Below are 55237 nucleotides of genomic sequence, written 5' to 3'. Positions count from 1 at the left end.
CGGCCTTTATCGTCCTGCCTTGAGATTGATGATGCGCCGCCTGTTGTCCTGCCTGTTGCTGTGCCTGCTCCCTGTCCTCGTCCAAGCCGTCGAAAACCCGCGCCCGAAGATCGGCCTGGTGCTCTCCGGCGGTGCCGCCCGTGGCCTGGCGCACATTGGCGTGCTCAAGGCTCTTGAGGAGCAAGGCATCCACATCGATGCGATCGCCGGCACCAGCATGGGCGCAGTGATCGGCGGGCTGTATGCCTCGGGCTACAAGATCGATGAGCTGGAGAAACTCGCGTTGAGCATCGATTGGAGGCTCGCCCTGTCCGACGCGCCGCCACGGGAAGATGTACCGTTCCGGCGCAAGCAGGATGACCGGGATTTCCTGGTCAAACAGAAACTCAGCTTCCGCGACGACGGCAGCCTGGGCCTGCCACTGGGGGTGATCCAGGGTCAGAACCTGGCCTTGCTGCTGGAAAGCATGTTTGCCCACACCAGTAACGTACGGGATTTCGACAAGCTGCCCATCCCCTTCCGCGCCGTCGCCACCGACATCACCAGTGGTGAAAAGGTGGTGTTCCGCAAAGGCCACCTGCCCCAGGTGATCCGCGCCAGCATGTCGATCCCGGCGGTGTTTGCCCCGGTAGAGCTGGATGGACGGCTGCTGGTGGACGGGGGCATGACCGATAACATCCCGCTGGATGTGGCGCGGGAAATGGGGGTCGACATCGCCATCGTCGTCGACATCGGCACCCCGCTGCGTTCACGCAAGCAACTCAACACCGTGGTGGACGTGCTCAACCAGTCCATCACGCTGATGACCCGGCGTAACTCTGAAGAACAACTCAAGGCCCTGGGCCCCCGCGACGTACTGATCCAGCCGCCATTGGCTGCCTACGGCGTGACGGATTTCGGTCGCGCCAAGGACATGATCGACGCGGGCTACCGCGCCACCCGCGCCCTCGACGTACGCCTGGCCCACTTGCGCCCGGCCGAGCCGGTAGACCCGTCCCTGGTGGCCGCCCGCACGCCCGGCGAGCGCAATCCCGTGATTACCGCGATCAAAGTGGAAAACGACTCCAAGGTGGGCGACGAGGTGATCCGCTACTACATCCGCCAGAACCTCGGCGAGCCTCTGGACATGGCCCGCCTGCAAACCGACATGGGCACCCTTTACGGCCTGGATTACTTCGAGCAGGTGCAATACCGCGTGGTGAAAAAGGGCAAGGACAATACCCTGGTCATCAGCGCCCGAGGCAAACGCAGCGGCACCGACTACCTGCGCCTGGGCCTGAACCTGTCGGATGACATGCGCGGCGACAGCGCCTTCAACCTCGGCGCCAGCTACCGCATGAACGGCATCAACCGACTCGGCGCCGAATGGCTGACGCGGGTGCAGATCGGTGACAAGCAGGAGCTTTACAGCGAGTTCTATCAGCCGATGGACACCGGCTCGCGGTACTTCGTCGCGCCCTATATCAGTGCCCAGGCGCAAAACGTTGAACTGATCGAAGACAACAACCCGATCTCCGAGTACCGCCTGGAACGCTACGGCTTCGGCTTGAACGTGGGCCGGCAGATCGGCAACAGCGGCGAGATTCGTTTCGGCGTCGGCGAGGCCTGGGGCAAGGCGGATGTGCGCATTGGTGACCGGGATTCACCGAGCATCAACTTCAGCGAGGGCTTCTATGAGCTGAAGTACTCCTTCGACTCGTTCGACAACGTGTACTTCCCCCATACCGGCGAAGACATTGGCTTGGCCTTCCGGGAGTTCGAACCGGGGCTGGGTTCGGACCAGCGCTATCGCCAGTGGGAGTTCAAGCTGGACAAAGCCATGAGCAGCGGGCCGGACACGCTGATCCTCGGCGGGCGTTATGGGCGCACTCTGGATAAGTCGGATGTGGTGATTTCCAGCTTCCTGCTGGGGGGCGCGCGGCAGTTGTCGGGCTTTCGCGAGGATGCGATTGCGGGGCAGAACATCAGCCTGATGCGCGCGGTTTACTACCGCCGGCTGACGCCGCGGTCTTACTTGCCGCTGGACTTCCCGTTGTACCTGGGCGCGTCACTGGAGCGCGGGCGAGCGTGGAACAACGACAATGAATACGACAGCGGGTACATCAACGCCGCCAGTATTTTCCTGGGGTTTGATACGCCGCTGGGGCCGTTGAATTTCAGTTACGGGTTTAACGATGACAATCAACAGGCCGTGTATCTGAACCTGGGGCAGACGTTCTGACTACGCCACAAAACCCATGTGGGAGCGGGCTTGCTCGCGAAGGCGGTGTGTCAGTCAGCACATGTATTCACTGACACTCCGCTTTCGCGAGCAAGCCCGCTCCCACATTTTTGATCTTCTGTGTACTTGGGATCAGGACTTCTCGAGATTTCCGAGGATGTGCTCATGCACCCGCATGCACACCCGCAGATCCTCTTCATCGACGCCCACAAACAGCTCATGGCGCAAGGCCGTGGCGATGGTTTCAATCTGTTCGATCAACGGCTTCGCGGTGTCGCACAGCACGATGCGCTTGGCGCGGCGATCTTCCACAACGGCCTGGCGTTGCACCAGGCCCTGGCTTTCCAGGCTGTCGAGCAAACGCGCCAATGTAGGCCCTTCTACCCCGACACTTTGCGCCAGCTCACGCTGGGTCGGCGGTTCGGTAAAACGGGCCAGGTGCAGCAGCACCAGCCAGCGTGCCTGGGACAAGCCCAGACCTGCCAGACGACGATCCAGCTCGGCACGCCAACCTCGGGACATCTGCGCCAACTGCATGCCAAAACGGTGTTGATCGGTTAACGGCATAAAAAACTCATGGATTAGACTGAAAATAAAGTGTGGCTAATTATTAGTCAGCTAAGCATGACCCATGCCAGTAGGCAAGACCCGGTATGTACTGATTCGTTACATTGTCGTAATTGGCACATCAAATCTCGAATTCCGACTGCAAAGCGGCCCTTACGCAGTACAAAACGCCTTCAGGCACACGCCCGGTAAACAGCGGCGCAATCTCGGAAACAGGTGGCAATTCGCCTTCTCCGTCCAGGAATGCATCCTGGATTTCGCCGAGCAAATCTTCCGGCAAATCAAGGGCCTGCTCCAACGACAACTGCTGCTTGCCGATGGATTCCGCCAACAAGGTGTAGACGTTTTTTTCCGAGCACTGCAACTGCCCGGCGATCTGGATCGGGGTCATGCCGGCACGGGCCAGGCTGATCAACTCGTGGCGGATATCGGCCACCTCTTTCGGCGCCTCGACCTGGCCGCCGAGCACTTCGAGGAACGCCTGGCCGTAACGCTCCAGCTTGCGCGCACCGACGCCGCTGACCCTGGCCATTTCGCCCAGGGTGGTGGGATGCTCGCGGAGCATTTCCAGCAACGTGGAGTCGGGGAAGATGACGTAAGGCGGCACGCTGTGTTCCTGCGCCAGCTTCTTGCGCAATGCACGCAAAGCTTCCCACTGTTCGCGCTCTTCGAAGCGCACCAGTTGGCTGGCTTGGCTGGTGCTGGTTTTGGGGGTGGTTTGCGGCTTGAGGTCGCGGCGCAGCTCCAGGCTGACTTCGCCCTTGAGCAGCGGCCGGCAACTGTCGTTCAGGCGCAGGCCGCCGTAGCCTTCCAGGTCGATGTCCACCAGGCCACGGGCGACCATCTGCCGGAACAGCGAGCGCCATTCGCCTTCAGCGCGGTCTTTGCCGACGCCGTAGACCGAGAGTTTTTCGTGGCCGAAGCTGCGAATCTTCTCGTTGTCCTTGCCCAGCAACACATCCACCAGATGGCCGACGCCATAGCGCTGGCCGGTACGGTAGATCGCCGACAACGCCTGACGCGCCGGCTCGGTGGCGTCCCAGGTCTGCACGCCGTCGACGCAGTTGTCGCAATGGCCGCAGGGTTGGGGCATGTCTTCGTCGAAGTAGGCGAGCAAGGTCTGGCGACGGCAGCGGGTTTCTTCACACAGCGAGAGCATGGCGTCGAGCTTGTGCTGTTCCAGGCGCTTATGGCGCTCGTCGCCTTCGGAGTTCTGCAGCATCTGCTTGAGCATCACCACGTCTTGCAGGCCGTAGACCATCCAGGCATCCGCCGGCAGGCCATCACGGCCGGCACGTCCGGTTTCCTGGTAGTACGCCTCGAGGGATTTGGGCAGGTCCATGTGGGCCACGAAGCGCACGTTGGATTTGTCGATGCCCATGCCGAACGCGATGGTAGCGACCATGATCAAACCTTCCTCGTTGAGGAAGCGCTTCTGGTGGTACGCCCGCAGTTCGTTGGGCAGGCCCGCGTGATACGGCAGCGCCGGGTAGCCCTGCTCACTGAGGAATGCGGCGACCTCGTCGACTTTCTTGCGGGACAGGCAGTAGACGATGCCTGCGTCACTGCGCCGATCGGAAAGGAATGCCAGCAACTGCTTGCGCGGCTGTTCCTTGGGCACGATGCGGTAAAAAATATTCGGCCGGTCGAAGCTCGAGAGGAACCGCTCGGCGTTTTGCAGGTGCAGACGCTCGACGATTTCTTCGCGGGTGCGCTTGTCGGCCGTGGCGGTCAGGGCAATGCGCGGGACGTTGGGGAACAGCTCCGCCAGTTGACCCAGCTGCAAGTATTCACGACGGAAATCGTGGCCCCACTGGGACACACAGTGGGCTTCGTCGATGGCGAACAGGGAAATTTCCAGGCTCTGCAGGAACGCCAGCATGCGCGGCTGCACCAGGCGCTCGGGGGCGAGGTAAAGCATCTTCACTTCGCCGCGCTTGATGCGGGCGGCGAGGTCGCGTTGCTGTTCGGCGCTGAGGGTGGAGTTCAACGCGGCAGCCGCCACGCCGAGCTCTTCCAGAGTGGCCACCTGATCGTCCATCAAGGCGATCAACGGCGACACCACCACTGCAAGCCCTTCACGCAGGAGTGCCGGCACCTGGAAACACAGCGACTTGCCGCCGCCGGTAGGCATCAGTACCAGGGCGTCACCGCCGTTGGCCACGCGCTCAATGATCGCACCCTGGCGGCCACGAAAACTGTCGTAGCCGAAGATGTCCTTGAGGACGCGTTGAGCCTGCTCGAGCATGAAAAACTCCAAATATCGCCGAAATCCCTCTGTACAGGCTGGTCGAAAAAGCACGCTTGAGCGGGAAATAATCCGTAAGCGAACTTTTCCCGCGACTGGCGCTTGGCCTGTAGGGGCATCACAAAACGCGGCAGTATACCCGAGGGTCACCCGGCAAAGGGTGCCGTTGGTGAATTGCACAGGCCCATTAAATGGCCCGAAATGCTGGGAATTCATTCCGTCAGGTAGACCCAATTGTCCCCTTCGCGAGCAAGCCCGCTCCCACAAGCTGGCCTGGCAGCTCAAGAAAGCCTAGAATTGCCCATCGTTTATTCCCAAGGTAGTCCGTCAATGTCCTTCGCTGAGCAACTAACCCGCCTGCAAGCCTTCCTCGATGCCGATGAGCTGCACGACGAGGCGCTGGACTACGTGGCCGCCCACGGCTATCTGACCGCGCTGTCGATCTGCTCCGATGTCGTGCCTGATCGTGAATGGATCGACGCCCTGTTCTCCGAAGAGCCTCACTACAGTGATGCCGCCCAGCGCGAAGAAATCGAATCCACCCTGCTGGCCCTCAAGGCTCACATTGGCCGCCAACTGGCTTCCGATGAAGAGTTCGAACTGCCTTGCGACCTGGACCTCGGTGAAGATCCGGATGATTCCGAACTGCGCGGCTGGTGCATCGGCTTCATGGAAGGCGTGTTCCTGCGTGAAGAGGCCTGGTTCGAAACGGCTGAAGAAGAAGTCAGCGAAATGCTGCTGCCGATCATGGTCGGTTCCGGCCTGTTCGACGAGCAACCTGAGTTCTCCGACATCGCCTCCGACGCCAACCTGATGGACGACATGATCGTTCAGATCCCGGAAGCGCTGACCGCCCTGTACCTGCTGTGCAACGCACCTGACGAAAAGCCGGCGATCCTCAAGCCTCGCCACCACTAAGACCCTTGCCCGTGGCGCCCATGGGCAATCGCTCTGTGATCACGCGTTACGTTCTGCTGGCCATCGGCTGGTTGAGCGTAGCGCTTGGGGTGATCGGCATCTTCCTGCCGGTGCTGCCCACGACTCCCTTCCTTCTGCTGTCCGCCGCCTGCTTTGCCCGTAGCTCCCCGCGCTTCTACCAATGGCTGGTGGAACACCCGCGCCTGGGGCCGTGGATTCGTGACTATCTGGATGGCAACGGGATTCCGCTCAAGGGCAAGGTGTATGCCATTGGGTTGATGTGGGTAAGTATCGGGTTTTCCTGCTACTTGGTGCCGCTGATCTGGGCGCGGGGGTTCATGCTGACCAGTGCGGTGTTGGTGACGGTTTATATTTTGCGGCAGAAGACGCTACCCAAGGCTCCGCAAAACTAATGTGAACACTGGTTTGTGTGGGAGCTGGCTTGCCTGCGATAGCGGGGGTGACTGACACACCGATATCGCAGGCAAGCCAGCTCCCACATTTTGATCAGCGCTTATCCAGAGGGCTCAACGCATCGGCGGCAAGCCATACGCCGCCAAATCAAAGTCAGCCAACTTGCGAATAATCTGGTCGGCATGGTGATACTTGCTGTCCGCCATCGCCTCATCCGGCACCGCGATCGCGGTCATATGCGCAGCCTTCGCCGCTGTCACGCCAAACGGCGAATCCTCAAACACCAGGCAATCCTCCGGTGCCACACCCAAGCGGCGCGCCGCCGTCAGGAAGATATCCGGCGCAGGCTTGGCCGCCCCCACTTCCGGGTCATCCGCGGTCACGATAGTGTCGAACAGCCCAAACCACTCACGGTGCAGCGTGGTCTTGTGGCCAAACGAATTGCGCGACGAACTGGTGCCCACGGCAATCGGAATGTTATGCGCCTTCAAGTGCCGCACCAGCGCCTCAGCGCCTGGCATGCCCAAGGCCTTGGGGAAACGCTCGCTCATCAGCGGCTCGCGGATCACCAGGAATTCGGCGGGCGTAATCGGCAGGTCCAGGGCCTTGACCACGTAATCCGCCAGATCCTGGGCGCCGCGACCAATGATGTGCTGCTTGATCCCCCAGTCATAGGTACGGCCGTAACGTTCGGCGATGATCTGCGTGACTTCGGTGTAGATGCCTTCTGTGTCCAGCAACAACCCGTCCATATCGAAAATGACAGCCTTGATCGGGACAGCGGTACGCGGTGCATTCATCACTACAGATCCGTGGGCAAAAGGACTAAAAGGATTCAGCACAATAACGGCCCGCCTGCGCTGCTAGCAACCGTTACGAGCCTGTCCCGAACCCTGTCGGCGTTTCACTCAGGAAAATCAGCGCCCTCAGTCACCTCTGCCCATGCATCAAAATCAGCGCTCAATGCCTTCACCTTGGTCCGCGCAAAGGTCAACGCCGCCTTGCCCAGCAGCAAGCGCAATGGCGGCTGCTCGGCCTCCACCGCTTTGACGATGGCAATCGCTGCACGCACCGGATCACCCGGCTGCTTGCCGCTGTAGTTACGGACCATGTTGGCACGGGCCACCGCCGTTTCTTTGTAGTCGGCAATCCCGTGAGCCGCCTCGTTGGCCGAACGTCCGGCCCAGTCGGTACGGAACGGGCCCGGCTCGACCAGCAACACCTTGATGCCCAACGGCGCGACTTCCTGGGACAGCGCCTCGGAAAGGCCCTCCACCGCAAACTTGGTCGCATTGTAGAAACTCAGCGACGGGAACGCCGCCACACCGCCCACCGAGGAAATGTTCACGATGCTGCCCGAACGCCGGGCGCGCATGCCGGGCAAGGCCGCGCGAGTCATGGCGCTCAGGCCCCACACGTTGATTTCGAACATGTTGCGCACGTCATCCAGGTCGCTTTCTTCGAAGGAGCCGAAGTAGCCGACACCGGCGTTGTTGACCAGTACGTCGATATGGCCGAAACGTTCTTCAGCCGCTTTGACAGCCGCCTCGACCTGGGCCTGGTCGGTCACGTCCAAGGTCAGAACCAGCGCGTTGTCTTCGTGACCGGCGACGATGTCCTGCACCTGTTGCGTATTGCGTGCGGTGACCACGGTCGGGTAGCCGAGGCTCAGGGTGTGCAACGCCAGCTGGCGGCCGAAACCGGTGGAGCAGCCAGTGATGAACCAGACGGGTTTTGCGGTGGAAGTCGTCATAAAGGGCCAATCCTCGTGTGTGTAGGAAAAGTATGCGCGCCGCTCTTCTTGCTAAAAAGATGCATAATCTGCAAGGCCCTTTCGGAAATACCACACAATGGAAACGCCCGATTTTCAGCAGTTGCGACTGTTCCTGCAGGTCGCCCGCTCGAAAAGCTTCACCCAGGCGGCCGACGCCAGCAGCCTCTCGGTGTCGACCGTCAGCCATCGCGTGCGCGCCCTGGAGAAACAGTTGGGCGTACAACTGCTCAACCGCACCACCCGCAGCGTTAGCGTGACCGAGGCCGGCGAGCAATTGATCCAGAAGATCACGCCGCTGCTGGAAGAGCTGCAAACCAGCCTGCACAGCGTAGCAGCGGCTACGGTCGACGCCGCCGGTACCTTGCGCCTGAACATTCCCTCCACCGCCAGCCGAATGGTCCTGCAACCGTTGCTCCAGCGCTTCCTGCGCAAATACCCGGGCATCAACCTGGAAGTGGCGGTGGACAACAGCCTCGTGGATATCGTCGCCCAGGGTTTTGACGCGGGCATCCGCTACGACCATGTGCTGGCCGAAGACATGGTGGTGGTGCCGGTGGCGACGCAGTTGCGATTCGTCATCGTCGCCACGCCGGAGTATTTGCAGGGGCGCAAACTGCCCGCTCATCCCCACGATTTACTAGAGCATGAGTGCGTCAACTACCGCAGTGCGCAGACCGGCTCGCTGCACCGCTGGGACTTTGAAAAAGCCGGCAAGCAGATGCGGGTTACGGTAAAAGGCCGGCTGGCGACCAACGATGTTGAATTGATGGTGCGCGGTGCGCTGGACGGGTTTGGCTTTGCCTACGTGGCGCGCTCCAGCGTCGAGCAGTACCTGCAACGCGGTGAGTTGGTGGAGGTGCTGGACGACTGGATTGCCCACAGCGCGCTGTATTTGTATTACTTCAACCGTACGAACACGCCGAAGAAATTGCGGGTGTTCATCGAGTTCCTGAAGGAAGAATTCGGGACCTGATCCTTTCAAAAAGCGAACCCAATCATGCTCTCCCGCTTCGCCGCTGACGGCCTGGTGCTGTTTCATTTGTCGTTCATTCTGTTCGTGCTGTTTGGCGGTTTGCTCGCCCTCAAATGGCGGCCCGTGATGTGGCTGCATTTGCCCGCTGCTGCCTGGGGCGTTGCGGTGGAAGTGTTCCACCTGCCCTGCCCGCTGACCCGCTGGGAAAACCTGTTTCGTCATTTGGCCGGGCAGGATGGTTATGGGGGTGGCTTCATCGAGCATTACATCCTGACTCTGATCTATCCGGCCGGGCTGACGCCGCAGATTCAATTGGGGCTGGGCGCGCTGGTGCTGTTGATCAACATCGCGGTGTATGTGCGGTTGATCAAGCGCCGCTAGGCAGACAGCCAATGCCCGCCAACGTCGCCTCAACCGCTTCATCCAGAGGCGTGTGCGGTTCGCTGCCCAGCACCTGCACCAAGTGACGGTTATCCATGCGTACCTCTGTTTGCCATAGGTAGCGCATCTCCTGCATCTCACGGAAGGTGGTGACAAAGGGCGCGGCCAGTTTCAGCAGCCACCATGGGAAAGCCCTGACAGAAGGCTGGCGGCCGGTCCTGCGTGACACCACCCGCTGAATCGCCTGGCTCATCTGCCGACCATCAGCGTCTATGTGCCCCGCCATATGAAAGCGGGCGAAGGCATCAAGGCTGTCGCGGCGTGCAATCAACTCGACCATTGTTCTCGCCACATCAGGCAGATAGGCCCACTGATGCCCCACGCCCGGTGCTCCCGGATAACTCACGATGGCCACCGGTTTTGCGGGTTTGACCAGGCCTTGGGAAAACCAGCTGCTGCCGGCCTTGGCGCCGAAAAAATCGCCCGCCCGCACGATCAGCGCCCGTGCGCCCTGCTGGGTCGACTTGAGCAAACGCTGCTCCATCTCCACCCGGATCGCGCCCTTGCGGGTAAGTGGATGCTGCGGCGAATCCTCCTCCAACCGCGCAAATGCATCCGGCCCGAAGTTGTACACCGTGCCCGGCAGAACAATTGTCGCCCCTTCAGCGACTGCCGCCGCGATGCTGTTGTCGATCATCGGCAGCACCAGCTCCGCCCAGCGCTGGTAACCGGGCGGATTCACCGCATGCACGATCACCGAACAGCCCTTGGCCGCCGCGATGACTTCCTCACGGTTCAGCGCATCACCTTTTATCCAGGTGAAATCGGCATTCTGCTTGTGAGCCTTATCCACATCCCTCGTCAGGGCGCACACCTGCCAGCCCGCAGCGAACAACTGCCGTGCCACCTCACCACCAATCCCGCCCGTCGCACCCAAAACCAGAACCTTGCTCATGCTTTTTCCCCTGAGGGTTGTTTGATGGGGCGATTCTGTTCGCCGGCAGGCTATAGAGGAATTGCCGAAGATCATCCAGACGCTATACATTTATGCATGGCATCAAATATTGGTTGGGAGCTTTACCGGTCATTCCTCGGCGTACTCAAGGAAGGATCGTTGTCGGGGGCCGCACGGCAGCTCGGCATCACTCAACCCACCGTCGGGCGGCACATCGCTGCGTTGGAGAAATCCCTGAACGTGGTGCTGTTCACCCGCTCCGCCAGCGGCCTGCTGCCCACCGCCGTCGCCCTCACCCTGCGCACCCATGCCGAAACCATGGAAACCACGGCTGCCGCCCTCGAGCGCGCCGCCTCTCCACAAGGCCCGGAAGTACGCGGCGTGGTACGGGTGTCTGCCAGCGAAGTGATCGGCGTGGAAGTCCTGCCGCCGATCATCACCCGCCTGCGCCAGCAGCACCCGCACCTCAAGGTCGAACTGGTGCTGAGCAACCGCCTGCTGGACCTGCTGCAACTGGAGGCCGACATCGCCGTGCGAATGGTCCGACCCAGCCAGGAACAACTGCTGGCGAAGCGCATCGGCGTTATCGAAGTCGGCCTGCACGCCCGCAACGACTACCTGCAACAACACGGCACGCCCCAGAGCCTGAATGACCTGACAACCCACTCAGTCATCGGCTACGACCAGGAAAGCGCCTTCATCCGCAGCCTGGCCGTCAAAGGCTTCGAGCGCAGCGCCTTTTCCCTCAGCAGCGACAGCGACCTCGCACAACTGGCACTGATCCGCGCCGGCGCCGGTATCGGTGGCTGCCAGGTCAAACTGGCCCGGCAAGACACCCGCCTGAGCCGGGTCCTGCCCGACGCCTTTGCCCTGCAACTGGACACCTGGGTCACCATGCACGAAGACCTGCGCAACAGCCCACGCTGCCGCGTCACCTTTGATGCCCTGGTGGCCGGTTTGCAGCATTACGTACAGGATTGAGACAGCTTCGCTGGTGAAGAATCAGAGTCCCTCAATCCCTTCATAGACGCCCCCATGTCCGAAGCCTTCGAAGTTCCCAGCCCCCACGAAAAACACGTTGAACACGCCACCGAACATGCCCACCGCAGCGGGGACAATTTCGCCAGCCGCATCGCCGTGATGACCGCCATCATGGCCACCGTCGGCGCCATGCTCAGCTACCAGGCCGGCTCCACCGAAAGCGAAGCGGCGATGGACAAAAACAACGCCGCCATCTTCAAGACCGAAGCCGCCAACCAGTGGAACTACTACCAGGCCAAATCCAGCCGGCAGAACCTCGCCGAGTTGGCAACACATATTCCGGGGGTTGACGCCAAGCACTACGCCGACGAGATCGAGCGTTACAAAACCCAGAAGGAGGACGTGCGCAAACAAGCCGAAAAGCTTGAAGCCACCTCGAAGGAATGGGATGAAAAGTCAGAGCAGGCGCTGCACCAGCATCACCGCTGGGCGCAGGCGATGACCGCGATTCAGATCGCGATTTCGTTGGCGGCGATTACCTTGCTGACAAGGAAGGAATGGTTGAAGCGCATGGCATACACCGCAGGCGGTGTGAGCGTGGTGCTCGGCGGGATGGCGTGGTTGCATATTTGAGAGCTGGATTTTCATCGCCCTTCAAAAGCAGAAATACGGCGTCACGTATCGTCGTATTTCGCTGATAGCTATCACCAAACCAAACCGACTATAAAATTCGCCATCGCTCGCAACCTGGAAAGTTGACTATTGATGGGAGAAAACGAATTCAGTCAGTGCGTCCCGGATGCCACAAGCCCTGTAACGTTGAACATCTCACTGGATGATCACTTCGCGGCAGAATGCCTTCAGATCTTCGCTCAAGTGGAAGACCTGTTTCTCTACCAGACCAGTAGCACCAAATACCTGACTGAGTTAATGCCGGAAGTGAGCCTCGGCACCAAATTTATCGGCCTTGAGGTTGAGAAAATCTATTCCGATACAGAGGTTTATACCTTTCGTACGGAAGGGATGAATGGAAACTACTTCTCCGTGATGGTGAAGCCAAAAAAGGTTTGGATTGATGTAAGTTGGGTTGAGCCAGGCAGAGGTGGTAACGGTATATACGCCGCCGTGGGGGCCTTCGCAGCCAATACAAAGCGCGAGTTTATCGGTGACCCGGACGGGCTATCGGACATAGCAACGCGCCGCAGAACCGATGCAATGCTTTCATCCGCCCTCAAACACAAAACAACCGACCATGTCCGACCCCATCTGCGGCAAATTGACGGTGATGAACAACTGGGCATTCCGTCGCTGAGCTGGGTTGACGGTGACACGCTTGGCAATATCCAGCGTATGATTAAAACGACCTATGAATCCCTGACCTTCTACGTGCCGGAGGTACGAAATGCTTATTACGACTTCGCAAACAAAACCTTCCGAGACACTGCGGGCCGACAGCTTCTGGATGGAAATCTGGCAAAGTGGAGCTTTGAGCATTCAGGAAGCCGAAAGGCGGGCGCAGGGCTCGCGACGCTTAAAAGAGGCCTACTCGTCGGTACCCTTCTACGCGAAGAAGGCAGCTCGAGACTCTCAATTCTGGAGCAAATTTTACGCGAGCCGCGTGAATTCGTAGAAAAGGGCAATCTTGCGGGAATCTTCTACTGACCATCTGATACCCCCTCCTCCTAGACTCACTCATATTCACCAGACCCCTCGCGTCAGAAAACATCGGCATATTCCGGCATATCCGCTTGGGGTCCTACACCTACTCGCTATATAGTAAAACGCATAACGCCTGACACTATAAAACCGAGGAAAAGCCGGTGATCGCACAATCATCCAAGGAAGCTGTGGGCGTCGCCTACAGCATCGAGTCAATGCGCTACGCCCAGGCGATGACCTGGCGCGCCATCGAAGCGCTGTCCAAACTCATCCGCCCCGGCATGCTCGAATCCGAAGCCCGGGAACTCGGCAAAAAAGTCCTCGCCGACCTCGACATGCAGCGCATCTGGCACCCGCTGCTGGTGCGCTTTGGCGCCAACACCCTCAAGACCTTCAAGGAACGCTCCGACGGCGACCCGGTGCTGGGGGAAAACGACATCTACTTCATCGACATGGGCGCCGTGTGGCAAGGCCACGAAGGTGATGCCGGGGCGACGTTCATCACCGGCAGCGACCCCGAGATGGCCGCATGTGCGCGCGCGGCGAAAGAGTTGTTTGACCGGGTGGAACAGCGCTGGAAGAACGACAAAGTCGTCGGCCTGGAGCTGTATCGTTTTGCCGAAGAGCAAGCGAAGGAAATGGGTTGGGTGCTGAACCTGGACATCAAAGGGCACCGCGTCAGCGATTTCCCCCATGCGATTTATCGTGGCGGTGACCTTGGGGATTTTGACCAGTTTCCCAATGAAGGGCTGTGGATCCTGGAGATACAGATCGCGCACCCGAGCGGGGCTTATGGTGCGTTTTACGAAGATTTGCTGGCCTAATTTTTCAAGGAATAAAGATGGAACGCTCGACCGAATTTTCCGTGCTGTTGTTTTCCTACGGCACGTTGCAGGACAAGGCTGTGCAACTGTCCAACTTTGGGCGGGAGTTGGTGGGTCAGCAGGATGCGATGCTGGGGTATTCGAAAAGCTGGGTGGAGATTACCGATCCTGAGGTGTTGGCGGCCAGTGGCAAGACCCATCATCCGATTGTTTCGCCGAGCGGGCGGAATGAGGACAGTGTTGAAGGGATGGTGTTTCAGATTACCGAGCAGGAACTGACGGCGGCGGATGCGTATGAAGTGTCGGACTATAAGCGGGTTTCGGTGGGGTTGGCTTCGGGGTTAACGGCTTGGGTGTATGTGCAGGCTTGAAAGCGTGCAGTTGGTCAATCGGAGTGATTCCCTACAGATCAATCGGAAGGCGTGCCCTGCCGGGTTTGTGAGGTGGAACATATAGTTCGCCGGTCGCTCTCATAGCGACTCGGGTTTGGCGACTCGACTACAAATTGGCAGAGGCCTCCCGGCTAAGTTTGCGGGATGCCCCTACGCGCAATAAGCTGCTCGATGGTAGCTGTGCGTGGGAGACCTTCGGGTCTGCCGGTTTTCCAATTTGTCCGGTTCGCCAACCTGCGTACAGCTGCCACCCTTTTGTTTGGTAACGAATGTGTGGCAGCTCTCCTTAAGCAAACGGAGATTCACGCATGAACCGATACATGGCCCTCACCAGCAACGATTGCGAGACACCTGCTCTTTTTGTAGATACCACTGCGCCGTTGGACGTACTGCTTGACGCTGCGGGGTATCGAATTCGTGCTGTTACTCAAGTTCTTGAAAATCTGGCACTGCGCGCGGAGATCAGCAGCGATACGGTTGTGCTCAGTGACTTTTCGCTGCTGTGTTCGATTCCGTTGCGTGATGGTTGTGATTTGCTGGATTTTATAGGCCGGCGTATGGCTACGCAGTGTTCCTAAACCCATTAGCTTAATTTGCCTAGCACAACCACATATTCAAACCCCAGAAACCACAAAACCCCTGACTTCTTTCGAAATCAGGGGTTTTGTTTACATCGAATTTGGCGGTGAAGGAGAGATTCGAACTCTCGATACAATTTCTTGTATACACACTTTCCAGGCGTGCTCCTTAAGCCACTCGGACACTTCACCGTATCTCGTCAAACTGATTCAGTCTGTCGAGGCGCGCTAATGTAGTCGAAAGCTTTTCCGATGGCAAAGGTTTTTTTCAGAATTTTCATGCGCTTAGGCGGTTATGCCGTTCCAGCCCTCTGCGGCGCCATGCACACCACGGCGATTCTGCCATTCTCGGGCACTCGCGGCGCTTGTCTATAGTAGCTGCTGCGCCTTGCCGAAGGCCGCCTGCGGGCGGGCATGGGGGAAAAGTCTGACTGGGTAGTCAGTCATGGCGCTTTACCGGGGCGGGCGCGGTGGGTAACGTCTGCCGTCTGTCCTTCTATTACAAGCATTACAAGGAATCGCGTCATGAGTGAGTTGATTGCCTACCACCTCGAAGACGGTATCGCGACCCTGACCCTGAGCAACGGCAAGGTGAATGCCATTTCGCCGGCAGTGGTCAGTGCGTTTAATGAAGCGCTGGATCAGGCCGAGAAAGATCGGGCGGTGGTGATCATCACGGGCACGCCGGGGATTTTGTCCGGTGGCTATGATTTGAAGGTGATGACCGCCGGCCCTAAAGAAGCGGTGAGCCTGGTGACGTCGGGCTCCACCCTCGCCCGCCGCCTGTTGTCGCACCCGTTCCCGGTGATCGTTGCTTGCCCTGGGCACGCGGTGGCCAAGGGCGCGTTCCTGTTGCTGTCGGCGGATTACCGGATCGGCGTGGACGGGCCTTTCAGCATTGGCCTGAATGAAGTGATGATCGGCATGACCATGCACCACGCTGGGATCGAGCTGGCGCGGGATCGTCTGCGTAAGTCGGCCTTCCACCGCTCGGTGATCAATGCCGAGATGTTTAACCCGCAGGACGCGTTGAGCGCCGGGTTTCTGGATAAGGTGGTCGCGCCGGAAGAATTGCAGGCCGCGGCGCTGGAAGCAGCTCGCCAACTGAAGAAGATCAATATGAACGCCCACAAGCACACCAAGCTGAAGGTGCGTAAGGCGCTGCTGGAAGCGCTGGATGACGCGATCATTCAGGATCAGGGGCACTTGGGTTAATCAAACCTACGCCTGCTGAATCGAAGCCCGACCTTGAGTCGGGCTTTTTCTTACAAAGAATTCCGGATTGCCTACAACCGCTCTAGGCGGTGTCTGTCACGGCACGTTGAAACATGCGCTTAAACATCGCCTATCTTCCGACTCTATAGGGGCAATTGCCGAATACAGTGCACATCCGTACACTGCGCCACCTTTTGTCCCGATGGGCTGTGTCGATGCTTTTTTTGTTACGCATGTTGTTGATGGGCCTGCATTTTATGATTGCGGGCGTACTGGGCGTGGTGCTGGGGATCTGTCGGCCGTTCAATCCGGACAACAGCCGTTACTGCGCACGCCTGTATGCCGTGCCGGCGATGTGGCTGTTGCGCCTGCGGGTGAAGGCTGAGGTCGACTCGCTGCGCACCAAGCCCAGCAGTTGCGTGATCATCGCCAACCATCAGTCCAACTATGACCTGTTTGTGTTTGGCACCGTCGTGCCCTACCGCACGGTGTGTATCGGCAAGAAGAGCCTGAAGTGGGTGCCGTTGTTTGGGCAACTGTTCTGGCTGGCGGGCAATGTGTTGATTGACCGGGGCAACGCCCACAAGGCGCGGCGCTCGATGCTGACCACCACACACACCTTGCAGCATGCAGACACCTCGATCTGGGTGTTCCCGGAGGGCACGCGCAACTTCGGCGAAACCCTGCTGCCGTTCAAGAAAGGCGCGTTCCAGATGGCGATCGCCGCAGGCGTGCCGATTGTGCAGGTGTGTGTCAGCACTTACGTGAAGCAGATGAAGCTCAACCGCTGGAACAGTGGCGATATTCTGATTCGCTCGCTGCCGCCGATTCCTACGAAGGGGCTGACGATGGATGACATGCCGCTGTTAATGCAGACCTGCCGTGAGCAAATGCGCGATTGCATCGAGGCGATGGATCGCGAGCTGCAAACTGCGCCTGTAATCACGGGTGAACCCCGCCGAATTTGCTGACTCTGATTGGGCAGGGCAGCTAAGCTGCCTGACAGTTGTCATCTGCCATTCAAGAAGAAGCGATCAGCACTATGGGTAGAGTTGTTGCGGCCGCCGTCTATAGCGCCGGTAAGAAAGTCACCGATATCACCCTCGACGAAGGCGCCGCCTGGGCCGCCAAGCCCGACCACTTTGTGTGGATCGGCCTGGAAGAGCCCAGCGCCCTGGAACTGGCCAACCTGCAACGCCAGTTCAACCTGCACGAACTGGCCATCGAAGACGCCCTGGAAAAACATAGCCGCCCCAAGCTTGAAACCTTCGGCGACGCGCTGTTTATCGTGACCTATTCGCCGGTGCGCGATAACGGCAAGCTGGAGTTTATCGAAACCCATATCTTTGCCGGCAGCGGCTACATCATTACCGCCCGCAACGGCCACTCGGCGTCCTACGGCTACGTGCGCCAGCGTTGTGAGGCGCGGCCACTGTTACTGGAGCATGGGGAAGATTTCGTACTCTATGCGCTGCTGGACTTTGTTACCGAGAACTACCAGCCGGTGAGCGAGGCGATTCATGCCGAGGTCGATGAGCTGGAACGCAACGTGTTGTGCAACTCCCTGAGTGAAGCGGATATCCAGAAGCTCCACGGCCTGCGCCGCGATGTGCTGCGGCTGAAGCGCTACGTGGCGCCGATGGTGGAGATCAGTCAGGAGTTGCAGAAACTGAGCTTCCCGTTTATCGACAAGAACATGCGCCCGTACTTTCGCGATGTGCAGATTCACGTCACGCGGCAGATGGAAGACCTGACCACCCTGCGGGATATCGCCAGCCAGACCATCGAGATTGGGGTGTTGCTGGAAGCGTCGCGCCAGAGCGTGGTGCAACGCAAGTTTGCCGCGTGGGCAGCGATTCTGGCATTCCCGACGGCGGTGGCCGGGATCTACGGGATGAACTTCCAGAACATGCCGGAGCTGCAATGGCACTACGGCTATTTTGCGGTGCTGGGGTTTATTGCGGTGGGGTGTACGAGTTTGTGGGCCAGTTTCAAGCGTTCAGGCTGGCTGTAACAAACCTGCTCAATTTGCTGGAGATCAAACGTGTGGGAGCTGGCTTGCCTGCGATGCAGGCACCTCGGTTTGTCAGTGACACCAAGGTGATGCTATCGCAGGCAAGCCAGCTCCCACATTAATCTGCTTTGCCTTGAAGACCGTACTTCTTGCCCTGGACGGTTTCAGGCAGCTCCTGCTTCGGGTTTGTGCGCCACAAACCGCATCATCCATTCCGCCACGGTCACACCGTGGTGGTCTCGTTCCAAGCTGGCCACACCATTGGTGTAGACCTTTTCTCCCAGGGTTGTCTGAAGAATCTCCAGCAGCTCGCGGGAATAGTCGTGGATAAATTCCGGGTGGCCCTGGAAGCACAGCACCTGGTCTTCGATGTGGTACGCCGCAAACGGGCAGAATTCGCTGGAAGCGATCACTGTGGCGTTTTCCGGCAAGGTGGTGACCTGGTCCTGGTGGCTGATCAACAGCGTCAATTCTTCCACCACCGGGCTCATCCACGGTGCCTTGGCGTTCAGTTTGTAGTCATGGATGCCCATGCCCCAACCCTTGGTCGCCCGCTCGGTCTTGCCGCCCAACAGCAGCGCCAGCAACTGGTGGCCGAAGCAGATGCCGATCAGTTTGTCGCCGCGGGCATGGCGGTCCAGCAGGTAGGTCTTGAGGGTCTGGATCCAGGGATCGGTGCCAAAGGAGTCGGCCTTGCTGCCCGTCACCAGGTACGCGTCGAACACTTCGTCATCCGCCGGGTATTCACCCTGCACCACGTTATAGATGACGAACTCGGCGGCAATCGGCTGTTTGGAAAACAGGCGCTTGAACATCTGCCCGTACCCTTGGTACTGATCGATCAGTCCAGGACGCAGGATATCGGTTTCCAGGATGCACACGCGTAACGACATAAAAAATACCTGACACGGCGATGGGAATAATGAACACCCCAGAGCCTGCCTTGAAATACCCTTCCAAGGCAAGCCCGCTCCCACATTTTGATCACCGGAACGCTTCACCCCTTGCGGCTTTCTCCAACAGCAGCGCCGGTGGCGTGAAGCGCTCACCGTATTGCTCGGCCAGGTAACGGGCACGGGCGATGAAGTCGTTCAGGCCGTACTGGTTGATGAATTGCAGCGCCCCGCCACTCCAGGCGGCAAAACCGATACCGAAGATCGAGCCGACGTTGGCATCGGCCGTCGACATCAGCACGCCCTCCTCCACACAGCGCACGGTTTCAATGGCCTGGATGAACAGCAAACGGTCGCGTACGTCCTGGGCGGAGATCCGTTGCTCAGGCTTTTCAAAGCGGTTTTTCAGCTCCGGCCACAGGTGTTTCTGCCCGCCCGCCGGGTAATCGTAGAAGCCGCCCCCAGCGGCCTTGCCCGGGCGTTGGTATTCGTTGAGCAACAGGTCGATCACGGCAAATGCCGGATGCTGGGGTAACGGCTTGCCCTCGGCCTGTAGGTCCTTGGCCGTCTGCTGGCGGATATGGCTCATCAGGCTGAGGGAAACTTCATCAGAGACCGCCAGCGGTCCCACAGGCATGCCGGCCTTGCGCGCCTCGGTCTCGATCATCGGCGCCGCCACGCCTTCGCCGAGCATGGCGATGCCTTCGTTGGTGAAGGTGCCGAACACCCGTGAGGTGAAGAAGCCGCGGCTGTCGTTGACCACGATCGGGGTTTTCTTGATTTGCAGGACGAAATCGAAACCTCGGGCCAGGGTTTCGTCGCTGGTGTGGGTACCCTTGATGATTTCCACCAGGGGCATTTTGTCCACCGGGCTGAAGAAGTGCAGGCCGATAAACTTGCCCTGGTCGGGCACCGCCGTGGCCAGGCCGCTGATGGGCAAGGTGGAGGTGTTGGAGGCGATGACTGCGTCGGCCCCCACCACGCTCTGCGCGGCGGCCGAGACCTTGGCCTTGAGTTCCCGGTCTTCGAAGACGGCTTCGATGATCAGGTCGCAGCCGGCGAGGTCGGCATCGGATTCGGTAGGAATAATCCGCGCGAGGATGGTTTCCCGCTGCTCAGTGGTCAATTGCCCACGGCCGACCTTCTTGTCGAGCAACGCTGCCGAGTGGGCCTTGCCCTTCTCCGCCGCCGCCAGGTTGACGTCCTTCAGCACCACCTCAACGCCCGCCGAGGCGCTGACATAAGCAATGCCCGCCCCCATCATCCCGGCGCCAAGCACGCCGACCTTGCGTGTCACGTACGGCGCAAAACCCTGGGGTCGCGAGCTACCGGCATTGATTTCATTGAGCTGGAACCAGAAGGTGCCAATCATGTTTTTTGCCACTTGCCCGGTAACCAGCTCAGTGAAGTAGCGGGTTTCGATCAGGTGGGCGGTGTCGAAATCCACCTGGGCACCTTCCACGGCGGCGCAGAGGATTTTCTCCGGGGCCGGGAAGCAGCCGTTGGTTTTGGCGCGCAGGATCGATGGCGCAATGGCGAGCATTTGCGCGACCTTAGGATTGGAAGGCGTGCCGCCAGGGATCTGATACCCCTTGATGTCCCAACGCTGTTTCGCCTCGGGGTTGGCCAGAATCCACGTCCGGGACTTGGCCAGCAGCTCGTCACGATCTGCCGCCAGCTCCTCAATCAATCCAGCTTGCAGCGCCTGTTGCGGCGTAGCCTTTTTGCCTTCCAGCAAGTAGGGCAAAGCCTTTTCCAGCCCGAGCATACGCACCATGCGCACCACACCGCCGCCGCCCGGCAGCAGGCCGAGGGTGACTTCCGGCAGGCCGATCTGTACCGACTTGTGGTCCAGCGCCACGCGGTGCTGGCACGCCAGGCAAATCTCCCAGCCACCGCCCAATGCCGCGCCGTTGATGGCGGCCACTACCGGTTTGCCGAGGGTTTCCAGGGCGCGCAGTTGCGCCTTCAGCACCAGCACGCTGGCGTAGAAATCCTTGGCGTGGGGCTTGTCGACCTTGATCAGTTCATTGAGGTCACCGCCGGCAAAGAAGGTCTTTTTCGCCGAGGTGATGATCACGCCCGCAATCGAATCCTTTTCGGCCTCCAGGCGGGCAACGGTGGCCGCCATGGCCTCGCGGTACACCCCGTTCATGGTGTTGGCGCTCTGGCCGGGCATGTCGATGGTCAGCACCACGATCTGGTCCTGGCCTTTTTCGTAACGAATGGCATCGGTCATGACTGATTCCTTAGGCTCAGAGGCGTTCGATGATGGTGGCGATACCCATGCCGCCGCCGACACACAGGGTGGCCAGGCCATACCGCTGCTGGCGCACCTCCAGTTCGTCGAGCAAGGTGCCGAGAATCGCGCAGCCGGTAGCGCCCAGCGGGTGGCCCATGGCGATGGAGCCGCCGTTGACGTTGACCCGGGCGGCGTCGATGCCCATGTCCTTGATGAACTTGAGCACCACCGACGCAAACGCCTCGTTAACCTCGAACAGGTCGATGTCTTCAACCCGCAGGCCAGCCTTGGCCAGGGCCTTGCGGGTGGCCGGTGCGGGGCCGGTGAGCATGATGGTGGGGTCAGTGCTGGTGACCGCCGTAGCGACGATGCGCGCCCGGGGTTGCAGGCCGAGTTCGCGGCCTTTGGCTTCAGAGCCGATCAGCATCAACGCCGCGCCGTCGACGATCCCGGAACTGTTGCCCGGTGTGTGCACGTGGTTAATACGCTCGACGTGGCTGTAGACCCGCAAGGCCGTGGCATCAAAGCCCATCTGGCCCATCATTTCGAAGCTGGGCTTGAGCTTGCCCAGGCCTTCGAGGGTGGAGTCGGCCCGGATGAACTCGTCCTGACCCAGCAGCACGATGCCATTCTGGTCCTGCACAGCGATCAGCGACTTGTTGAAGGAACCGTCTGATCTGGCCCGCGCTGCTTTCTGCTGTGAGTGCAAGGCAAAGGCATCGACGTCCTGGCGGGTAAAGCCTTCCAGCGTGGCAATCAGGTCGGCACCGATGCCCTGCGGGGTGAAGTGGCTGTGCATATTGGTTTGCGGGTCCAGCACCCAGGCACCGCCGTCGCTGCCCATGGGCACGCGGGACATGGACTCGACGCCGCCGACCACCACCAGGTCTTCAAAGCCGGAGCGCACTTTCATCGCGCCGAGGTTCACGGCTTCCAGGCCCGAGGCGCAAAACCGGTTGATCTGCACACCGGCGACGCTGACGTCCCAGTCCGCCACCAAGACGGCGGTCTTTGCGATGTCGGCGCCCTGGTCCCCCACCGGCGTGACGCATCCCAGGACGATGTCATCCACTTGCCGGGTATCGAGATCGGTGCGCTGTTGCAGCGCGGTCAGCAACCCGGCCACCAGGTTTACCGGCTTGACGCTGTGCAAGGCGCCATCCGCCTTGCCTTTGCCACGGGGCGTGCGTATCGCATCAAAGATCAAAGCTTGGGTCATGACGTCCTCGAATCACTGGGCTACGGATCGTGCCCTTACCTTAGGCGCCGGGGCGCCGGATTCAATGACCGAACCGCTCATTGACCTTGACGCACACGCTCAGACGAACGGTAGGAGGCTACGGGATTTGGCTGATTAATCGTTTTAGCTGTCTAGCCCTAGGGCTGGCGTCTGGCTGGCAATTGGCCTCATGCCTTTTTAATAAGTTTTCTTCAGGTAATGAGATGAAATGGATCTAAGCCATATAGAACGAGGGCTCTAAGGTTGAATCTGTAGGAGAAGTAAAAGGTTGCCGCCGGGTTTTGCTGGGGCACCTGTAAGAACTGTAAGAAAAGAGTCATGTAGCACCGTCATAGTTGAATCGACCGGCACGCATTTGACGCTCAGGAATAACAACAAAAGGCAGTCAGCCATGTTCAAGCATTCGAAAGTACGTCAGGCGGGACTTATTCTTTTCGCCACCACACTGATTCTGATCTTGCCCAATCTAACCAAGGTTATTGGGTGACGTCTAACGCCCCCCATTCTGCGCAAACACAGCGCCAGGATCGCAGCCTTTGGCAGCACCTTTCGGGATATTGCGTATAGCGATCCCGTCAGGGGCTGCCGTTTTGCGTGCCGGTTTCAGGTAGTTTTGCGGTATCGTGAACCCGCATCGCCACTCAAACACGGGCCCTTCCTTGAAACAGATCATCGTCCTCCTGAGCTTGCTGCTCGCCTTGCCGGCGTCTGCCGCACAGCTGACCATCGAGTTGGATCACACCCGTAAAACCTGGGAAACCGCCGAGCTGCTCAAGCGCTCGGATGCACAGACGGTGCAGATCGTTGATGACGTTTCCTACAAGCGCAACATGACGTATCGCGCGGTACCGTTGGCAGCGCTGTTGCCGGGCATAACGCCGGAAAATCATCTGCAGGCGGTGGCGCTTGACGGCTTTGCCGCAGAACTGACGGCGGCACCGCTGCTATCAAAAAGCGGCGCGCGGGCCTGGTTGGCGGTAGAAGACCCGGCGCACCCATGGCCGCCGCTGGCGGACGGCAAACCCAGCGCCGGGCCGTTTTATCTGGTGTGGACGGACCCGCAGGCCGGGCACATCAGCCCTGAGCAATGGCCGTTTCAGATCTCCGGCATCAAGCAGTTGAAGACGGTGGCGGAGCGCTTTCCGGCGTTGTTACCGGACCCGAAACTGGCGGCGAATGATCCGGTGAATCAAGGCTTCGCGCTGTTCCAAAAGAACTGCCTGGCGTGTCATCGCCTCAACGGGGCTGGCGATGCGCAGGTGGGGCCGGACTTGAATATTCCCTACAACCCCACTGAATATTTCACCGGGGATTTCCTCAAGCGCTACATCCGCGACCCGCAAAGCATGCGGCATTGGCCACAGGCGAAGATGCCGGCGTTTGCCACCAGCGTGCTGCCGGATGCGGACCTGGATTTGCTGGTGGGGTACTTGAAGCATATGGCAGGCAGAAAGCAGCCTTAAGGCTCGGGTAAATCTGTGGCGAGGGAGCTTGCTCCCTCGCCACAAAAAGCTTTGCTGGCACAGAGAGCTTTCCTGCTACACAGCTCCCTCTCTTTCCCGGAATCCTACTGCTGCTGCACCGAAATCACCGGTGTCGGTGCCACAAATACCTTGGCATGCATCTGCTCATGCCCTCCCCCACGGCGCATGCCCCGCACCGGGCAGGCGTCCAGGTAATCCAGGCCCACCGCCAGCTTCAGATGCCGCTCCGGCCGGGCCAGTTGATTGGTCACGTCAAAGCTGTACCAGACGTCATCCAGCCAGGCTTCGGCCCAGGCGTGGCTGGCCAGGTGCTCGCAGTCTTCGCTGTATAAATACCCCGACACGTACCGCGCCGGAATACCCAGGCTACGGGCACAGGCCAGGAAGGCGTGGGTGTGGTCCTGGCACACCCCGGCACGCCCGGCAAACGCCTTGGCCGCACAGGTGTCGACTTCGGTAGAGCCGGGCGAGTAGGTCATGTACTGGTTCAGCGCATGCATCAGATCAATCAACGCACTGCGGTCGCGGCGCTGGTGGCAATGCTTTTCGGCAAAGCTGCGCAGGGCATCGTCCGGCTCGGTCAAGCGGGTGCAGCGCAGGAACGGAAATGCCGACTGGCTTTCATGTTCCGCCTCGCGCAATTCATCGATATCCACCTGGCCACGGGCGCCGATGATGATGGCTTCGTGGGGCTCATCCAGGGTCAGCACGTGCAGGATGTTACCGAACGGGTCCAGTTGCGCCCGCACCGGCCGGGGCAGGTCCAGTTGCCAGCTCAGGACGTGCTGACGCTCGCTGTCGTGGGGCGTGAGACGCAGGTACTGGATGCTGGCACGCACCTGGTCTTCGTAGTGGTAGGTGGTTTCGTGGCTGATGGAAAGTCTCATGCCGCCTCCAGGTAGGAACTGTAAATAGCATCGCCCAGCTCGCGCACGAGCGGGATGAAGTCGGTCAGCCAAGCGTGCAGGCCTTCCTCGAGAATTTCGTCGATCGCGGTAAAGCGCAGCCGTGCATCCATTTCAGCCGCCAGGCGCTGGGCCGGGCGACCGTTGATGCCGGGCAGGCTGCCAAGGATCTGATCAATCTCCTCACTGCACGCCCGCAGCGAACGCGGGACGTCGGCGCGGAGCAGCAACAGTTCGGCGACTTGCCGGGCGCCTGGGGCGTCGCGGTAGATCTCGGTGTAGGCCTCGAAAGAGGACAAGGCCCTTAATAGCGCACTCCACTGATAGTAGGCGTGGGCGGTGCCATCGGTGACCGCTTCGGCCTGGTCACCGGCCATTTCATAGCGGGCATCCAGCAGGCGCAGGGTGTTGTCAGCGCGTTCGATAAAGGTGCCGAGGCGGATAAAACGAAAAGCGTCGTTACGCATGATGGTGCCGTAGGTGGCGCCACGGAACAGGTGGGAGCGCTCCTTGACCCACTCGCAGAACCGGCTCATGCCATAACGGCTTAGGCCCTGCTGGGCGATGTCGCGAATTTCCAGCCAGGTGGCGTTGATGTTTTCCCACATGTCGGCAGTGATTCGCCCACGTACGGCGTGGGCACTGGCCCGGGCCGCACCGAGGCAGCTGTAGATGCTGGCGGGGTTGGCCGCATCCAGGGCGAAGAAGTGCAGCAAGCGCTCGGCGTGCAGCTCACCGTGACGCTCGCGGTAATCGTCGAGGGTACCGGTGATCAACAGTGGCATTGCCAGTTCATGCAGGCCGTCGCCGCGTCCGTCCTGAGGCATCAGCGACAGCGAATAACTGACGTCGAGCATCCGTGCAAGGTTTTCCGCACGCTCCAGATAGCGCGACATCCAATACAAATCCGAGGCAGTTCTACTCAACATATTTCAATCCTCGACCACCCAGGTGTCTTTGGTGCCGCCGCCCTGGGACGAGTTGACCACCAGCGAACCTTCCCGCAGGGCCACGCGGGTCAGGCCGCCGGGCACCACACGGGTTTCCTTGCCTTGCAGCACGAACGGACGCAGGTCGATGTGGCGTGGGGCGATGCCGTTTTCGACGAAGGTCGGGCACGTCGACAGGCACAGGGTTGGCTGCGCGATATAGGCGTGGGGCTTGGCCTTGATGCGTGCGCGGAAGGCTTCGATTTCCGCCGCCGAGGCGGCCGGGCCGACCAACATGCCGTAGCCACCGGAGCCCTGGGTTTCCTTCACCACCAGCTCCGGAAGGTTGGCCAGCACGTGGGACAGTTCACTGGGATTACGGCACTGGAACGTCGGAACATTCTTCAGGATCGGTTCCTCATCCAGGTAAAAACGGATCATCTCGGTGACGAAGGGGTACACCGACTTGTCATCCGCCACCCCGGTGCCGATGGCATTCGCCAGCACCACATTGCCCGAGCGGTACGCCGCCAGCAGGCCTGGCACGCCGAGCATGGAGTCCGGGTTGAAGGCCAGCGGGTCGAGGAACGCGTCGTCGAGGCGGCGGTAGATCACATCCACCGCCTTGGGGCCGTCAGTGGTGCGCATGAACACGCGGTCATCGCGAACAAACAGGTCGGCACCTTCCACCAATTCCACGCCCATTTCACGGGCCAGGAACGCATGCTCGAAGAACGCACTGTTGAAACGTCCCGGGGTGAGTACCACCACGCTGGGGTTATCCAGCGGGCTGGAGCTTTTCAGGGTGTCGAGTAATAGGTTGGGGTAGTGGTCGATGGGCGCGATGCGCTGGGCGGCGAACAGTTCGGGGAACAGGCGCATCATCATCTTGCGGTCTTCGAGCATATAGCTGACACCGCTGGGGGTGCGCAGGTTGTCTTCGAGGACGTAGTAAGTACCGTCGCCATCGCGTACGAGGTCGACGCCGGAGATGTGGGAATAGATATCGCGGTGCAGGTCCAGGCCCTGCATCGCCAACTGGTATTGCTCGTTGGCCAGCACTTGCTCGGCAGGGATGATCCCGGCCTTGATGATCCGTTGTTCGTGGTACAGGTCGGCGAGAAACATGTTCAGCGCCTTGACCCGCTGGATGCAGCCGCGCTCGACGATCCGCCACTCACTGGCCGGGATGCTGCGGGGAATCGTGTCGAAGGGAATCAGGCGCTCGGTGCCTTGCTCATCGCCATACAGCGTGAAGGTGATACCGGCCCGGTGAAACAGTAAATCGGCTTCACGGCGGCGCTGAGCCAGCAGTTCGGCAGGCGTCTCGGCCAACCAGCGGGCGAACTCGCGGTAATGGGGGCGCACCTGCCCTGCCCCGTCGTACATCTCATCGTAATAAGTGCGGATCATGCCGTACTCCTTGTCACCCGGACGCCAGAACCATCGCAAGGCCCGTGCCAGCGGCATAAACACTTAAGTTTCAATCAGTTGGAGATAGGCGCAGGTCTCACCGCACCGTCCCGGTGCAGCAAATGCCCGCTGTCATGGGCGGCGCCTCATTGCAATGCAGGCCATGACTATCACCAGCATAGTCAGAGTTGATTTCACCGCGCGGCAAACCCTGCGGATAATCACCTCCATCGGCTGAACAGGACATGTCCTACAGCCTGAACCTTTGCTTGATGGGTAACGTGATACGGCATGTACCGATCGGTTCCCCTTCGCTCCGATCTTCCCTTTGACCACCCTGCTCGGGTGGTTTTTTTTGAGCCGGATTTTTCCCAAGCCAGAAACAAAAACGGCCGACCCAAAGGTCAGCCGATACGCTGTGTTGTTGCTCATGCCGCTACATGGGTAACCCACGCACCTCCTGTTTCACGCCCCATCCCTCAATGATCCCGCCCAAAGGCTCGACCACTGCCTCAAAGTCCTGCTCGAAGTCTCCTATGCCGTCGTAGGTGGCGAACATGATTTTGCTCAGTTCCAGGTACCAGGCGCCGTCATCCCGCGCGCTGACCTGGGCATTCAGGGATTCCCCACGAAACCGACCCGCAGCCCGGCGCGCACGTTCCTCATCCGGGAAAATGGCGTAGAACTCAATGGGGTGGAAACGTGAGAAGTCAAAGCCGCCCTCTTTCATGCGGCGCAACACGTTGGTGCTGATGTCTTCTTGATAGGCTGTGCTCATGAAACGTCCTCCTCACACCGATGGATAGACTTTCCGTGCTTCCCAAGGCCCGCGCTGCAAGGGCGCGGGTGTTACGGCAATGAAGTCGCCGCTGGGAGACAAGCATGTAGCTGACAAGACCAGACCTTAGCGATTCATTCGCTGATCTCCATTGCAGAGTAGCGCGAAGCTTTCAGCTCCACCAGAGTCTGTTTAAGGGTGTACAGGGAATGTTCAGGCGGCGGGGTCGACCTTGAGGTCTTTAATGCTGTTTTGATCTTTCAGGATCTTCACCGTGGGCTCGGCAACACGCCCCTCGAGATCGTTGAGATCCAATTCCTTCAGCACCGGAGATACGCGAGCGCGAACCAGGCGCGCAGCCTCTTCAAGGGTCGGTTTTTGCTCGCATTCGAATTGCTCGACTACCGACTCACCATGATCATCAGTGAAGGAAACGTTCCACTTTGGCATCAGAGCCTCCTCGATAAAACCCATGGGTGGGCTTACATCTATCTGGACCTTGAGGGCTTGGAAATCGTTCCACTCAAGGCAGGAGGCACCTGATCAACTGCAGTTACTTTTCAGCGTGTTCTTTCAGGGCTTTCAAGGTGTTGAACGGTGCGTCCACCACAAACTTGTTGGCCAACCACGACGGCACGCTGCCACCTGGCTCGGTGTGCACCTGATAGGTCACTTCGGTCAGGTTGTCGCCTTTAGGCACCAGCTTCCAGTAACCGTCAACCTGGGCTACGCGCACATAGCCTTTGACTTCGGGCTGGTAGGTCGGCACTTCCAACAGCTTGCGGGTCACGCTGCCGTCGGCGGCCTTGGTGGTGGTGATTTCCAGGATCGAGTCACGGTCGGTGACCGGGAACGGGGCCTTGAACTGGGTGTAGGTCCAGCTCTTGTCACCTTCTTGCTTAAGCAGTTTTTGCGATTTGCATTCGTGGATCCAGGAACAGGCCCCGGCCACGTCTTCCTGCAACGCCTGGATCTTGGCCAGCGGTGCCTTGATGGTGGTCACACCGCGATAAGCCTTGTATTTGGAGCCGGCAATTTCACTCAACGACACTTTGATGCCGTCTTCATCCTTGGCAGTCTGCCAGTCTTCAGCGTGCGCTGCGGCAGCAAACATCACGGTAAAACCGCACAACACAGCAATTCGTTTCAGTGAACCCATGGTCTTATTCCTTATTGTTGAAGTTCAGTACTTTGAACAGCCCACTAAGCCGCGGTCATCTGTTCCCACCAGCCGATCAACTTGATCGCTTCTGCCTGGCTGTTGCCACACACTTCGATATCCGGCTGGAACGAACTGCACACCGCCGGCCGCTCTGGCTGGCCAAACAACTGGCACAGTTGTTCGACCGAAAGATGCAGGCAGCGTTCGCCCGCCGGTTTGCCGGCAGGCATCCCCGGCAACGGAGAACTGATGGATGGGGCAATGCAGCAAGCGCCACAGCCTTCACGGCATTTCATGACGAACAGATCCTCGACAACTCAATGTTGATGGCCACGTAAGACTACGCGCTTAAACAGACGTTTTAAATTGGCCTAATAGGGGTTTTTCACCGAAAACAAAAGTGACTGGCCAGTCTGCGACAGAAGGTCAGGGGGACGCGTCACTTTCAGTCGTCGGGTTTATTGCTTGAACTGGAAATCCAGCGCCGCGCCTTCTACCTCGCGACGTTCTTCGTTGCGCAGTTGCAGCTGCATTTCATTGCTGAGCAGGCGCCCGTTGATCTGGAACGCGCTGTTATCGGTGGGTTTCTCGGCAAACATCGGCGGCAGCAGCGGCACATTCTTCGGCTGCGGCATGGTGCCGAGAGGTTGCAGGTGGCGAACCATGTTCGACGGCAGGCTCAAATCCAGTTCCGCAGGCGGCAATTGAGTCTTGGCCACTTCGTGGGCTGATTTTGACTTGCTGGCAATAGGCGCACGCTTTTTAGCCGGTGCTGCTTTCTTGACGGGTGCTTTCTTCGCCACCGGTGTCTTCTTTACCGCAGCGGCTTTCTTCGCCGGTGCCTTCTGCTGGGTGCTGGCAGCAGGGGCTGTTTCACCGGCGGGAGCCGCCAGGACGGCGCCAGCGTTACACAGGCTTAACACGCAGATCAGCAGCGCAGCAGGAAAGGTATAAGTCATATCGCCAGCAGCATTAACGGCAGAAGGCCATATGCTCGCTTGTTGAGGGCGGTATGACAAGCATGGTAATTAGCCAGCTACCCTACGTGTCCCCTTTCCATGCCTCAGAAACCCGCCGCAGTCTCCTGGCACAACTGGCTCGCCAGCATGCCGAGGGTCATCAGCGCGCGCTCCGCCTCGCGGTTCCACGGCGTGCCGCAGTTCAGGCGAATACAGTGGTTGAACTGTTCTGTATTACTGAAGATCAGCCCCGGTGCAATGCTGATGCCTTGCTGCAAGGCACGCACGTGCAGTTCCTGGGTATTGACCCGTCCCGGCAAACTGACCCACAGGATAAAACCGCCGGTCGGCCGGGTCATCTGGGTGCCTTCGGGGAAATACTGTTGCACTGCCAGCTGGAACGCGCTGAGGTTCTTGCGATACTCCTGGCGGATATAGCGCAAGTGCCGGTCGTAACCGCCGTTTTCCAGGTACGCCGCCGTGCCCATCTGGGTCACGCTGCAGGCCGAATGGGTGCTGAACATTTGCAGGCGCTGGATTTCCTGCTGGTACTTGCCGGCGATCATCCAGCCGATGCGGATGCCCGGTGACAAGGTCTTGGAAAAACTGGAGCAATAGATGACACGGTCCAGGCGGTCGTAGGCTTTGAGCGCCTTGGTGCGACCCAGTTCGAACATCAGTTCGCCGTAGATATCGTCCTCGACGACCTGGATATCGAAATCCGACGCCAAGCGCAGCAACTGTTTCTGCCGCTCTTCGGGCATGGTGCCGCCCAGGGGATTGCTCAGGCGCGTGGTCAGCACCAGGGCCTTGATCGACCATTGGTTGGCCGCCAGTTGCAGGGCCTCCAGGCTCATGCCGGTGGCCGGGTCGCTGGGAATTTCGATGACCTTCAGGCCGAGCAAATCCGCCAGTTGCAGCAAGCCGTAATAGGTCGGCGATTCGGCGGCGATCAAGTCGCCGGGACGGGTCAGGACCCGTAGCGACATCTGCAACGCGTCGACACACCCGTGGGTGATCACCACTTCGGACGGATCGACCACCACCCCGGCATCCCGCATACGGATCGCCACCTGGCGCCGCAGCGGTTCAAAACCCGGGCTGAACATGTAGCTGAACGCCCGCGGGCTCTGGAAGCGCGTGACCTTGGCCAGTTGCTGGTGCAGTGCACGCACCGGCAAGTAGTCGACACTCGGCACGGCAGCCCCCAGCGGGAACACGCCTTCGCGACGGGATTCGACCAACACCTGTTGAATGATGCTGCTGCGGGTGACCAACCCTGGACGCTCGACCCGGGCAATATCCGGCGTAGGCGCGGTGAGCGCCGGCGTCTGGTGCACGTAATACCCGGACTGCGGCCGCGCGCGAATCAACCCCTGGTCTTCCAGGTTCGCGTAGGCCTGCAACACGGTGGCGTGGCTGACATTGAGCTGGGAGCTCATTTTGCGCACCGAAGGCACGCGCTCGCCCGGTTGATAGACACCGCGGCGGATATCCTCAGCCAGTTGCTGGGCGATACGTTGGTAAAGCAACAGATTGGTCATGACGCAGCACTCGATTTCACGGGTATTTTATTTTTGTGTGAAACATACCGGCACAGTTTAGAAGTGTACGGGGACAGTTGCCACAATAGTCGAGCGTGGGCGGCAGTGATAGAAAAAACTGTAAGGGTGGTGAACTGAATGGCGGGCACAAAAAACCCGATCACTGATCGGGCTTTTATGGGAGCTGTCGAGCACCAAGCCAGGCTGCGATGCAGGAACTGAGGTCTCGCAGGTTCACCGAGGCGATACTATCGCAGCCTCGCTGGGGCTCGACAGCTCCTACAGGATCACCTTTGAGCTTGAGTACCTGGTTTAGCGAGCAGCGCCCAGTTGGCCTTTCTCGTCGGAGAACACTATTTCTACCCGACGGTTCTGCGCCCGGCCACGCTCCGAAGCGTTGACGTCAACCGGGTACTGATCGCCGTAGCCTTCGACCTGAATGCGTTTTTCATCGATACCCAGGTCGCTCAGTACATCGGCCACCGCTTGGGCGCGGTCCCGAGACAGTTTGAGGTTTTCCTGCTCGCCACCGGTATTGTCGGTGTAACCCTCGATACGCACCACGCGCTTGGGGTTCAACTGCAGGAACTGTACGACTTTGAGCACCGTGCGGTTGGCCGAGTTTTGCAGCTCTGCCTCGCCAGTGTCGAACAGCACGTCACCCAGCGTCATCACCAGCCCGCGATCAGGCTGGACGGTGGTCAGACTGGAAATCTGCGCCTCAATCCATTTGCCCTGTTGCTGCACGCTGGCCAGCTTGGCTTCACGCAGGGCCAGCTGCAGACGCTGGCGTTCCAGCTCCAGCTTGACCCCACGCTCCTGATTGAGTGCCTGCTCGGTGTGTTCCCGGGCAATCGCGCTGTAGCGCTGGCTCAGGTAGGCGTAATGCGCCACATCGGCGCCGCTGCCCCAGAAGCTGGAGAAACGGTCGGCCCGGGCCAGGGACTCACCCGCACGTATCACGTCTTTGGGCGCGATACGCAGCACATTCGAGTCTTCCTTGACCTTCTGAAAGTCACTGCTCGCCTGTTGCAAGGCGAGGTTACTGTCGGGATGGGTCGCACAACCACCGAGGGCACTGCCCAGCAACACCACACAGCTCAACCCACGAATCAACGGGCTCATTGGGCGTCTCCCAACTGCAACTGCTTGCGCAGGCGGGTGATACGGGTGTTGAGCACGTTCAGTTGCTCCTGGCTTTTGCGGGTCAGCACCCGCGCTTCCGCCAGGCGGGCGTCCAGCTCGGCTTCTTCAGCCTGCATGCGGGCGTCCTTGTAGGATTCATCGGCCATGTCGGCCTTGGCCTGGGTGAACTTGCCTTCAGCCAGCTTCAGCTCGGGCGAGTCATCGGCGACGGCGCCCACGGCGTTGGCTTGCTCCAGGGCTTGCTGGGTCAGGCGCATTTGTTCATTCGGCGCAGGATCGGCTGCACATCCCGCCAGAGCTACAACGGCGAGGGCCGCGAAAAGAGGTCGAATAGTCACTGAAAATCCCTACTTTGTTGGGGTGCCGACGGGTTGCTGCAACTGCGCTTTCCAGCGCTCGAGATTGCGCTGCAGCGCGGTTTCCGCCAGACCGGACGCGGGCAATTCTGTCATCTTTTTGGCGAGCTGTCCGCGCAACCACGGATCGTTGCAGGCGGAGTTGTGGGAAATCGCCAGGTAGAGTCCCGGCTGGTCGATGGGTATTTCCCGCGCCACCAGGTCGTTGCTCATGCCCAGGGTCTGGGCCATGGCCATGCCGGAATAACGTCCGGCGAGTACGTAGTCCACTTCCCCCAGCAGCAGCTTCTGAAACGCCGGGGTCAAGGTGGGCAGGCGTTGCAGGGTCAGTTGCTCACCGGCGAAGGTTTCAAAGTCACGGCTCAGGCGCGCCCTTTCCGACACCGCGCCCTTGTGGCCATGCAGGTCGCTGGGCTGGTTGTAGGCCAGGGCCGAATCCTTGCGGGTCCAGACCAGGTAATCGGTTTGCACCAATGCCGGGTGGATGTAATCGAGGGCATCCAGAGCGTCGAGGGTCAACGGCGCATCGGCAAGGATGTCCATGCGTCCGCTGCGCACTTCGTCCAGAGCCACGGAGCGCTTGCCGCCGTACAGCAGGTCGATTTTCACTCCGAGGTCCTTGGCCACTTGCTGCAACATGTCGGCGGTGGCGCCGATCAAGTGCGTGGGGTCCTGGGGATCACGCCACAGATAAGGCGGTGCGTCCGGGCTGCCAGTGATCACCAGGCGATCACATTTGCCAGCCGCCAACGACACCGTCGGCAGCAGCGACAGGGCCAGCAGTACAGTCCAGGGACGCAATTCCATGGCCGGGTTCTCCCATTCAAAAATTACCGGGCAAAAAAAAGCCCGGTCAAAAGACCGGGCTCTTTATAAGTGAAGCGACTGGATTAGACCAGCTTCTCCAACTCGGGTACGGCTTCGAACAAGTCTGCCACCAGGCCGTAATCAGCCACCTGGAAGATCGGCGCTTCTTCGTCCTTGTTGATCGCAACGATCACCTTGGAGTCTTTCATACCGGCCAAATGCTGGATCGCGCCGGAGATACCGACGGCGATGTACAGCTGTGGCGCAACGATTTTGCCGGTCTGACCGACCTGCATGTCGTTCGGTACAAAACCTGCGTCGACGGCAGCGCGGGAAGCGCCGACCGCAGCGCCCAGCTTGTCAGCCAGGGCGTACAGGTGCTTGAAGTTGTCGCCGTTCTGCATGCCGCGACCGCCGGAAACCACGATCTTGGCAGCGGTCAGTTCCGGCCGATCGGACTTGGCCAGCTCTTCGCCTACGAAGCTGGAAGTGCCAGCGTCGTGAGCAGCAGCCACAGCTTCAACCGCAGCCGAACCACCTTCAGCAGCAACCGGGTCGAAACCGGTGGCACGCACGGTGATGACTTTTACCGAGGCAGTGGACTGCACGGTAGCGATGGCGTTACCGGCATAGATCGGACGCTTGAAGGTGTCGGCGCTTTCGACCGAAACGATCTCGGAGATCTGGTCAACGTCCAACTGCGCAGCAACGCGCGGCAGGATGTTTTTGCCGTTGGAGGTAGCGGCAGCCAGGATGTGGCTGTAACCAGCGCCCAGCTCTGCTACCAGCGGGGCAACGTTTTCCGGCAACTGGTGAGCGTAGGCCGCGTTGTCGGCGACCAGTACTTTGCTCACGCCAGCGATTTTTGCAGCGGCTTCAGCCACGGCGCCAACGTTTTGGCCGGCGACCAGCACGTGGATATCACCACCGATTTTGGCGGCGGCGGCAACAGTGTTCAGGGTGGCCGGGGCCACAACCTTGTTGTCGTGTTCTGCGATTACCAAGATAGTCATGGTTAGATTACCTTCGCTTCGTTTTTCAGTTTCTCGACCAGTTCAGCCACCGACTTGACCTTGATGCCCGCGCTGCGTGCAGCCGGCGCTTCGACTTTTACGGTCTTGTTGGTGGAGGCGGTGGAAACGCCCAAAGCATCCGGAGTCAGCACTTCGAGAGGCTTCTTCTTGGCTTTCATGATGTTTGGCAGGGACGCGTAGCGCGGCTCGTTCAAACGCAGGTCGGTGGTGACGATGGCTGGCAGTTTCAGGGAAACTGTTTGCGCGCCGCCATCGATTTCGCGGGTCACGGCAACCTTGTCGCCGCTCACTTCGACTTTCGAGGCGAAGGTGCCCTGGCCGTAACCGGTCAGTGCAGCCAGCATCTGGCCAGTCTGGTTGTTGTCGCTGTCGATGGCTTGTTTGCCGAGGATCACCAGCGATGGCTGTTCCTTGTCGACAACAGCTTTCAACAACTTGGCAACGGCCAGGGAAGTCAGCTCTTCAGCGGATTCGACGAGGATGGCGCGATCGGCACCCAGCGCCAGGGCGGTACGCAGCTGCTCTTGAGCAGTGGTCGGACCGATGGAAACGACGACGATTTCAGTCGCAACGCCTTTCTCTTTCAGGCGTACGGCTTCTTCCACGGCGATTTCGCAGAAAGGGTTCATCGACATCTTGACGTTAGCGAGGTCGACGCCGGAATTGTCCGCCTTGACGCGAACTTTCACGTTGTAATCGACAACGCGTTTGACAGCTACAAGAACCTTCATGGATTCCTCGTTACTCTCCGGTGAAAAGAAAGTCGCCTAGGCGAACCTGGCGGTTGATGCTCATCGGCACACAAGGGCACCTCCAAAAACACCGGCGATCGTCGGCGGGGGACCTTGCTCACGGGAGTGATGACCGTTCGTCAGCGGTGACTGAGAGGTCATTCATTATCGTGGCGTGTAAACTGCGGGCCATCGTGGCTCGCGCGTCACCCTTATTTGCCTTCAGCCTGTCTTTCGAGGTGGCCTTGAAACCCACAGTCTGCCTACGGGATGCGCAAAACCGACCGTATATTGACCGGAACGCCTATTCCGGTCAATACGGCAAAATGGTCAGTTATAAGCCGCGTTGCTTTGATTTACCTAGCTTGCGGGCAATTCAAACAAACGTTTGTATTGGACGCTGAGAGTGGTGTAGATATAATGCGCCACCTAGAGAGAAAGGTGGGTCGTCCCCTGCCCCTTGCATGAGATTTATGCAGGCATTGCCGGACGAATTACCGAACCTCCACCCATTAGAAAAAAAAGCCGTTGAGCCTTGAGTAGGAGATAGCCTGTGGAACGCGAATACATGGAATTCGACGTGGTCATCGTCGGCGCTGGCCCGGCAGGCCTGTCTGCCGCCTGCCGATTGAAGCAGAAGGCCGCCGAAGCCGGTAAGGAAATCAGCGTCTGCGTGGTCGAAAAAGGCTCCGAAGTCGGCGCTCACATCCTGTCCGGTGCCGTGTTTGAACCCCGTGCCCTGAACGAACTGTTCCCGGACTGGAAAGAACTCGGTGCACCGCTCAACACCCCTGTTGTGCGGGATGACATCTATGTACTGCGCTCCAGCGAAGCCGCCACCAAGGTGCCTGACTTCTTTGTGCCCAAGACCATGCACAACGAAGGCAATTACATTATCTCCCTGGGCAACCTGTGCCGCTGGCTCGCCCAGCAGGCCGAGAACCTGGGCGTGGAAGTCTACCCGGGCTTCGCCGCCCAGGAAGCACTGTTCGACGAAAACGGCGTGGTGCGCGGGATCATCACCGGTGACCTCGGCGTCGACCGTGAAGGCCATCCAAAAGAAGGCGTCTACACCCCGGGCATGGAGCTGCGTGGCAAGTACACGCTGTTCGCCGAAGGTTGCCGTGGCCACATCGGCAAGCAACTGATCCAGCGCTTCAACCTGGACAGCGATGCTGACGCCCAGCACTACGGCATCGGCCTGAAAGAAATCTGGGAAATCGACCCGGCCAAGCATCAACCAGGCCTGGTAGTCCACACCGCCGGTTGGCCGTTGGACATCATGAGCGCCGAGAACACCGGTGGTTCGTTCCTCTATCATCTGGAAAACAACCAGGTTGTCGTGGGCTTGATCGTCGACCTGTCCTACAGCAACACCTTCCTGTCGCCGTTCGACGAGTTCCAGCGCCTCAAGCATCACCCGGTGCTGGCCCAGTACCTGGAAGGCGGCAAGCGCATCAGCTACGGCGCCCGTGCCATCTGCAAAGGCGGCCTGAACTCGCTGCCGAAAATGGTGTTCAAGGGCGGCGCGCTGATCGGTTGCGACCTGGGCACCCTGAACTTCGCCAAGATCAAAGGCAGCCACACCGCCATGAAGTCCGGCATGCTCGCCGCTGACGCCGTGGCCGACCGCCTGTTCGCCGAATCCGAAGGCGGCGACGAACTGACCGCTTACGTCGACAGCTTCAAGAACAGCTGGCTCTACGAAGAACTGTTCGCCAGCCGCAACTTCGGCCCGGCGATGCACAAGTTCGGCCCGATCCTGGGTGCCGGCTTCAACTGGTTCGACCAGAATATCCTCGGCGGCAAAATGCCGTTCACCCTGCACGACACCAAGCCGGACTACGCCTGCCTCAAACTGGCCAAGGACAGCAAGAAAATCGATTACCCGAAACCCGACGGCAAGCTGAGCTTCGATAAGCTGAGCTCGGTGTTCATCTCCGGTACCAACCACGAAGAAGAACAGCCGTGCCACCTGAAGCTGAAAGACCCGAGCATCCCGATCGGCACCAACCTGCCGCTCTACGATGAACCGGCACAGCGCTACTGCCCGGCCGGCGTGTATGAAGTGATCACCAAGGAAGACGGCGAGAAGCGCTTCCAGATCAACGCCCAGAACTGCGTGCACTGCAAGACCTGTGACATCAAGGACCCTTCGCAGAACATCACCTGGGTGACACCGGAAGGTGCGGGTGGGCCGACTTACCCGAATATGTAAGGCATTGGCTTGAAAAACGAGGCCCCCGAATGGGGGCCTTTTTTGTGGCCCGGAAAAAGCCCCATCGACTCGGTCAAATGTGGGAGCTGGCTTGCCTGCGATAGCAGTGGGTCAGCAATATATCTGTGGCTGACACACCGCTATCGCAGGCGAGCCAGCTCCCACATTTTTGACCGCGTTGTGCCTGGGAGAGTTATGCCGCTCGCTCATCCCCAGGGCTGCGCTCGAAGTAGCGCTTGTATTCCCGGCTGAACTGCGACGTGCTCTGGTACCCCACGCTATGGGCCGCCTGCGCCACACCCATCCCCTCCACCAACAGCAACTGCTGCGCCTTGAGCAACCGCAACCGCTTGAGGTACTGCACCGGCGACAACAGCGTGCAACGCTTGAAGTGTTCGTGGAACGTCGACGCACTCATGTGCGCATAACCCGCCAGCGTCTCGATATTCAGCGGCTCGGCGTAATGGGCATGCAGGTGATTCAACGAGGTCGCCACCCGGGAAAACTGCCCCTGCTGCTCCACCAGTGCCCGCAGCACATCCGCCTGTGGCCCGCGCAATGCGGTGAACAATAATTCCCGCACCCGCGCCGGGCCCATGATCCGGCTCTCCAGCGGATCGTGCAGGCATTGCAACAGCCGTTCGACGCAGCCACGCATGGCGTCATCCAGTACCACCGAACTCATGGACTCCAACGTCTGCGCCGCCGGCGGTGGCCCGGACTGGATACCCATCGCCATCACCAACTCACCCAGCACCACCCGGTCAATGCCCACCGTCACCCCCAACAGCGGCGCATTGGGCATGGCAAAGGTCTCGCATTCGAACGGCACCGGCATCGCCTGGATCAGGTAATGCCCGGCGCCGTATTCCAGGGTACGCGGGCCCAGGTAGGCGACCTTGCTGCCCTGGGCGACGATCATCAGGCTCGGTTCATAAATCTGCGGGCCCCGCGCCACATCGCAACTGGCGCGCAACACCTGCACGCCCGGCAGGTTCGTGGGGGAGAAGCCATCACGGGGCGTCAGTGGTTCGATCAGGGCAACCAACGCGGCATTGGCGTCGACATGGCGGGTCAACAACATGGCAAAAACTTCGCGGAAAAGGGGATGAGACCATCATCGCAGGTCTGGCGCCACAGTGATCCAATCCAGGGGCACTCCCGGAGGAATAGGCATGAGACTCGGAGCAATCGCCATGGCCGCCCCAAGCCTCGGCGCGGAGAATGCGCCACCTCACCTGTCACTGCACCTGCGAGGTTTCTCCATGTACACCGCCATCGGTTATGCCGCTCAATCGGCCACCACTCCCCTCGCCCCCATGTCCTTCGAACGCCGTAGCCCACGCGCTGATGACGTGGCGATCGAAATTCTCTTCTGCGGCGTCTGCCACTCCGACATTCACCAGGCACGCAACGAATGGGGCATTGCCGTGTACCCGCTGATGCCGGGCCACGAGATCGTCGGCAAAGTCACCGCCGTCGGCGCCAGCGTCACTGCGCATAAAGTCGGCGACCTGGTGGGTGTTGGCTGCATGGTCGACTCCTGCCGTCACTGCGACGCCTGCCACGCCGACCTCGAGCAATACTGCCTCGAAGGCCCGACCATGACCTACGCCACCCCAGACCGGGTCGATGGCAGCAACACCATGGGCGGCTACTCCGACAGCATCGTGGTCAGCGAACACTTCGTGGTGAAGATCCCGGCCAAGCTCGACCTGGCCAGCGCCGCGCCGATCCTCTGCGCCGGCATCACCACCTACTCACCACTCAAGCACTACGGTGTGAAGGCTGGCGACAAGGTTGGGGTTCTGGGCATGGGCGGGTTGGGCCATATGGGCATCAAGTTCGCCAAGGCCATGGGCGCGGAAGTGACATTGTTCACCCGCTCCGCGAGCAAGGCTGAAGAAGGCCGTCGCCAGGGCGCCGATCACGTGATCGTGTCCACCGATGCTGAACAGATGAAAGCCGCTGCCGGGCACTTCGATTTCCTGCTGGACACCATCCCGGTGCAGCACGACTTGAATCCCTACCTCGACGTGCTGCGCTTTGACGGCGTGCACATCCTGGTGGGCCTGATCGAGCCAGTCGACCCGCCCGTCAACGCTGCCAAGCTGGTGCTGGGCCGCAAGGTACTGGCCGGTTCATTGATCGGTGGCATTGCCGAAACCCAGGAAGTCCTGGATTTCTGCGCCGAGCACGGCATCACCTGCGACATCGAAATGCTCGACATCCGCCAGATCAACGAAGCCTACACCCGCATGATTGCCGGTGATGTGAAGTACCGCTTCGTGATCGACATGGCGACCTTGAAGGTCTGATGATCGTTCCCACGCTCTGCGTGGGAACGCATGCTGTGACGCTCCGCGTCACCGTTGCGCAGGGCTCAAGTCCTGCTGGACGCGGAGGCATTCCCACGCGGAGCGTGGGAACGATCAGGCCTGATCAGGCCTTCGCGCCCAACTCCGCTGACAGCCGCGCTGCGACCTGTTTGATCACAGGAATCAGCTCGGCCATTTTCTCCAGCGGCATGTAGGGCACGGTACTGGCGATGCTGATGCCGGCGACGATTCGCCGGCTGGCATCGCGCACCGGTGCCGCGACACAACGGATCGACGGTTCGTTGTCTTCCAGATCGAACGCATAACCGCCCGCCACGTATTCCTGCATGCGCTGTTCAAACTGTGCCCAGGATTGCTCGGGGTGCTGCGGCCACTGCAAGTTCTTCCCGCCCGTGGGCAAGCTGACCTGATACAGGCGCTGCCACTCTTCCACCGTGTCATCCAGCAACAACGCCTTGCCGATCCCGGTGCGCGCCAGCGGCATGCGATGGCCGACGCGCGAGCGCATTTCCGGGCCGTTGCGACCAGGGTTCTTGTGCAGGTACAGCACGTCGTCGTATTCGCGGATCGCCAGATGGATGGTGTCGCCAGTCAGCGCCGACAACTCGTCCAGGTAGGGAACCGCCAGGCTTACCAGCGGCAATTCCTCGCGCGCCTGAAACCCCAACTCGATCAACTTGGGCCCCAGCAGATAGCCGACTTGCGGCACCACGCGCAGGTAGCGCTCTTCCACCAGGCAACTGGCCAGGCGGTGAGTGGTACTGCGGGTGGTGCCGATGCGCTTGGCAATCTCCTTGAGATCCCGCGCGCCGGCGGCCACTGCCTGCACCACGCCCAATCCGCGAAGCAGGGTCTGGGTGCCGGTGGGGGCGGCGTCTTTGACGGGAATGTGGGCGTTTTCCTGCATATCGGGCCTATTGGGAAGTACGAAAACGGCGAGCATTATGGCAAATGCGGACCAGCAAAACAGAGGAGATCAAAATGTGGGAGCGGGCTTGCTCGCGAATGCGGTTTTCCAGTGAGTGCATAGGCTGACTGACACACCGCTTTCGCGAGCAAGCCCGCTCCCACATTGGTCTTGTGGCGCCCTTTTTATCGCTGCTTCATCCTGTCGATAATCACCGCCAGCAACAGGATCGAGCCGCGAATCACGTATTGGTAGAAGGTGTCGATGTTCTTCAGGTTCATCGCGTTCTCGATGATCGCCAGAATCAGCACCCCGGCAATCACATGCCGGATCATCCCGATCCCGCCGCTCAGCGACACCCCGCCCAGCACGCACGCCGAGATCACCGTCAACTCGAACCCCTGGCCAATCATCGGTTGCCCCGAGGTCATCCGCGACGCCAGGATCACCCCGGCCAAGGCGCCGATCACGCCGTGCACGGCAAAGATGATGATCTTGGTGCGGTCGACATTCACCCCGGCCAACAGCGCCGCTTCCTGGTTGCCACCGATGGCCATGGTGTTGCGCCCGTAGGTGGTGTAGTTCAGCAGCCAGCCAAAAAACACAAAGCACAGCACGGTGATGATGATCGGTACCGGCACGCCAAACAGCTGGCCGTTACCAAAGACGAAGAAGTTTTCGTCCATCACGCCCACCGCCTTGCCGTTGGAAAAGATATACGCCAGCCCGCGCACGATCTGCATCGTCGCCAGCGTCGTGATCAACGCGTTGATCCGCAGCTTGGCGATCACGATACCGTTGATCAGCCCCACCACCAGGCCCATGGCCAAAGCCGCCGACACGCCGAAGAACACGCTGTCGGTGTCGCGAATCACGATCCCCGCCACCACGCCCGAACAGGCGATCACCGAGCCCACCGACAAGTCGAAGTGCCCCGACGCCAGGCAAAACAGCATCGTGCAGGCCGCAATGCCCACGGTGGAAATCGCCAGCCCCAGGCCGCGCATGTTCAGCGGCGAGAGGAAGTTGTCGATGAAAATGGCGCTGAGCACAAAGATACTCAGGGCCGCCAGCAGCATGACCCAATCATCAAGAAACTTGCGCTGGTTGAACCCCGGCCAGAAGCTTCTTGCGGTTTTTACCTGTGACATACCCACCCCTCGTATTCTTCAGTCCCGCGTACGCGGAAGAGCCAGTTGCAGCAGCCGTGCTTCGTCCGCTTGATCGCGGGTCAATTCGCCGGTCAGGGCGCCTTCGCTCATCACCAGGATGCGGTCGGAGATGCCCATCACTTCCATCAGGTCGCTGGACACCACGATCACCGCAATGCCACTGGCCGCCAGGTTGTGGATGATCTGGTAGATCTCCGACTTGGCACCGATATCAATGCCGCGCGTCGGCTCGTCCAGCAACAACACTTTCATCGGCATCGACAGCCAGCGACCGAGAATCGCCTTCTGCTGATTGCCCCCCGACAGGAACAAAATCGGTTGGTCGGCAGACGGCGTGCGCACGTTCAACGCGCTGATCTGCCGCTGGGCGTTGGTGCGTTCCCAACCGCCCTGGATCAGCCAGCCGAAGCGCGCATGGTCGCGGCGCGCACTGATGTTGATGTTCTCCGCAACACTGGCGCGGGGCACGATGCCTTCCTTCTTGCGGTCCTCGGGGCAGAGCAACACGCCCGCCGCAATCGCATCCCGCGGCGTCTTGAACGTCTGCGCCTGGCCATGCAACAACAGTGCACCCTGGGTACTGCGGGACAGCCCGGCGAGCAGGCGCAACAACTCTGTGCGCCCTGCCCCGACCAGGCCAAACAGCCCAAGAATCTCGCCCTTGCTTACCTGCAGACTCACCGGCTCCTGTAACCCAGGCCCGAGCAACCCTTCGACTCGCAGCGCTTCACCGGAGTGCTCACGCGGCCTGTAGTCGTAGATGTCCTGGATATCCCGCCCGACCATGCAGTTGACCAACTGGTCGACGTTCAACTGCGCCATGTCCTCGAAGGTGCGCACGAAGCGCCCGTCCTTGAACACCGTCACCGCATCGCAAATCCGGAACACTTCTTCCATGCGGTGCGACACGTAGAGGATCACCCGGCCTTCATCCCGCAGCCGGGCGATGATCACCATCAGCCGCTCGATCTCGCGGGCCGAGAGGCTGCTGGTGGGCTCATCGAACGCAATCACATGGGCATTGCGCGACATCGCCTTGGCGATTTCCACCAGTTGCCGCTGGCCGAGGGACAGGCTGCCCAGGCGCATGTTCGGATCGATTTCATCCGCCAGGCCCTTGAGCAATTCCCGCGCCTTGCGCACCATCGCCCCGCGATTGACCACGCCAAAGCGCGACGGCATATGCCCCAGCAGCAGGTTCTCGGCGACGGTCATTTCCGGCACCAGTTGCAGCTCCTGGTGAATCACCGCGATGCCGCTGGCGATGCTGTCGGCCGCCGACTTGAAACTCACGCTGCGTTCGCCCAACTGCAAACTGCCGCTGTTGGGCGGATAAAAACCGCCGAGGATTTTCAGCAAGGTCGACTTGCCCGCGCCGTTCTCGCCCATCAGCGCATGCACCGAATGGGGCCGCGCTTCAAAGCTGATCTGCGCCAGGGCCTTCACCCCGGGAAACTCCTTGCCGATGCCGTTGAAGCGCAGGCTCTCTGCAGCGGCGCTGTTCATTTCCACAGACCGATCTTGCTCAACTCTTCCTTGAAGTTGGCGCGGGTGATCAGGGTCACGTTATCCAGGGCGGTGAACTTGGCCGGCTCGGTGCCTTTGGTCACCCACTCGAACATCGCGGTAGCGGTTTTATAGCCGGACGCATCGGGGCTGAGCAGCATCGAGCCGTAGAAACCGGTGTCGGATTTTTTCAGTTCTTCGATGGCGTCGGTGCCGTTGATGCCCACGCCGATCACATTCGGCGCCTTGAACCCGGCGCTTTCGGTGGCGCGTACGCCGCCCAGTACGGTGCTGTCGTTCATGCCGCCAATCAGCAGGTTTTTCGCGCCGCTGGGCAGTTTCACCAGGGCCGAGTTGGTGGAGTCCATGGCGCCCGGCACATCGAGGGTTTTCTGCGCGGTGAACAGAATGTGGTCAACCGGCAGGCCGGCGGCCTTGAGGCCTTCTACCGAACCGTCGGTGCGTTTCTTGCCGGTTTCCAGCTCGTCAAACGTATTGATGACGGCGTAGGTGTCCTTCCAGTCCCAGTTGCGATGCTTGGCTTCGGTGGCCATGGCTTCGCCTTGTTTCTGGCCGATCTTGTAGGCGTCCAGGCCAACGTAAGGCACGTCTTCCATGGGCTTGCCCTTGGCGTCGACGAAGCGGTCGTCCACCGCCAGCACTTTCAGGTTATTCAGCTTGGCCTTGGCCATGATCGCCGGGCCGAGGGACACGTCCGGCGGGCAGATGACGAAGCCCTTGGCGCCGTTGGCAGCGAGGGTATCGATGGCGGATAGGGTTTTCTCGCCATCGGGCACGGCGATCTTGATCACGGTGAAACCATGGTCCTTGCCGGCTTTTTCAGCGAAGGCCCATTCGGTCTGGAACCAAGGCTCTTCCGCCTGCTTGACCAGAAAGCCGATCTTTACTTCTTCGGCAGAGGCCAGGCCGCTGAGTGCCATTGTGAGTGCAAGGGTGCCTAGTGTCTTCTTGAGCATGAACCACCTCTTCTTGTTATTTGGAAACCTGTTAATCGTGGTACATCACCGACCGCCCGCCATCGATCATCAGGCAGGTGGCATTGATAAAGGGCGCCTCATCGGTCGCAAGAAACAGTGCCGTCATCGCCACTTCAATCGGCTGGCCGATGCGCTTGGGCGGGTGCAGGTCAAAGGCGCGCTGACGCTCGGCGTGGGGGTCGGCAAAGCCGTTCCAGTAATCGACGTTGAGTTGGGTTTCGATATAGCCCGGCGCGATGGCATTTACGCGGATGCCCTTGGGCGCGTATTCGATGCCCAGTGCGCGGGTCAGCCCCAGCAGGCCGTGCTTGGCCACCGGGTACGGGAAGCAGCCGGGAATGATGTGGCTGGAATGGGTGGAGGCGATGTTGATGATGTTGCCGATGCCCTGCTCGATCATGTGCGGCAACACGGTGCGGCAGCCATACCAGGCGCCGTCGAGGTCGATGGCGAAACAGCGGCGCCAGTCTTCGTCGGTCATTTCCAGCGGGTCGCGGAACACGTTGACGCCGGCGCAGTTGACCAGTACATCCACGCGGCCAAAGCGTTCGATGGCCACGTCCACCAGGGCGCGCCATTGATCCTTGGAACTGATGTCGACGGCTTGCGCGTAGATCTGGGCGCCACGCTCTCGCCAGTGAGCCGCGACCTTCTCGACCTTCTCACCCTGGATATCACCGATCACCAGGCGCGCCTGCTGGGCCTGGAAGCACGCGACGATGGCCTCGCCTATGCCTTGGGCAGCACCGGTGATGACCACGACTTTGTTCTTCAGTCGCTCGCCGTAAGTCGGCTCGGGCACCGGAGGTAAGGACAACGGTTGTGCCTGCATCGCTTCACCTGTTTTGTTTTTGGTAGTGAGTGCTGATGCGCAAGACTATAAACCCAGAAACCAAAACATCTCAATATATAAATTATCATCCCATATAGTGAGCAAATGTATAAAAAAACCGGCTGTGATAGCCGGCTCTTTATGGGCCTTCAACCTTGGGCGAAATCCCTCAAGGCATCGCCTTCCATGCGGTAGCGCACCCACTCTTCCTGTGGCTGGGCGCCGATGGATTTGTAGAACGCAATGGCCGGCTCGTTCCAGTCCAGCACGCTCCACTCGAAACGCCCACAGCCATTGTCGCAGGCGATTTTCGCCAGATGGCGCAGCAACTTCTTGCCCGCCCCGCCGCCGCGTTGCTCGGGGTTGATGTACAGGTCTTCGAGGTACAGGCAGTTGCTGCCGAGCCAGGTGGAGTAACTGAAAAAGAACACCGCAAAGCCGATCGGCAAACCGTCCCGCAGGCAGATCAGGCCGTGGGCGGTGGCGCCTTCGCTGAACAGGCTGCGCTCGATGTCCACCACGCTGGCGATCACTTCGTGCCGGGCTTTTTCGTAGTCGGCCAGCTCGGTGATGAAGGTCAGGATCTGCGCAGCATCGCTGGGCACGGCGGGGCGAATCTCGATGGTCATGGGCAGGCCTTGTCAGGGAAAGAGAGCACACATACTAAGGCGCTTTAATGACCGATTGCAGTGCAATTTCATTCGCGGCTAACCTGCAGGCTATCGACCTTTGAGAATCCCCATGCCCTTCACGCCCTTGACCGACCTCGCCGCGACGTTATTGCCTCACGCCCTTGAGCCTTCGGAAGACGGCGCCCATGACCTGTCCCATTTGCAACGGGTGTGGCACAACGTGCGGTCGATCCAGGCAGAGGAAGGTGGCGATCTGGAGGTGCTGCTGGCGGCGGTGCTGCTGCATGACTGCGTCGCGGTGGAGAAGAATTCGCCGTTGCGGTCCAAGGCCTCAACATTGGCGGCGGACAAGGCCGGGGAGATTTTGCAGGGGTTGGCGTGGCAGCCCGAGACGATCACAGCGGTGACGCATGCCATCGAGACCCACAGCTTTTCGGCGGGCCTGACGCCGGTAACGCTTGAAGCAAAGATTATGCAGGATGCCGACCGCTTGGATTCCCTGGGCATGATCGGCGTGGCCCGCACGTTTTACATCGCAGGGCGCATGGGCAGCGGGCTGTATGACCCGGCGGACCCAACGGCACAGCGCCGTGAGTACGACGACAAGCGCTTTTGCCTCGACCATTTCCAGACCAAGCTGCTGCATCTGGCGGGCGGATTTCAGACGCCGACGGGGCAACGCATGGCCCTGGCGCGCCATGAGCGGCTGAAGGGATTCATGGACCTGTTCATCGAAGAAATCGGCACACCATACTCCGCTGCGGGCTAACCCAAGCACCGCGAACCACAGAACAATCCCGCGCGCCGTGCATGGTAAAAAGTTGGGCATAAATCCAACAGACGCAAGGCTTCTCCATGCACGCCTCACCTGCGGTTGGTGGAAAACTGTTCGCTCTTTTCTGCCTCGCCAGCTACCTGCTTTCCTTGTCCTATGGCTCGACATTCTTGCTGTCGCTGCTGATCCATTCACGCGGCGGCAACGAACACGACGCCGGCAGCGTGATCTCCATGGCAATGCTCAGCACCTTTGTGGCGGTGCTGGTTTCCGGGCATCTGGCGGACCTGCTGGGAGCCGCCAGGTCGATTGCCCTGCTCGGCGTATTGCTGGTGGTGGCATGCCTGGGCTTTGCGCTGACACCGGGATTTGGCGAGGGCTTGATGTTCTTTGGCTTGTCGTTGGGATTGGGCTGGGGCGTGTTCTATACGCTGGGGCCGATCATCGTGGCGATGCTGGTGGAACCGGCACAGCGGGCCAAATATTTCGCCCTGCTGTCGGGCAGCATGATGACCGGAATCGGTTCCGGGCCGCTGTTGGGACGGGCGGCAAGTGCGCTGGATTTTTCGCTGACGGCGGCATTTTTTATTGCGGCGCTGGCGAGCCTTACGGGCGTGGTGATTTTCTGGCGTCTGGGTCGCGCCCTCAGTCAGCACGCTGCGCCGGCGTCGAAGATTTCCTGGTCGGCCACGCGCCAGGTGCTGTCATCGAAAGCGGTGTTCGCGCTCATCATGGTGGGCCTCGGCGGTTGCGTGTTTGGCGGGCTGTCGAGTTTCCAGACCAGCTACGCGGCGCTGCACGGGCTGGACTATTCGCTGTTCTTCCTGGGCTTCATGAGTGCGGCGATTACCAGCCGCCTGCTGATCGCCGGCATCGTGGTCAAGCGTGATCCGTATTGGGCGGCGTGTGTGTTGTCGGGGTTGATGCTGGTGTCGATTTTCCTGTTTGGGTTCAGGGTCAGCGGCAACTACAGCTACTTGCTGGCAGCCGTCACCCTGGGGGTCGGTTATGGCCTGACGTATTCGGTGATCAATGGTTTGGCCGCCAACGAGGCGCCCGCCGGCACCACCTCCCAGGCGTTGCTGTTGTTCAGCCTGGCGTACTTTATCGGGGTGTTCGGTTTCCCGTTGCTGGCGGGCAAGGTCATCGTCGAATACGGCATGCCCACCTTGTTGATGAGCGTGCTGGCCGTGGCTTTGCTCAATTGGCTGATCACAGTGGCGCGGCTGATCTGGCGCCGAATCGCGCCACACAAAATCTTACAAGCGACGTAAGACCGTTCGTCGGTATCGAGGCACGAATCGCAAACAGGGGCGGACCAATATCAGGTAAGGACATTAATCATATGGAGACACCATCATGACGACTTCCAAATTTGCCGCCCTCGCCCTCACCGGTTTGCTGTCTGCGGTTTCGCTGAGCAGCTTTGCCGCCTCCACAGGTTCCAGCACCGGCCCGACCGACCCTGTCGGCAGCCCGCCCAACCCGGCCACTCAAGAGTCGAAGGACTCGATGGGCACCGGCATGGACACCAACGGCGGCGCCATCATCGACAACAGCAGAGACCCACGCACCCAGGGCGACGACACCAATCGCAACAGCGGTGCGGTGCCTAACGGCAAAATGGGCCCTGGCGCCACTTCACCTTCGATCAATAAAGGCGATGACTCCAACATCCCTGGTGCGCCAAAACAGCCAGCGCCTTAATCCGCGAGAAAGACGAACACCCAACCATTTCCCAGTGAAGAGGTATGCATGAACGTCGATCACAACCTTGAAAAAGAAGTCCTCACGCGTCTGCTCCACGCTCATCCCAGTGGGTTGGGCAAGGAAGTGCTGGACAACTACCGAGGTGAAAAAGTGGTGGCCAGCGCCTTGGCCACCTTGCAGGACCGCGGGTGGATCAAGGAAGGCCATGTGACCTGCAACGATGCCGGGGAACACGCGCTGAACCTGCCGATCAAGCTCACCGCGTCCGGCGTGGAAGCGGCTCGCAAGCTGGAAAGCGAAGCGGGCCAGTAACGCACTTTGTCTGGCCTGGCCCTTCGCGAAGGGCCAGAACCAGGAGGAGTATCGCAATGCCTCGTGGAAGCAAAGCCAAATACACCACCGAACAGAAGCGCAAGGCCGCTCATATCGAAGCGAGTTATGGGCACCAGGGCTTGTCGAAAGAAGAAGCCGAGGCCCGGGCCTGGGCCACCGTCAACAAGCAGTCTGGCGGCGGCGAAAAGGCCGGCGGTTCAGGCCAGCACAAGGCCCCGGCGAAGAAGTCCCAGGACCGGCATGAGTCGGCCAAGCGGGCTGCGGCCAGTCGTGAAGGGCATCCGCGTAACAGCAGGGTTTCGCTGAGTACACAGACCAAGGAAAGCTTGCTGAAGGAAGCGCGCGCCAAGGACATTCCCGGGCGCTCGACGATGCGTAAAGATGAGTTGATTGAGGCGCTGAAAAAGGCCGGTTAAAGCGGATCAAAATGTGGGAGCGGGCTTGCTCGCGAAGGCGGTGTATCAGTGCCAGATTCATTGGCTGACCCACCGCCTTCGCGAGCAAGCCCGCTCCCACATTTTTTGATCGGGTTTGCAGCCACGGAATCAGCGGTGGGCGGCCACCAGTAGCATCATTGGGCGCTCAAGCTCTTCTGCCAGTGCGGGGCGGGCCTTCAGGTCCGCTTCGCTGGGGCCCCACTCGTCTACATGGGTCAGGGTGAACCCTGCCTGGATCAACAGCGTCAGCAACGTGCCAACCGTGCGATGCTGCTTGATCACGCCATCCGCCAACCAGTTGGTCACCCGTGGCCCTTCCAATTGATAGCTGTCCACCGGCCAGCTCTTGCGCCCTTGCTCATCAATCAGCCAGTCCGGTTGCCGAGGCGCCATGAAGATCGGGTGTTCGATGGAAAACACCAACCGCCCGCCCGGGACCAACGCTTGATGGATGCGCGCGAACAGGCCTTTCAGATCGACGATGTAATGAAACGCCAATGAGCTGTAGGCCAGGTCGAAAGCGGCATCCGGAAGGTCGAGTTTTTCCAGGTCGGCGATGCCGTAAGTAATCGCCGAAGTGGACGTCATCTCCTTTGCTCGCGCCAGCATCTTTTGCGAGACATCCAGCCCCAGCACCTGTTCGGCGCCCTGCTCTTGGGCCCAACGACTGAACCAGCCATAGCCGCAACCCAGGTCCACCACTTTCAACCCCGGCATCGACGGCAGCATGGCTTGCAACGCCGGCCACTCCGGAGCGCCGGCGAGGCCTTCTACCGAGCGCCCCATTTTGCTGTAGCCCTCGAAGAAAACCTCGGTGTCGTAGATGTTCTGGGTCATGACGCTGCTCCATGCTGAATGGCGACTATTCTGCCGAATCAGCCCGCACTCAACAACGCGTCCACTTCAGCCGTGCCCGGTGACGTGGCCGGCCCCCAGCGCGTGACCGCCAAGGCCGCCGCCGCATTCGCGCGACGTGCCGCGACAACAGGCGCCAAACAGTTGGCCAGGCCGGCGATAAACACTCCGGCGTGGGCATCTCCCGCACCATTGCTGTCCACCGCCTGGACCTTGAATCCCGGCACATGTTCGGCCTGCCCGTTACGGCTGACCCAACAGCCATTCGGCCCATCGCGCACCACCAGCAAGGTGTCGGCGGACAGGTGGTCGTTGAGCTTGAGCAATGCGCCCGCAAGGTCGCTGGCGCCGGTGAAGGCCAGTGCTTCCGGACCGTTGCTGGTCCAGATGTCGATACGCGGCAACAGGGCGACCATCAAGGCCGAGTCCGGTGCCTTCACCAGCGGGCCCGGATCGAACACCACGGTGATCTCCTGCGGCAACGCCAGCAGCCAATCGAGCAACGCCCGGGCCTTGCCCTCCAGCAGCAGGCTGTAGCCGCTGACGTACACATAGTCGTCGGCGTGGGGCACTGCGCTGGCCAGGTCTTGCGCCAGCAGGTCACCTTCGGCGCCGATGTGGGAGATGAAGGTGCGCTCGGTGGTGACTTCGGTCAGGGACACACACAGGCCGGTGTCTTTGTCGTCGCTGGCAGCCAGGGCCATTTCAATGCCTTCGGCTTGCATTGCCGCACGTGCCAGATCACCGAAGCGGCCGTTGCCGTGACGGCCCAGATACACGACCGGTAACCCGTTGCGTCGGGCGGCGGCCATCACGTTGAAGCCGCCGCCGGCTTCGAAGCTGGCGGAGTTGGCCAATACATCGCCGCCGGTGGCGGGCAATGTGTCGAGGGACATGACCAGGTCGACGATGACCTGGCCGCTGTGCAGCAATCTAGACATTAGCGCTCTCTACCAAAGCCGGACGACGATCAGCCGCGCCACCCAGTACCGCGTAAATCCCGCCGGCCACCAGGAAGGTGACGATCCAACCCAGGCCGTTATGGCCCAGCCACGAATCGGACAGCGGCCCGGCGAACCAGATGTTCTCGGCCGTCGTGCCGATGGTGGTGAAGCTGAAACCCAGCACAATCGCAATCGCCCAGGCGCCAAATGCACGCCATTCAACCCCGCCGCGATACCAGTAGGCACTGCTTGGCGTCACGTCCAGCAGGTCTTTGGGGCTGTAGTAATGGCGATGGATCAGGTCGACCACAAAGATCCCGACCCAGGCGGTGATTGGCACCGCCAGCAACGAGATGAAGGTGATGAACGGACCATAGAAACTGTCGGCGATCAGCATGAAGTAGATCGACCCGGCGAAGATCGCGACGATGTCGACGATCACCGCGTGCACGCGCTTGACCTTCAAGCCGAGGGTCAAGGTGGTGAGGCCAGCCGAGTACACCGACAGGTTGTTGGACAACAGCAGCCCGCCAAACGCGGTGATCAGGTATGGCACGGCCATCCAGGTCGGCAGCATGTCGCGGATCGCGATGATCGGGTCAGTGGCCGACGCCAGGTCGTTGTTGCCCACCGACAGCAAACCGCCGAGGGTGATCAACAGCACCAGCGGAATCCCCGCACCGAAGGCGGCAGACGCTACCAGGCGCACGGCCTTGACGCTGCGGTGCTGGTAGCGCGACATGTCGGCACCGGCGTTGGCCCAGCCGATGCCGGTACCGGCCGCCATGGTGCCGATGCCGATGATCATCGCGCTCAACGGCGCTGGCGTGGCGTTGAACACCGCGCTCCAGTCGATGGTGGCGCAGAGGAAACCGCCCACCAGGATATTCAGTGCGCCGAACACGTAGGTGGCCCACTTCTGGATCACCAGCAAGGTGGCGTGGCCCAGGCCCGATACGGCGAGGGTCAGCAGCACGAAGATGCCAATGAACAGCAGGGTCAGTACCGGCGCGCTTTTGGCGGCAACCGGCGAGTTGAACAGGATCGAGCACAACGACAGCAGCACGAATGCCGCCGTGGTGGTGTTGACGGTTTCCCAGCCCAGACGCGACATCAGCGACACCAGCGTCGGGCCGATATTGCCGCGTACGCCAAAGATCGCCCGGGACAGGGTCAGGCTCGGTGCACGGCCACGACGGCCGGCGATGGAGATGATGCCCACCACCGCAAACGAGCCGGCGGCGCCGAGGATCGCCACGATGATTGCCTGCCAGATTGCCAGGCCGCGAAACGCCACGAGGGTCGCGCCCAGGGGCAAGCCGAGGATGCTGATGTTGGCCGCAAACCAGACCCAGAACAGTTGCAGCGGATGGCCGTTGCACTCGCCTTCCGGGACCGGCTCGATGCCGCGTGTTTCCAATTGCCCGGCGCTTTGGCCGGAAGAGGACGTACTCATGGTGGGGTGCTCCTGATGCCTGTTTTTTTGTGGTTGTGGCAGGTTGGCAAGTTGAATCTGTGTTCCGGTCGTCCTGACTCGGCGCGATCAATGTGGGAGCTGGCTTGCCTGCGATAGCGAAGTGTCAGCCGATGATGCATTCACTGATCGACCGCTATCGCAGGCAAGCCAGCTCCCACATTTTTGATCTGCGGTGCTCAGCGCAGATCGAGCAGGCCTTGGACCAAGGGTTCCAGTTCCAGGCCGTTAACCTGCTTGACCTGCTCAATCATCGCCTCAGGCCAGCACTGCATCCCCAGGCACGCACCGAGCATTGCGCCGAGAATCGCGGCGATGGTGTCGGTGTCGCCGCCAAGGCTGGCGGCCATGCACAGGGCTTCGAAGGCATTCACTTCACCCACCGCGACTTGCTGTGCGAGGGCAAACGACACCACCACCGATTCCTGGGACGCCACCGAGGTGCCGATCAATTCGTAGAGCAGGTCGGTAAACAGCGCCTTGTCGCCGCTGTCGACGCTCAAGGTGCGCGCCCAACTGATGCGGGTGGCGATGCGCCCACCGGCAATCCAGTGGCCATGGTTTTCCGCCTGCTGGGCGATCTGGGTGCCGATGTTCAGCGCTTCGCCCAGGTCGACACCGTTGATCCCGGCGGAAACTACCGCGGCCACGGCTGCGGCGCTGGAGATGCCCAGGTTGGTGTTGTGTGTGACCTGGCACGCCTGGATCACCGCCTGGATAAACTGCGCAGGGTCATTGACGTCCGCCGCGATGCCCACCGGGGTGATGCGCATGGCGGCGCCATTGGTAGTGCCGTAGCGCCCGGATTCTTCCGGGGTATGGCCCGCCAGGATCATGTCGATCGCCCGTTTGGTGGACGGGCCCAGCAAATCCTGGGATCCCTTGGCGCGCATCACCGCTTCCCAGTCGATCAGGCGCTGGGCCAGTTCGGTGGGTTCAATCTTGCCTTGGCCGTCTACCAGCAACTGGCCGACGAGAATCGCCTGTTCGGTGTCATCGGTGATCGACCCCTTGGGCATGTTCGGTGCGATCGGCTGATCGGCGTCGGCATCTTCCAGGGCGGTGATCGCGCCGAAACGCGCCTTGACCTGCTCGCGGCTCAGGGACTGGGTGGGCATGCCCAACGCATCGCCCAGGGCCAGGCCATAGAAGGCGCCGAGGGCGCGGGTGGTGGCGGTCATGTCGGTGTTCCAAATTGAAGGTGCAGGCGGAAGTGCAGAGGGTCGAGCAGGCTTTCGACGGATTCCATGAACCGGTCCTGCCGGTCGTACGTGGTGCGCAGGGCCTTGAGGAACACCGTGCCCACCGGCCGCCCCAGCAATTGGGCGTCTTCTTCGTTCAACGGCTCGGCACCGATCCATTGGCTGCCGGTGGCGCCGACGTAGCCGTAGGCTGCCAGGGTGATGGTCAGGGAGTTATCGATCAGGCCGACTTGCGGCAGGCTCTCGAGACCACCGGAGGCCGGCATCAGCGAGCGCTCCAGGGACACGAGCGTGCCGTCGGCGGCGCGACGGCGGCGATCGAGGGCGATGAATTGGTCACTGCCGTGACTGCTGAGCAGGTCCGGGCGGGTGACTGCTTCCAGGCGCAGGATTTCGGAGGTGACCACTGCGCCGGTGTCGGCGAGGGCCTGGGCCCAGCCGCTGCGCTGGTCGAGCACCATACCGTCGAAAGTGACGATGGAGCCCACACCGCTCTGAGTGGCGATGTAGCTGCGGCGCTTGAGTTCGGCCAGGGCTTCACGCAGGGTGCCGCGGCTGACGGAAAACTCTTCGGCCAACTGATGCTCGCCTGGCAGCAGGACACCGTCAGCCATCACTCCACCCTCGATACGGCGGATCAGCTCGTCGACGACGCGTTTTTTCTTATCAAATCGGACATGTCTAATCATGTACAAATTTATAACCGAAAGCGCCCGGCTTCAGCAAGCGAATTATTTCAGGGAGAGCGAGAAATCAGCCTCAGGGCTCCAGGCCGATGGGGAAAAATACCCCGCCGCTCCAGACGCCAAGCCAGTTCTTACCGTTGATCGGACGGGTCACCGCCAACTCCACCAACTGATAGAACGCATTGCGATGGACCAAGGCTTCGAGGTTGGTGCGCACCCGCAGGTACGGCGAGGGTTCCTGGGTTTCCGGGTCAATCACCACCCGCAGCGGATGTTCGATACCGGCCTCGACCTGTTCATCGACATTGGTGGTAAAGCGCAGCACCTGGCTTTCGCCCTGCCCTTCAACTTCCAGGGTGACGGCGACAAAGGGCGCGTCATCGACCTTGATCCCGACCTTTTCCACCGGGGTGATCAGGAAGTAATCATCGCCATCGCGGCGGATGATGTTGGAGAACAGCTTGACCATCGGCTTGCGGC

Annotated in this window: 57 protein-coding genes and 1 tRNA gene (1 of these 58 only partly in view); 22 read left to right on the top strand and 36 right to left on the bottom strand. The window is 60.3% G+C overall.

Going from position 1 to position 55237, the window contains the following annotated elements; translation table 11 throughout:
• Positions 1-31 precede the first annotated feature (31 nt).
• Positions 32-2221, top strand: a complete 2190-nt coding sequence (locus BLU46_RS24940; RefSeq protein WP_093207431.1) for a patatin-like phospholipase family protein — start codon at positions 32-34, stop codon at positions 2219-2221.
• A gap of 132 nt (positions 2222-2353) precedes the next feature.
• On the opposite strand, the gene BLU46_RS24935 is transcribed toward BLU46_RS24940, so the two are convergent.
• Positions 2354-2788: a MarR family transcriptional regulator gene (locus tag BLU46_RS24935; protein ID WP_017477432.1), complete on the bottom strand. Its 435-nt coding sequence runs from the start codon at positions 2786-2788 to the stop codon at positions 2354-2356.
• Positions 2789-2909: 121 nt separating this feature from the next.
• The gene (recQ, locus tag BLU46_RS24930; RefSeq protein WP_017477431.1) at positions 2910-5036 is read right to left on the bottom strand and encodes a DNA helicase RecQ; all 2127 of its coding nucleotides are present in this window, start codon (positions 5034-5036) and stop codon (positions 2910-2912) included.
• A 330-nt stretch (positions 5037-5366) separates the two neighbouring features.
• On the opposite strand from recQ, the gene BLU46_RS24925 reads away from it, so the two are divergent.
• Both BLU46_RS24925 and BLU46_RS24920 read left to right on the top strand, forming a co-directional pair.
• Positions 5367-5954 carry a UPF0149 family protein gene (locus BLU46_RS24925; RefSeq protein ID WP_017477430.1) on the top strand — a complete coding sequence of 196 codons (588 nt, stop codon included), beginning with the start codon at positions 5367-5369 and terminating at the stop codon, positions 5952-5954.
• A 20-nt stretch (positions 5955-5974) separates the two neighbouring features.
• Positions 5975-6367, top strand: coding sequence for a YbaN family protein (locus BLU46_RS24920; RefSeq protein WP_093207422.1), 393 nt, complete (start codon positions 5975-5977; stop codon positions 6365-6367).
• 114 nt (positions 6368-6481) lie between these two features.
• On the opposite strand, the gene BLU46_RS24915 is transcribed toward BLU46_RS24920, so the two are convergent.
• Both BLU46_RS24915 and BLU46_RS24910 read right to left on the bottom strand, forming a co-directional pair.
• A complete protein-coding gene (locus BLU46_RS24915; RefSeq protein ID WP_004371166.1) occupies positions 6482-7168 on the bottom strand; it encodes an HAD-IA family hydrolase in 687 nt (228 codons plus the stop codon).
• 104 nt (positions 7169-7272) lie between these two features.
• Positions 7273-8121, bottom strand: coding sequence for an oxidoreductase (locus tag BLU46_RS24910; RefSeq protein ID WP_063028048.1), 849 nt, complete (start codon positions 8119-8121; stop codon positions 7273-7275).
• Positions 8122-8218: 97 nt separating this feature from the next.
• Here BLU46_RS24910 and BLU46_RS24905 point away from each other — a divergent pair, with 97 nt between their 5' ends.
• Both BLU46_RS24905 and BLU46_RS24900 read left to right on the top strand, forming a co-directional pair.
• The gene (locus BLU46_RS24905) at positions 8219-9115 is read left to right on the top strand and encodes a LysR family transcriptional regulator (protein ID WP_093207417.1); all 897 of its coding nucleotides are present in this window, start codon (positions 8219-8221) and stop codon (positions 9113-9115) included.
• A 24-nt stretch (positions 9116-9139) separates the two neighbouring features.
• Positions 9140-9496 (top strand): DUF2784 domain-containing protein, encoded by a 357-nt coding sequence (locus BLU46_RS24900; protein WP_093207414.1) that lies wholly within the window; start codon positions 9140-9142, stop codon positions 9494-9496.
• Here BLU46_RS24900 and BLU46_RS24895 read toward each other — a convergent pair.
• On the bottom strand, positions 9483-10451 hold the full coding sequence (locus BLU46_RS24895) for an SDR family oxidoreductase (protein WP_093207409.1): 969 nt from the start codon (positions 10449-10451) through the stop codon (positions 9483-9485). The genes BLU46_RS24900 and BLU46_RS24895 overlap by 14 nt on opposite strands.
• A 96-nt stretch (positions 10452-10547) precedes the next feature.
• On the opposite strand from BLU46_RS24895, the gene BLU46_RS24890 reads away from it, so the two are divergent.
• From BLU46_RS24890 to BLU46_RS24865, 6 genes are all read left to right on the top strand, one after another.
• Entirely contained in the window at positions 10548-11432 is an 885-nt protein-coding gene (locus BLU46_RS24890) for a LysR family transcriptional regulator (RefSeq protein ID WP_093207404.1), read from the top strand.
• A gap of 54 nt (positions 11433-11486) precedes the next feature.
• The gene (locus BLU46_RS24885; protein ID WP_063028041.1) at positions 11487-12065 is read left to right on the top strand and encodes a DUF4337 domain-containing protein; all 579 of its coding nucleotides are present in this window, start codon (positions 11487-11489) and stop codon (positions 12063-12065) included.
• 132 nt (positions 12066-12197) lie between these two features.
• Entirely contained in the window at positions 12198-13094 is an 897-nt protein-coding gene (locus tag BLU46_RS32935; protein WP_157721313.1) for a hypothetical protein, read from the top strand.
• A 212-nt stretch (positions 13095-13306) separates the two neighbouring features.
• Positions 13307-13915, top strand: a complete 609-nt coding sequence (locus tag BLU46_RS24875) for a M24 family metallopeptidase (RefSeq protein WP_093210190.1) — start codon at positions 13307-13309, stop codon at positions 13913-13915.
• Between the two features lie 17 nt (positions 13916-13932).
• Positions 13933-14286 (top strand): gamma-glutamylcyclotransferase family protein, encoded by a 354-nt coding sequence (locus BLU46_RS24870; RefSeq protein WP_093207400.1) that lies wholly within the window; start codon positions 13933-13935, stop codon positions 14284-14286.
• A 329-nt stretch (positions 14287-14615) separates the two neighbouring features.
• Positions 14616-14885: a short-chain dehydrogenase gene (locus BLU46_RS24865; protein WP_093207395.1), complete on the top strand. Its 270-nt coding sequence runs from the start codon at positions 14616-14618 to the stop codon at positions 14883-14885.
• A gap of 102 nt (positions 14886-14987) precedes the next feature.
• Here the strand turns inward: BLU46_RS24865 and BLU46_RS24860 are convergent.
• Positions 14988-15077: transfer RNA gene (locus BLU46_RS24860), tRNA-Ser, on the bottom strand.
• Between the two features lie 333 nt (positions 15078-15410).
• Between BLU46_RS24860 and BLU46_RS24855 the strand changes: the two genes are divergently transcribed.
• The 3 genes from BLU46_RS24855 (at position 15411) to BLU46_RS24845 (ending at position 18114) form a co-directional block, all read left to right on the top strand.
• Entirely contained in the window at positions 15411-16100 is a 690-nt protein-coding gene (locus BLU46_RS24855; RefSeq protein WP_076015114.1) for a crotonase/enoyl-CoA hydratase family protein, read from the top strand.
• A 215-nt stretch (positions 16101-16315) separates the two neighbouring features.
• On the top strand, positions 16316-17071 hold the full coding sequence (locus BLU46_RS24850; protein ID WP_093207390.1) for a lysophospholipid acyltransferase family protein: 756 nt from the start codon (positions 16316-16318) through the stop codon (positions 17069-17071).
• Between the two features lie 71 nt (positions 17072-17142).
• Positions 17143-18114, top strand: a complete 972-nt coding sequence (locus tag BLU46_RS24845) for a magnesium and cobalt transport protein CorA (RefSeq protein WP_017475769.1) — start codon at positions 17143-17145, stop codon at positions 18112-18114.
• Between the two features lie 164 nt (positions 18115-18278).
• Here the strand turns inward: BLU46_RS24845 and BLU46_RS24840 are convergent, their stop codons facing one another.
• The 3 genes from BLU46_RS24840 to BLU46_RS24830 form a co-directional block, all read right to left on the bottom strand.
• On the bottom strand, positions 18279-19007 hold the full coding sequence (locus BLU46_RS24840; protein WP_093207383.1) for an amidotransferase: 729 nt from the start codon (positions 19005-19007) through the stop codon (positions 18279-18281).
• A 91-nt stretch (positions 19008-19098) separates the two neighbouring features.
• Positions 19099-21246 carry a 3-hydroxyacyl-CoA dehydrogenase NAD-binding domain-containing protein gene (locus tag BLU46_RS24835; RefSeq protein WP_093207380.1) on the bottom strand — a complete coding sequence of 716 codons (2148 nt, stop codon included), beginning with the start codon at positions 21244-21246 and terminating at the stop codon, positions 19099-19101.
• 16 nt (positions 21247-21262) lie between these two features.
• A complete protein-coding gene (locus BLU46_RS24830) occupies positions 21263-22468 on the bottom strand; it encodes an acetyl-CoA C-acetyltransferase (protein ID WP_093207375.1) in 1206 nt (401 codons plus the stop codon).
• Between the two features lie 680 nt (positions 22469-23148).
• Between BLU46_RS24830 and BLU46_RS24825 the strand changes: the two genes are divergently transcribed.
• Positions 23149-23952 carry a c-type cytochrome gene (locus tag BLU46_RS24825; protein WP_093207371.1) on the top strand — a complete coding sequence of 268 codons (804 nt, stop codon included), beginning with the start codon at positions 23149-23151 and terminating at the stop codon, positions 23950-23952.
• Between the two features lie 104 nt (positions 23953-24056).
• On the opposite strand, the gene BLU46_RS24820 is transcribed toward BLU46_RS24825, so the two are convergent.
• From BLU46_RS24820 to BLU46_RS24755, 14 genes are all read right to left on the bottom strand, one after another.
• Positions 24057-24860 (bottom strand): transglutaminase family protein, encoded by an 804-nt coding sequence (locus BLU46_RS24820; RefSeq protein WP_093207368.1) that lies wholly within the window; start codon positions 24858-24860, stop codon positions 24057-24059.
• A complete protein-coding gene (locus tag BLU46_RS24815) occupies positions 24857-25807 on the bottom strand; it encodes an alpha-E domain-containing protein (protein WP_063027996.1) in 951 nt (316 codons plus the stop codon). Before BLU46_RS24815 ends, BLU46_RS24820 begins: the two co-directional genes overlap by 4 nt.
• Positions 25808-25810: 3 nt before the next feature.
• Positions 25811-27220: a circularly permuted type 2 ATP-grasp protein gene (locus BLU46_RS24810; protein WP_017475776.1), complete on the bottom strand. Its 1410-nt coding sequence runs from the start codon at positions 27218-27220 to the stop codon at positions 25811-25813.
• A gap of 436 nt (positions 27221-27656) precedes the next feature.
• Positions 27657-27998, bottom strand: coding sequence for a ribonuclease E inhibitor RraB (locus tag BLU46_RS24805; protein WP_003193463.1), 342 nt, complete (start codon positions 27996-27998; stop codon positions 27657-27659).
• Positions 27999-28211: 213 nt separating this feature from the next.
• The gene (locus BLU46_RS24800) at positions 28212-28472 is read right to left on the bottom strand and encodes a hypothetical protein (protein WP_017475778.1); all 261 of its coding nucleotides are present in this window, start codon (positions 28470-28472) and stop codon (positions 28212-28214) included.
• A gap of 79 nt (positions 28473-28551) precedes the next feature.
• Entirely contained in the window at positions 28552-29157 is a 606-nt protein-coding gene (locus BLU46_RS24795) for an START domain-containing protein (RefSeq protein ID WP_063027992.1), read from the bottom strand.
• Between the two features lie 44 nt (positions 29158-29201).
• Positions 29202-29456, bottom strand: a complete 255-nt coding sequence (locus tag BLU46_RS24790) for a YkgJ family cysteine cluster protein (protein WP_026077765.1) — start codon at positions 29454-29456, stop codon at positions 29202-29204.
• A 162-nt stretch (positions 29457-29618) separates the two neighbouring features.
• Positions 29619-30119 (bottom strand): translation initiation factor 2, encoded by a 501-nt coding sequence (locus tag BLU46_RS24785; RefSeq protein WP_093207365.1) that lies wholly within the window; start codon positions 30117-30119, stop codon positions 29619-29621.
• A 104-nt stretch (positions 30120-30223) separates the two neighbouring features.
• A complete protein-coding gene (locus BLU46_RS24780) occupies positions 30224-31663 on the bottom strand; it encodes an aminotransferase-like domain-containing protein (RefSeq protein ID WP_008434911.1) in 1440 nt (479 codons plus the stop codon).
• 312 nt (positions 31664-31975) lie between these two features.
• Positions 31976-32788 carry an OmpA family protein gene (locus BLU46_RS24775; protein WP_093207362.1) on the bottom strand — a complete coding sequence of 271 codons (813 nt, stop codon included), beginning with the start codon at positions 32786-32788 and terminating at the stop codon, positions 31976-31978.
• Positions 32785-33147, bottom strand: coding sequence for a DUF4398 domain-containing protein (locus BLU46_RS24770; RefSeq protein ID WP_076015098.1), 363 nt, complete (start codon positions 33145-33147; stop codon positions 32785-32787). Before BLU46_RS24770 ends, BLU46_RS24775 begins: the two co-directional genes overlap by 4 nt.
• A gap of 9 nt (positions 33148-33156) precedes the next feature.
• Complete coding sequence (locus BLU46_RS24765) at positions 33157-33972, bottom strand: substrate-binding periplasmic protein (protein WP_063027984.1); 816 nt, start codon at positions 33970-33972, stop codon at positions 33157-33159.
• A gap of 83 nt (positions 33973-34055) precedes the next feature.
• Positions 34056-34985: an electron transfer flavoprotein subunit alpha/FixB family protein gene (locus BLU46_RS24760; protein ID WP_004371223.1), complete on the bottom strand. Its 930-nt coding sequence runs from the start codon at positions 34983-34985 to the stop codon at positions 34056-34058.
• Between the two features lie 2 nt (positions 34986-34987).
• Positions 34988-35737: an electron transfer flavoprotein subunit beta/FixA family protein gene (locus BLU46_RS24755; RefSeq protein ID WP_004371224.1), complete on the bottom strand. Its 750-nt coding sequence runs from the start codon at positions 35735-35737 to the stop codon at positions 34988-34990.
• A gap of 553 nt (positions 35738-36290) precedes the next feature.
• Between BLU46_RS24755 and BLU46_RS24750 the strand changes: the two genes are divergently transcribed.
• Entirely contained in the window at positions 36291-37955 is a 1665-nt protein-coding gene (locus BLU46_RS24750; protein ID WP_063027982.1) for an electron transfer flavoprotein-ubiquinone oxidoreductase, read from the top strand.
• A gap of 193 nt (positions 37956-38148) precedes the next feature.
• Here the strand turns inward: BLU46_RS24750 and BLU46_RS24745 are convergent, their stop codons facing one another.
• Entirely contained in the window at positions 38149-39039 is an 891-nt protein-coding gene (locus tag BLU46_RS24745; protein WP_004371227.1) for an AraC family transcriptional regulator, read from the bottom strand.
• Between the two features lie 181 nt (positions 39040-39220).
• Here BLU46_RS24745 and BLU46_RS24740 point away from each other — a divergent pair, with 181 nt between their 5' ends.
• Complete coding sequence (locus BLU46_RS24740; RefSeq protein WP_093210189.1) at positions 39221-40273, top strand: NAD(P)-dependent alcohol dehydrogenase; 1053 nt, start codon at positions 39221-39223, stop codon at positions 40271-40273.
• 124 nt (positions 40274-40397) lie between these two features.
• On the opposite strand, the gene BLU46_RS24735 is transcribed toward BLU46_RS24740, so the two are convergent.
• The 6 genes from BLU46_RS24735 to BLU46_RS24710 form a co-directional block, all read right to left on the bottom strand.
• On the bottom strand, positions 40398-41201 hold the full coding sequence (locus tag BLU46_RS24735; protein ID WP_063027980.1) for an IclR family transcriptional regulator: 804 nt from the start codon (positions 41199-41201) through the stop codon (positions 40398-40400).
• 185 nt (positions 41202-41386) lie between these two features.
• The gene (gene araH / locus BLU46_RS24730) at positions 41387-42352 is read right to left on the bottom strand and encodes an L-arabinose ABC transporter permease AraH (protein WP_026077769.1); all 966 of its coding nucleotides are present in this window, start codon (positions 42350-42352) and stop codon (positions 41387-41389) included.
• An 18-nt stretch (positions 42353-42370) separates the two neighbouring features.
• Positions 42371-43879 carry an L-arabinose ABC transporter ATP-binding protein AraG gene (gene araG / locus BLU46_RS24725; RefSeq protein ID WP_093207359.1) on the bottom strand — a complete coding sequence of 503 codons (1509 nt, stop codon included), beginning with the start codon at positions 43877-43879 and terminating at the stop codon, positions 42371-42373.
• Complete coding sequence (locus tag BLU46_RS24720) at positions 43876-44856, bottom strand: substrate-binding domain-containing protein (protein WP_063027976.1); 981 nt, start codon at positions 44854-44856, stop codon at positions 43876-43878. Before BLU46_RS24720 ends, araG begins: the two co-directional genes overlap by 4 nt.
• A 31-nt stretch (positions 44857-44887) precedes the next feature.
• Entirely contained in the window at positions 44888-45709 is an 822-nt protein-coding gene (locus BLU46_RS24715) for an SDR family oxidoreductase (RefSeq protein WP_093207355.1), read from the bottom strand.
• Between the two features lie 149 nt (positions 45710-45858).
• Positions 45859-46338 (bottom strand): GNAT family N-acetyltransferase, encoded by a 480-nt coding sequence (locus BLU46_RS24710; protein ID WP_004371239.1) that lies wholly within the window; start codon positions 46336-46338, stop codon positions 45859-45861.
• Positions 46339-46450: 112 nt separating this feature from the next.
• Between BLU46_RS24710 and BLU46_RS24705 the strand changes: the two genes are divergently transcribed.
• The 5 genes from BLU46_RS24705 (at position 46451) to BLU46_RS24685 (ending at position 49575) form a co-directional block, all read left to right on the top strand.
• Complete coding sequence (locus BLU46_RS24705) at positions 46451-47110, top strand: HD domain-containing protein (protein ID WP_063027970.1); 660 nt, start codon at positions 46451-46453, stop codon at positions 47108-47110.
• Positions 47111-47196: 86 nt separating this feature from the next.
• Positions 47197-48390, top strand: coding sequence for an MFS transporter (locus BLU46_RS24700; protein WP_093207350.1), 1194 nt, complete (start codon positions 47197-47199; stop codon positions 48388-48390).
• An 85-nt stretch (positions 48391-48475) separates the two neighbouring features.
• Entirely contained in the window at positions 48476-48823 is a 348-nt protein-coding gene (locus tag BLU46_RS24695) for a hypothetical protein (protein ID WP_063027966.1), read from the top strand.
• A 48-nt stretch (positions 48824-48871) separates the two neighbouring features.
• The gene (locus tag BLU46_RS24690) at positions 48872-49138 is read left to right on the top strand and encodes a hypothetical protein (RefSeq protein WP_017475797.1); all 267 of its coding nucleotides are present in this window, start codon (positions 48872-48874) and stop codon (positions 49136-49138) included.
• Between the two features lie 56 nt (positions 49139-49194).
• Positions 49195-49575, top strand: a complete 381-nt coding sequence (locus BLU46_RS24685; RefSeq protein ID WP_093207347.1) for a Rho termination factor N-terminal domain-containing protein — start codon at positions 49195-49197, stop codon at positions 49573-49575.
• Positions 49576-49704: 129 nt separating this feature from the next.
• Here the strand turns inward: BLU46_RS24685 and BLU46_RS24680 are convergent, their stop codons facing one another.
• The 6 genes from BLU46_RS24680 to BLU46_RS24655 all read right to left on the bottom strand — a co-directional run.
• On the bottom strand, positions 49705-50433 hold the full coding sequence (locus BLU46_RS24680) for a class I SAM-dependent methyltransferase (RefSeq protein ID WP_093207344.1): 729 nt from the start codon (positions 50431-50433) through the stop codon (positions 49705-49707).
• Between the two features lie 38 nt (positions 50434-50471).
• Positions 50472-51392 (bottom strand): PfkB family carbohydrate kinase, encoded by a 921-nt coding sequence (locus BLU46_RS24675; RefSeq protein WP_093207341.1) that lies wholly within the window; start codon positions 51390-51392, stop codon positions 50472-50474.
• A complete protein-coding gene (locus tag BLU46_RS24670; protein WP_063027958.1) occupies positions 51385-52851 on the bottom strand; it encodes a purine-cytosine permease family protein in 1467 nt (488 codons plus the stop codon). The genes BLU46_RS24675 and BLU46_RS24670 overlap by 8 nt, the downstream gene beginning before the upstream one ends.
• Positions 52852-53048: 197 nt before the next feature.
• Positions 53049-54050 carry an ADP-ribosylglycohydrolase family protein gene (locus tag BLU46_RS24665; protein WP_063027956.1) on the bottom strand — a complete coding sequence of 334 codons (1002 nt, stop codon included), beginning with the start codon at positions 54048-54050 and terminating at the stop codon, positions 53049-53051.
• A complete protein-coding gene (locus BLU46_RS24660; protein WP_093207336.1) occupies positions 54047-54760 on the bottom strand; it encodes a GntR family transcriptional regulator in 714 nt (237 codons plus the stop codon). Before BLU46_RS24660 ends, BLU46_RS24665 begins: the two co-directional genes overlap by 4 nt.
• Before the next feature lie 70 nt (positions 54761-54830).
• A protein-coding gene (locus BLU46_RS24655) for a DUF1285 domain-containing protein (protein WP_093207331.1) crosses the window boundary here: on the bottom strand, positions 54831-55237 show its 3' portion. The gene runs 154 nt beyond the window's last position; only the last 407 of its 561 coding nucleotides appear in the window; the start codon falls outside the window, past its right edge; it ends in the stop codon at positions 54831-54833.

Origin of the sequence: Pseudomonas yamanorum (assembly GCF_900105735.1) — a bacterium.
GTDB classification, from domain to species: domain Bacteria; phylum Pseudomonadota; class Gammaproteobacteria; order Pseudomonadales; family Pseudomonadaceae; genus Aquipseudomonas; species Aquipseudomonas yamanorum.
Note: the sequence above shows the minus strand (reverse complement) of the source record. Positions and strands in the feature narration are given on the sequence as shown.

Bases quoted from the DNA above. Each gene is read 5' to 3' on its own strand.
- BLU46_RS24940 (WP_093207431.1), top strand. From the start codon at position 32: ATGCGCCGCCTGTTGTCCTGCCTGTTGCTGTGCCTGCTCCCTGTCCTC.
- BLU46_RS24935 (WP_017477432.1), bottom strand. From the start codon at position 2,788: ATGCCGTTAACCGATCAACACCGTTTTGGCATGCAGTTGGCGCAGATG.
- recQ (WP_017477431.1), bottom strand. From the start codon at position 5,036: ATGCTCGAGCAGGCTCAACGCGTCCTCAAGGACATCTTCGGCTACGAC.
- BLU46_RS24925 (WP_017477430.1), top strand. From the start codon at position 5,367: ATGTCCTTCGCTGAGCAACTAACCCGCCTGCAAGCCTTCCTCGATGCC.
- BLU46_RS24920 (WP_093207422.1), top strand. From the start codon at position 5,975: ATGGGCAATCGCTCTGTGATCACGCGTTACGTTCTGCTGGCCATCGGC.
- BLU46_RS24915 (WP_004371166.1), bottom strand. From the start codon at position 7,168: ATGAATGCACCGCGTACCGCTGTCCCGATCAAGGCTGTCATTTTCGAT.
- BLU46_RS24910 (WP_063028048.1), bottom strand. From the start codon at position 8,121: ATGACGACTTCCACCGCAAAACCCGTCTGGTTCATCACTGGCTGCTCC.
- BLU46_RS24905 (WP_093207417.1), top strand. From the start codon at position 8,219: ATGGAAACGCCCGATTTTCAGCAGTTGCGACTGTTCCTGCAGGTCGCC.
- BLU46_RS24900 (WP_093207414.1), top strand. From the start codon at position 9,140: ATGCTCTCCCGCTTCGCCGCTGACGGCCTGGTGCTGTTTCATTTGTCG.
- BLU46_RS24895 (WP_093207409.1), bottom strand. From the start codon at position 10,451: ATGAGCAAGGTTCTGGTTTTGGGTGCGACGGGCGGGATTGGTGGTGAG.
- BLU46_RS24890 (WP_093207404.1), top strand. From the start codon at position 10,548: ATGGCATCAAATATTGGTTGGGAGCTTTACCGGTCATTCCTCGGCGTA.
- BLU46_RS24885 (WP_063028041.1), top strand. From the start codon at position 11,487: ATGTCCGAAGCCTTCGAAGTTCCCAGCCCCCACGAAAAACACGTTGAA.
- BLU46_RS32935 (WP_157721313.1), top strand. From the start codon at position 12,198: ATGGGAGAAAACGAATTCAGTCAGTGCGTCCCGGATGCCACAAGCCCT.
- BLU46_RS24875 (WP_093210190.1), top strand. From the start codon at position 13,307: ATGCGCTACGCCCAGGCGATGACCTGGCGCGCCATCGAAGCGCTGTCC.
- BLU46_RS24870 (WP_093207400.1), top strand. From the start codon at position 13,933: ATGGAACGCTCGACCGAATTTTCCGTGCTGTTGTTTTCCTACGGCACG.
- BLU46_RS24865 (WP_093207395.1), top strand. From the start codon at position 14,616: ATGAACCGATACATGGCCCTCACCAGCAACGATTGCGAGACACCTGCT.
- BLU46_RS24855 (WP_076015114.1), top strand. From the start codon at position 15,411: ATGAGTGAGTTGATTGCCTACCACCTCGAAGACGGTATCGCGACCCTG.
- BLU46_RS24850 (WP_093207390.1), top strand. From the start codon at position 16,316: ATGCTTTTTTTGTTACGCATGTTGTTGATGGGCCTGCATTTTATGATT.
- BLU46_RS24845 (WP_017475769.1), top strand. From the start codon at position 17,143: ATGGGTAGAGTTGTTGCGGCCGCCGTCTATAGCGCCGGTAAGAAAGTC.
- BLU46_RS24840 (WP_093207383.1), bottom strand. From the start codon at position 19,007: ATGTCGTTACGCGTGTGCATCCTGGAAACCGATATCCTGCGTCCTGGA.
- BLU46_RS24835 (WP_093207380.1), bottom strand. From the start codon at position 21,246: ATGACCGATGCCATTCGTTACGAAAAAGGCCAGGACCAGATCGTGGTG.
- BLU46_RS24830 (WP_093207375.1), bottom strand. From the start codon at position 22,468: ATGACCCAAGCTTTGATCTTTGATGCGATACGCACGCCCCGTGGCAAA.
- BLU46_RS24820 (WP_093207368.1), bottom strand. From the start codon at position 24,860: ATGAGACTTTCCATCAGCCACGAAACCACCTACCACTACGAAGACCAG.
- BLU46_RS24815 (WP_063027996.1), bottom strand. From the start codon at position 25,807: ATGTTGAGTAGAACTGCCTCGGATTTGTATTGGATGTCGCGCTATCTG.
- BLU46_RS24810 (WP_017475776.1), bottom strand. From the start codon at position 27,220: ATGATCCGCACTTATTACGATGAGATGTACGACGGGGCAGGGCAGGTG.
- BLU46_RS24805 (WP_003193463.1), bottom strand. From the start codon at position 27,998: ATGAGCACAGCCTATCAAGAAGACATCAGCACCAACGTGTTGCGCCGC.
- BLU46_RS24800 (WP_017475778.1), bottom strand. From the start codon at position 28,472: ATGGGTTTTATCGAGGAGGCTCTGATGCCAAAGTGGAACGTTTCCTTC.
- BLU46_RS24795 (WP_063027992.1), bottom strand. From the start codon at position 29,157: ATGGGTTCACTGAAACGAATTGCTGTGTTGTGCGGTTTTACCGTGATG.
- BLU46_RS24790 (WP_026077765.1), bottom strand. From the start codon at position 29,456: ATGAAATGCCGTGAAGGCTGTGGCGCTTGCTGCATTGCCCCATCCATC.
- BLU46_RS24785 (WP_093207365.1), bottom strand. From the start codon at position 30,119: ATGACTTATACCTTTCCTGCTGCGCTGCTGATCTGCGTGTTAAGCCTG.
- BLU46_RS24780 (WP_008434911.1), bottom strand. From the start codon at position 31,663: ATGACCAATCTGTTGCTTTACCAACGTATCGCCCAGCAACTGGCTGAG.
- BLU46_RS24775 (WP_093207362.1), bottom strand. From the start codon at position 32,788: ATGAGCCCGTTGATTCGTGGGTTGAGCTGTGTGGTGTTGCTGGGCAGT.
- BLU46_RS24765 (WP_063027984.1), bottom strand. From the start codon at position 33,972: ATGGAATTGCGTCCCTGGACTGTACTGCTGGCCCTGTCGCTGCTGCCG.
- BLU46_RS24760 (WP_004371223.1), bottom strand. From the start codon at position 34,985: ATGACTATCTTGGTAATCGCAGAACACGACAACAAGGTTGTGGCCCCG.
- BLU46_RS24755 (WP_004371224.1), bottom strand. From the start codon at position 35,737: ATGAAGGTTCTTGTAGCTGTCAAACGCGTTGTCGATTACAACGTGAAA.
- BLU46_RS24745 (WP_004371227.1), bottom strand. From the start codon at position 39,039: ATGTTGTTGACCCGCCATGTCGACGCCAATGCCGCGTTGGTTGCCCTG.
- BLU46_RS24740 (WP_093210189.1), top strand. From the start codon at position 39,221: ATGTACACCGCCATCGGTTATGCCGCTCAATCGGCCACCACTCCCCTC.
- BLU46_RS24735 (WP_063027980.1), bottom strand. From the start codon at position 41,201: ATGCAGGAAAACGCCCACATTCCCGTCAAAGACGCCGCCCCCACCGGC.
- araH (WP_026077769.1), bottom strand. From the start codon at position 42,352: ATGTCACAGGTAAAAACCGCAAGAAGCTTCTGGCCGGGGTTCAACCAG.
- araG (WP_093207359.1), bottom strand. From the start codon at position 43,879: ATGAACAGCGCCGCTGCAGAGAGCCTGCGCTTCAACGGCATCGGCAAG.
- BLU46_RS24720 (WP_063027976.1), bottom strand. From the start codon at position 44,856: ATGCTCAAGAAGACACTAGGCACCCTTGCACTCACAATGGCACTCAGC.
- BLU46_RS24715 (WP_093207355.1), bottom strand. From the start codon at position 45,709: ATGCAGGCACAACCGTTGTCCTTACCTCCGGTGCCCGAGCCGACTTAC.
- BLU46_RS24710 (WP_004371239.1), bottom strand. From the start codon at position 46,338: ATGACCATCGAGATTCGCCCCGCCGTGCCCAGCGATGCTGCGCAGATC.
- BLU46_RS24705 (WP_063027970.1), top strand. From the start codon at position 46,451: ATGCCCTTCACGCCCTTGACCGACCTCGCCGCGACGTTATTGCCTCAC.
- BLU46_RS24700 (WP_093207350.1), top strand. From the start codon at position 47,197: ATGCACGCCTCACCTGCGGTTGGTGGAAAACTGTTCGCTCTTTTCTGC.
- BLU46_RS24695 (WP_063027966.1), top strand. From the start codon at position 48,476: ATGACGACTTCCAAATTTGCCGCCCTCGCCCTCACCGGTTTGCTGTCT.
- BLU46_RS24690 (WP_017475797.1), top strand. From the start codon at position 48,872: ATGAACGTCGATCACAACCTTGAAAAAGAAGTCCTCACGCGTCTGCTC.
- BLU46_RS24685 (WP_093207347.1), top strand. From the start codon at position 49,195: ATGCCTCGTGGAAGCAAAGCCAAATACACCACCGAACAGAAGCGCAAG.
- BLU46_RS24680 (WP_093207344.1), bottom strand. From the start codon at position 50,433: ATGACCCAGAACATCTACGACACCGAGGTTTTCTTCGAGGGCTACAGC.
- BLU46_RS24675 (WP_093207341.1), bottom strand. From the start codon at position 51,392: ATGTCTAGATTGCTGCACAGCGGCCAGGTCATCGTCGACCTGGTCATG.
- BLU46_RS24670 (WP_063027958.1), bottom strand. From the start codon at position 52,851: ATGAGTACGTCCTCTTCCGGCCAAAGCGCCGGGCAATTGGAAACACGC.
- BLU46_RS24665 (WP_063027956.1), bottom strand. From the start codon at position 54,050: ATGACCGCCACCACCCGCGCCCTCGGCGCCTTCTATGGCCTGGCCCTG.
- BLU46_RS24660 (WP_093207336.1), bottom strand. From the start codon at position 54,760: ATGATTAGACATGTCCGATTTGATAAGAAAAAACGCGTCGTCGACGAG.